General features: G+C 62.7%; 45 protein-coding genes and 1 tRNA gene (2 of these 46 cut by a window edge). 19 read left to right on the top strand and 27 right to left on the bottom strand.

All coding sequences use genetic code 11. The features are described 5' to 3' along the window. Positions 1-422 carry the 5' portion of a cystathionine gamma-synthase gene (locus ABIB44_RS10305; RefSeq protein WP_354584578.1) on the bottom strand. The gene continues 718 nt to the left of window position 1, outside the view, so the window shows 422 of its 1,140 coding nt (coding positions 1-422); it begins with the start codon at positions 420-422; its stop codon lies off the left edge, out of view. A 185-nt stretch (positions 423-607) separates the two neighbouring features. Between ABIB44_RS10305 and ABIB44_RS10300 the strand changes: the two genes are divergently transcribed. After that, positions 608-1,339 carry a TVP38/TMEM64 family protein gene (locus ABIB44_RS10300; RefSeq protein ID WP_354584577.1) on the top strand — a complete coding sequence of 244 codons (732 nt, stop codon included), beginning with the start codon at positions 608-610 and terminating at the stop codon, positions 1,337-1,339. 109 nt (positions 1,340-1,448) lie between these two features. Beyond that, positions 1,449-1,522 (top strand) — tRNA-Arg (locus ABIB44_RS10295). A 1,082-nt stretch (positions 1,523-2,604) separates the two neighbouring features. Here the strand turns inward: ABIB44_RS10295 and ABIB44_RS10290 are convergent. Continuing rightward, positions 2,605-3,015, bottom strand: coding sequence for a hypothetical protein (locus ABIB44_RS10290; protein WP_354584576.1), 411 nt, complete (start codon positions 3,013-3,015; stop codon positions 2,605-2,607). 295 nt (positions 3,016-3,310) lie between these two features. Here ABIB44_RS10290 and ABIB44_RS10285 point away from each other — a divergent pair, with 295 nt between their 5' ends. Next, positions 3,311-5,950 (top strand): MGH1-like glycoside hydrolase domain-containing protein, encoded by a 2,640-nt coding sequence (locus ABIB44_RS10285; protein ID WP_354584575.1) that lies wholly within the window; start codon positions 3,311-3,313, stop codon positions 5,948-5,950. Between the two features lie 308 nt (positions 5,951-6,258). On the opposite strand, the gene ABIB44_RS10280 is transcribed toward ABIB44_RS10285, so the two are convergent. Beyond that, positions 6,259-7,335 carry a hypothetical protein gene (locus tag ABIB44_RS10280; RefSeq protein ID WP_354584574.1) on the bottom strand — a complete coding sequence of 359 codons (1,077 nt, stop codon included), beginning with the start codon at positions 7,333-7,335 and terminating at the stop codon, positions 6,259-6,261. Between the two features lie 32 nt (positions 7,336-7,367). Further along, complete coding sequence (locus tag ABIB44_RS10275) at positions 7,368-8,003, bottom strand: ABC transporter ATP-binding protein (protein ID WP_354584573.1); 636 nt, start codon at positions 8,001-8,003, stop codon at positions 7,368-7,370. A 188-nt stretch (positions 8,004-8,191) separates the two neighbouring features. On the opposite strand from ABIB44_RS10275, the gene ABIB44_RS10270 reads away from it, so the two are divergent. Beyond that, a complete protein-coding gene (locus ABIB44_RS10270; protein WP_354584572.1) occupies positions 8,192-9,112 on the top strand; it encodes a carbon-nitrogen hydrolase family protein in 921 nt (306 codons plus the stop codon). Here ABIB44_RS10270 and ABIB44_RS10265 read toward each other — a convergent pair. Together ABIB44_RS10265 and ABIB44_RS10260 are read right to left on the bottom strand one after the other, a co-directional pair. Beyond that, entirely contained in the window at positions 9,109-9,744 is a 636-nt protein-coding gene (locus tag ABIB44_RS10265) for an MOSC domain-containing protein (protein WP_354584571.1), read from the bottom strand. The genes ABIB44_RS10270 and ABIB44_RS10265 overlap by 4 nt on opposite strands. Before the next feature lie 45 nt (positions 9,745-9,789). Further along, positions 9,790-10,326: a DUF1348 family protein gene (locus tag ABIB44_RS10260; protein ID WP_354584570.1), complete on the bottom strand. Its 537-nt coding sequence runs from the start codon at positions 10,324-10,326 to the stop codon at positions 9,790-9,792. 70 nt (positions 10,327-10,396) lie between these two features. On the opposite strand from ABIB44_RS10260, the gene ABIB44_RS10255 reads away from it, so the two are divergent. Further along, entirely contained in the window at positions 10,397-10,933 is a 537-nt protein-coding gene (locus ABIB44_RS10255) for a YceI family protein (protein WP_354584569.1), read from the top strand. 352 nt (positions 10,934-11,285) lie between these two features. On the opposite strand, the gene ABIB44_RS10250 is transcribed toward ABIB44_RS10255, so the two are convergent. The 7 genes from ABIB44_RS10250 to ABIB44_RS10220 all read right to left on the bottom strand — a co-directional run bounded on the left by ABIB44_RS10250 (position 11,286) and on the right by ABIB44_RS10220 (position 22,115). Beyond that, on the bottom strand, positions 11,286-12,260 hold the full coding sequence (locus tag ABIB44_RS10250; RefSeq protein ID WP_354584568.1) for a PorP/SprF family type IX secretion system membrane protein: 975 nt from the start codon (positions 12,258-12,260) through the stop codon (positions 11,286-11,288). An 84-nt stretch (positions 12,261-12,344) separates the two neighbouring features. Beyond that, the gene (locus ABIB44_RS10245; protein ID WP_354584567.1) at positions 12,345-17,237 is read right to left on the bottom strand and encodes a DUF8696 domain-containing protein; all 4,893 of its coding nucleotides are present in this window, start codon (positions 17,235-17,237) and stop codon (positions 12,345-12,347) included. A gap of 364 nt (positions 17,238-17,601) precedes the next feature. Next, a complete protein-coding gene (locus ABIB44_RS10240; RefSeq protein WP_354584565.1) occupies positions 17,602-19,317 on the bottom strand; it encodes a PAS domain-containing sensor histidine kinase in 1,716 nt (571 codons plus the stop codon). Next, positions 19,310-19,651, bottom strand: coding sequence for a circadian clock KaiB family protein (locus tag ABIB44_RS10235; protein ID WP_354584564.1), 342 nt, complete (start codon positions 19,649-19,651; stop codon positions 19,310-19,312). The genes ABIB44_RS10240 and ABIB44_RS10235 overlap by 8 nt, the downstream gene beginning before the upstream one ends. A gap of 9 nt (positions 19,652-19,660) precedes the next feature. After that, complete coding sequence (locus ABIB44_RS10230; protein WP_354584563.1) at positions 19,661-19,963, bottom strand: circadian clock KaiB family protein; 303 nt, start codon at positions 19,961-19,963, stop codon at positions 19,661-19,663. A gap of 48 nt (positions 19,964-20,011) precedes the next feature. Next, positions 20,012-21,763, bottom strand: a complete 1,752-nt coding sequence (gene kaiC / locus ABIB44_RS10225; RefSeq protein ID WP_354584561.1) for a circadian clock protein KaiC — start codon at positions 21,761-21,763, stop codon at positions 20,012-20,014. 124 nt (positions 21,764-21,887) lie between these two features. Next, positions 21,888-22,115 (bottom strand): DUF1153 domain-containing protein, encoded by a 228-nt coding sequence (locus ABIB44_RS10220; protein WP_354584560.1) that lies wholly within the window; start codon positions 22,113-22,115, stop codon positions 21,888-21,890. A 232-nt stretch (positions 22,116-22,347) separates the two neighbouring features. Here ABIB44_RS10220 and ABIB44_RS10215 point away from each other — a divergent pair, with 232 nt between their 5' ends. From ABIB44_RS10215 to ABIB44_RS10185, 7 genes are all read left to right on the top strand, one after another. Further along, complete coding sequence (locus ABIB44_RS10215; protein WP_354584559.1) at positions 22,348-24,279, top strand: T9SS type B sorting domain-containing protein; 1,932 nt, start codon at positions 22,348-22,350, stop codon at positions 24,277-24,279. 620 nt (positions 24,280-24,899) lie between these two features. Then, complete coding sequence (locus tag ABIB44_RS10210; protein ID WP_354584558.1) at positions 24,900-25,301, top strand: T9SS type A sorting domain-containing protein; 402 nt, start codon at positions 24,900-24,902, stop codon at positions 25,299-25,301. 304 nt (positions 25,302-25,605) lie between these two features. Then, complete coding sequence (fbaA, locus tag ABIB44_RS10205; RefSeq protein WP_354584557.1) at positions 25,606-26,691, top strand: class II fructose-bisphosphate aldolase; 1,086 nt, start codon at positions 25,606-25,608, stop codon at positions 26,689-26,691. Between the two features lie 143 nt (positions 26,692-26,834). Next, complete coding sequence (gene mgrA, locus ABIB44_RS10200) at positions 26,835-27,827, top strand: L-glyceraldehyde 3-phosphate reductase (protein ID WP_354584556.1); 993 nt, start codon at positions 26,835-26,837, stop codon at positions 27,825-27,827. Positions 27,828-28,004: 177 nt separating this feature from the next. Further along, positions 28,005-28,847, top strand: a complete 843-nt coding sequence (locus ABIB44_RS10195) for a helix-turn-helix domain-containing protein (RefSeq protein ID WP_354584555.1) — start codon at positions 28,005-28,007, stop codon at positions 28,845-28,847. Positions 28,848-28,930: 83 nt separating this feature from the next. Then, on the top strand, positions 28,931-29,548 hold the full coding sequence (locus ABIB44_RS10190; protein ID WP_354584554.1) for a cupin domain-containing protein: 618 nt from the start codon (positions 28,931-28,933) through the stop codon (positions 29,546-29,548). Positions 29,549-29,665: 117 nt separating this feature from the next. Continuing rightward, positions 29,666-30,196 (top strand): hypothetical protein, encoded by a 531-nt coding sequence (locus tag ABIB44_RS10185; protein WP_354584553.1) that lies wholly within the window; start codon positions 29,666-29,668, stop codon positions 30,194-30,196. A gap of 40 nt (positions 30,197-30,236) precedes the next feature. Here ABIB44_RS10185 and ABIB44_RS10180 read toward each other — a convergent pair whose 3' ends face one another. The 8 genes from ABIB44_RS10180 to ABIB44_RS10145 all read right to left on the bottom strand — a co-directional run bounded on the left by ABIB44_RS10180 (position 30,237) and on the right by ABIB44_RS10145 (position 41,116). Further along, complete coding sequence (locus tag ABIB44_RS10180) at positions 30,237-30,896, bottom strand: hypothetical protein (protein ID WP_354584552.1); 660 nt, start codon at positions 30,894-30,896, stop codon at positions 30,237-30,239. Positions 30,897-31,041: 145 nt separating this feature from the next. After that, entirely contained in the window at positions 31,042-32,535 is a 1,494-nt protein-coding gene (locus tag ABIB44_RS10175) for a hypothetical protein (protein WP_354584551.1), read from the bottom strand. Positions 32,536-32,732: 197 nt separating this feature from the next. Beyond that, positions 32,733-33,062 carry a hypothetical protein gene (locus ABIB44_RS10170; RefSeq protein WP_354584550.1) on the bottom strand — a complete coding sequence of 110 codons (330 nt, stop codon included), beginning with the start codon at positions 33,060-33,062 and terminating at the stop codon, positions 32,733-32,735. Between the two features lie 202 nt (positions 33,063-33,264). Beyond that, the gene (locus ABIB44_RS10165; RefSeq protein WP_354584549.1) at positions 33,265-34,014 is read right to left on the bottom strand and encodes a hypothetical protein; all 750 of its coding nucleotides are present in this window, start codon (positions 34,012-34,014) and stop codon (positions 33,265-33,267) included. Positions 34,015-34,159: 145 nt separating this feature from the next. Continuing rightward, positions 34,160-37,567 (bottom strand): hypothetical protein, encoded by a 3,408-nt coding sequence (locus tag ABIB44_RS10160; protein ID WP_354584548.1) that lies wholly within the window; start codon positions 37,565-37,567, stop codon positions 34,160-34,162. Between the two features lie 150 nt (positions 37,568-37,717). Beyond that, the gene (locus ABIB44_RS10155; RefSeq protein WP_354584547.1) at positions 37,718-39,199 is read right to left on the bottom strand and encodes a hypothetical protein; all 1,482 of its coding nucleotides are present in this window, start codon (positions 39,197-39,199) and stop codon (positions 37,718-37,720) included. Positions 39,200-39,339: 140 nt separating this feature from the next. Continuing rightward, positions 39,340-39,750 carry a hypothetical protein gene (locus ABIB44_RS10150; RefSeq protein WP_354584546.1) on the bottom strand — a complete coding sequence of 137 codons (411 nt, stop codon included), beginning with the start codon at positions 39,748-39,750 and terminating at the stop codon, positions 39,340-39,342. A 100-nt stretch (positions 39,751-39,850) separates the two neighbouring features. Then, entirely contained in the window at positions 39,851-41,116 is a 1,266-nt protein-coding gene (locus tag ABIB44_RS10145; protein ID WP_354584545.1) for a hypothetical protein, read from the bottom strand. A 306-nt stretch (positions 41,117-41,422) separates the two neighbouring features. Between ABIB44_RS10145 and ABIB44_RS10140 the strand changes: the two genes are divergently transcribed. The 3 genes from ABIB44_RS10140 to ABIB44_RS10130 all read left to right on the top strand — a co-directional run bounded on the left by ABIB44_RS10140 (position 41,423) and on the right by ABIB44_RS10130 (position 43,400). Further along, positions 41,423-41,812: a hypothetical protein gene (locus tag ABIB44_RS10140; RefSeq protein WP_354584544.1), complete on the top strand. Its 390-nt coding sequence runs from the start codon at positions 41,423-41,425 to the stop codon at positions 41,810-41,812. Positions 41,813-41,924: 112 nt separating this feature from the next. Next, positions 41,925-42,941, top strand: a complete 1,017-nt coding sequence (locus tag ABIB44_RS10135; RefSeq protein ID WP_354584543.1) for an NAD(P)/FAD-dependent oxidoreductase — start codon at positions 41,925-41,927, stop codon at positions 42,939-42,941. A 132-nt stretch (positions 42,942-43,073) separates the two neighbouring features. Beyond that, on the top strand, positions 43,074-43,400 hold the full coding sequence (locus ABIB44_RS10130; protein ID WP_354584542.1) for a 2Fe-2S iron-sulfur cluster-binding protein: 327 nt from the start codon (positions 43,074-43,076) through the stop codon (positions 43,398-43,400). 163 nt (positions 43,401-43,563) lie between these two features. Here the strand turns inward: ABIB44_RS10130 and ABIB44_RS10125 are convergent, their stop codons facing one another. From ABIB44_RS10125 to ABIB44_RS10115, 3 genes are all read right to left on the bottom strand, one after another. Continuing rightward, complete coding sequence (locus tag ABIB44_RS10125; protein WP_354584541.1) at positions 43,564-43,818, bottom strand: anti-sigma factor family protein; 255 nt, start codon at positions 43,816-43,818, stop codon at positions 43,564-43,566. Between the two features lie 10 nt (positions 43,819-43,828). Further along, positions 43,829-44,410, bottom strand: coding sequence for a sigma-70 family RNA polymerase sigma factor (locus tag ABIB44_RS10120; RefSeq protein WP_354584540.1), 582 nt, complete (start codon positions 44,408-44,410; stop codon positions 43,829-43,831). Positions 44,411-44,503: 93 nt separating this feature from the next. Further along, on the bottom strand, positions 44,504-45,262 hold the full coding sequence (locus ABIB44_RS10115) for a DUF1223 domain-containing protein (protein WP_354584538.1): 759 nt from the start codon (positions 45,260-45,262) through the stop codon (positions 44,504-44,506). A 185-nt stretch (positions 45,263-45,447) separates the two neighbouring features. On the opposite strand from ABIB44_RS10115, the gene ABIB44_RS10110 reads away from it, so the two are divergent. After that, positions 45,448-52,854, top strand: coding sequence for a choice-of-anchor Z repeating domain-containing protein (locus tag ABIB44_RS10110; RefSeq protein WP_354584537.1), 7,407 nt, complete (start codon positions 45,448-45,450; stop codon positions 52,852-52,854). 87 nt (positions 52,855-52,941) lie between these two features. Here the strand turns inward: ABIB44_RS10110 and ABIB44_RS10105 are convergent, their stop codons facing one another. Continuing rightward, a complete protein-coding gene (locus ABIB44_RS10105; protein ID WP_354584536.1) occupies positions 52,942-53,736 on the bottom strand; it encodes a DUF4440 domain-containing protein in 795 nt (264 codons plus the stop codon). Positions 53,737-54,061: 325 nt separating this feature from the next. Here ABIB44_RS10105 and ABIB44_RS10100 point away from each other — a divergent pair, with 325 nt between their 5' ends. Next, on the top strand, positions 54,062-54,565 hold the full coding sequence (locus tag ABIB44_RS10100; RefSeq protein WP_354584535.1) for a KdsC family phosphatase: 504 nt from the start codon (positions 54,062-54,064) through the stop codon (positions 54,563-54,565). 153 nt (positions 54,566-54,718) lie between these two features. Here ABIB44_RS10100 and ABIB44_RS10095 read toward each other — a convergent pair whose 3' ends face one another. Beyond that, on the bottom strand, positions 54,719-55,369 hold the full coding sequence (locus ABIB44_RS10095; protein WP_354584534.1) for a LuxR C-terminal-related transcriptional regulator: 651 nt from the start codon (positions 55,367-55,369) through the stop codon (positions 54,719-54,721). Between the two features lie 262 nt (positions 55,370-55,631). Here ABIB44_RS10095 and ABIB44_RS10090 point away from each other — a divergent pair, with 262 nt between their 5' ends. Then, positions 55,632-56,285 carry a response regulator gene (locus tag ABIB44_RS10090; RefSeq protein ID WP_354584533.1) on the top strand — a complete coding sequence of 218 codons (654 nt, stop codon included), beginning with the start codon at positions 55,632-55,634 and terminating at the stop codon, positions 56,283-56,285. Positions 56,286-56,344: 59 nt separating this feature from the next. Here ABIB44_RS10090 and ABIB44_RS10085 read toward each other — a convergent pair whose 3' ends face one another. After that, complete coding sequence (locus ABIB44_RS10085; protein ID WP_354584532.1) at positions 56,345-57,061, bottom strand: DUF1345 domain-containing protein; 717 nt, start codon at positions 57,059-57,061, stop codon at positions 56,345-56,347. Between the two features lie 108 nt (positions 57,062-57,169). On the opposite strand from ABIB44_RS10085, the gene ABIB44_RS10080 reads away from it, so the two are divergent. After that, positions 57,170-57,671: the beginning of a nicotinate phosphoribosyltransferase gene (locus ABIB44_RS10080; RefSeq protein WP_354584531.1), read on the top strand. 989 nt of this gene lie beyond the right edge of the window; 502 of the gene's 1,491 nt are visible here — the first part of the coding sequence; its start codon is at positions 57,170-57,172; the stop codon falls past the right edge of the window.

Here is a 57,671-nt window from a genome sequence, read left to right as displayed (position 1 = left end):
TCGACCCAGATGAGCTTGGTTTTCTCGCTCACCACGGCGCGCACGGCCTCCATGTCGTGCATCGGCACGAAGTGGAATTTGATGCCGTACACCTCGTACACTTTCGTGAAGAGGCGGTAGCTGCCGCCATACAGGTCGTTGGTCGAAATAACCTCGTCGCCGGGCTTGAGCAGCTTCATCACGCAGTCGATGGCGGCCATCCCCGAAGCGAAGGCGATGCCGTGCTTGCCGTTGTCGAGGGCGGCGACGGCGGCCTGCAACTGCGAGCGGGTGGGGTTGTGCGTGCGCGAGTATTCGAAGCCCATGTTTTTGCCGGGCGAGGACTGCACGTAGGTCGAAGTCTGGTAGATGGGCGTCATGATGGCCCCGGTGGCGGGGTCCGGGAACACACCGGCGTGAATGGCTTTGGTCGCGAATTTCATGGATGGGCAGTTGGGGTTGAGGGGCCGCGTGGGCCGGTGGCAAAGGTCGGGGATTAATTGGAAACGGCCCGGCGAGCCCGCGCTTGGCACAGGCTTTCGCAGTCGGATACCGGCCCCAGCCAGCATTTCTGCGTACTTGCAGCACGAAACCCCGCCGCCGGATGGCAGGTTTTCGCCCCAAGCCTATGTTTCGATTGCTGCGCGAGCTTTTCCAGAAAAACTTCTCCACGCTGCTCACCATGTTCCTACTGGTGGCCGTGCCGCTGCTGGGCTCGGCCTCCCTGCTGGGGCTGCTGGCCACGCACCAGGAATTGCTGCACCACCTTAGCACCGGGCAAGTGCTGCTTTACTTCGTGGTCATTGCCTTCACCATGGCGTTTGCCCTAACCCCTACCACGCTCGTGGCCATCGTGACGGGCTATTATTTTGGCTGGGCGGGGCTACCGGGCATGGTACTAGCCTACGCGCTGGCCGCCGCCATCGGCTACGAGCTGGCCAAGCGCCTCGACCACGGCAAGCTGCGCCACTTCCTGCATATTTTCCCCAAGGCTGAGGCCGTGCTAAGCGAATTGCAGAGCCAAAGCTGGCAGCTCATCCTCCTCACGCGCCTCTCGCCAGTGCTCCCCTTCGCGCTCATGACGTTTGTGCTGGCCATTGTGGGCGTGCCGCGCAAGCGGTTCCTGGCGGCTTCGGTGCTGGGCATGCTGCCGCGCAGCCTGTTCTTCTATTGGCTGGGTACGAAAGCCTCCGACGTATTAGCCCTGTTGAAAGACCCCGACGAGGGCACCCTCAGCAAGCTGGTACTGGTGGGGCTGGTGGCGGCCTCGCTATTCGGGCTATATTTTGTGTTCAACCAAGCCTTGCAGCGGGTACTACGCCAGGGCAGCTCCGAAAATGAGCAAAGAATCTCCAGCTGATTATTAGCTACTTGCTACTACCGGCGCATTTTTCTTACGGCAAAATGTGTGTGCAGTTTGCACAGGCGGTTTTTATCCTCTTACCTTTGTGCTCCCAACAGGGAAAAATGGTTGTGTAGCTCAATTGGATAGAGCATCTGACTACGAATCAGAAGGTTTAAGGTTCGACTCCTTACACGACCACAGAAAACCCCATTCACAGCTCGTGAATGGGGTTTTTGCTTTTCCTTAGAACAGGATATCGGACAGTCAAGCATGACCGGGGCTAAAAAGGGAAAGTTTTTTCAGGCTTATCCCACGCAGATTATACTTTTCTTTTGCCCTGGGAAATTAGTTGCCAACCCGTTTTTTCGGCATTCCGGGCCACTTCCAGATTGGGATGCCCCTTTTTCGTGGTATTGGCCGCTAGCGCTTTTGCTAGTGGGCGGCGGGTGCTGCCGCGCTCTCAACAGGCTTCGGCTACGATTGCGCCCTGGTGCAGCGGCGGATTAGCGGGCGCTCAAGGCGGCGTAAACTTCCTGCCTAGGCAGGTGGGAGTAGGCGAAGAATTCCCGGATGGAAACCAGGACGCGGCCGGCCTAACCGAGTTGCACCCAGCTGTGCTGCTACAGCCGCTGCTGTTTTCGGGCCGATGCAAACCCGGCACACAGTGGGTACTCCTGGGATATGGTTGGCTAGGTGAATATGCAACCCGTCAAACAGCGCAGCAGGCTCAGGTGCTAAAATTTTACAACTGATTCGGAAATTCTCTGGGTGCTTTTATTCCAAGCAGGCAGGGGTGCAGCGGTGATGGGTGTGATTCCACTTCGCCACGGGGGTGCTCGGCAACAGCGCGTGAGTTGCCAGCCAAGATGCTGGCGGCAAACGCTACCGATGCTACAGTTGCTCCATTGGCGCGGATGAGACATGTCGTGATGGCGACCGGCGGCCCCCTGGCTTTTGCCCGCTCCCACGAGCCGGTTTTTATGGGCCACCCGCCTGGAGCACCCGAGGGGCCAGTTTTGGACGGGCGGAACCCGCCCCAGTCAGGCATTAGGCTATAATGGGTGATGCATGTGGGCATTGCACATGGTGCTACCGCGCTCAGGGAATAGGCCTGTCTTCAGCCAGTGTACCGGCCCGAATGTGGCGCTTGCGCAGGCGTAGCCTACAATCTTGTCTTTAGTGATTAAATTCTTTGACAGCATAGCCATATGAGTCATTCTGCCGCCTTTGGTCATTTTGCTGTCGTGGCTCGTTTTGTCCGACTTCCTCATGCCGGTGGCCTACGCGGCCCGGCGGCTGGTGCAGCTCATCCCTCGCCGGTGCGCCCACACGATGCCGGCCAGTGCCAGCGCTGCACCAAGCAGGGGCAGCGCCGGCATGTGGCCCCCCAGCAGCAAATACCCGGCCGGCACGCCCACGATTTGGGCCAGCTTCAGGGCCTGAGATACTACGCAGGCCCGGTCCGGTCCCACCCCAAGCGCGCCCACCCAATAGCCGAGCGAGTTGCCCAGCAAACCAGTCAGCACGCCCAAGCCCAGATTCAGCACCCCCGGCATCATGGTCGCCAACGACTCGGCCCGGACCCAGGTGAGGCCAATGAACGCGGCAACGCAGGCCACGGCCAGCGCCGTACGCAGCCCGGTCCGCCACCCGCGCTGAACCGGCCCGCTGGGTTGGGCGGAAACGGGCAACCGAAACAAGCGAAGGCGGATAAGAGCAAATGCGGGAGGTAAGGCGAAGGGAGACATGGCGCAGCATCGTTTGGTTGAGCAGTTCGACGGCGGTCATCCCCTTTTCTTACAGTACTTTTTGACAAGAAAGCCAACTTTTTAAAATAGTGATAAGTAGATGTAAGCAGTTGGTTTATCAAACGTCTGGCGGGGTACCAACAAGGCATTATTCACTGGTTCAGGTACCCGGCCGGGTGCGCCAACCGTTTCGTTTAGTCCTACTGAAAACGCTGTTTGCTTATCGCTCATCGAAAACATGACCGCCGAACACCAACGCCTCGCCGAAGCCAATGCCAACCAGACGCGCTGGCGCCAGTTTGGCCCCTACCTCTCGGAGCGGCAGTGGGGCACGGTGCGCGAGGACTACTCGACCCATGGCCACGCCTGGGACTACGTCACCCACGACATGGCCCGCTCCTACGCCTACCGTTGGGGCGAGGACGGACTGGCCGGCGTGAGCGACGACCAGCAGCTGCTGTGCCTGGCCCTGGGCCTGTGGAATGGCCAGGACCCCATCCTGAAAGAGCGTCTTTTCGGCTTGAGCGGCCCCGAGGGCAACCACGGCGAGGACGTAAAGGAGCTGTACTACTACCTCGACAACGTGCCCACGCACGCCTACATGTGCATGCTCTACAAGTACCCGCAGCACGCGTTTCCCTACGAGTGGCTGGTGCGGGAAAATGCCCACCGGGGCCGCGAAAAACCTGAATTTGAGCTGCTCGACACGGCCATTTTCCACGACAACCGCTACTTCGACGTGTGCGTGGAATACGCCAAAGCCAGCCCCGACGACCTGCTGATGCAGATAACCGTGAGCAACCGCGGCCCCGAAGCGGCCACCCTGCACGTGCTACCGCAGCTGTGGTTCCGCAACACCTGGGCCTGGGGCCTCGACGACAGCCGCCGGCCCCAGCTCGAGGCCACCCAGGATGGCGGCGCCATTGCTGCCCAGCACGCCCGGCTGGGCTACCGCCACCTGTATTGCGACCAGGACCCCGCCCTGCTGTTTTGCAACAACGAAACCAATGCCGCCCGGCTGTTTGGGGCCGCCCCCGCCCCGGCCACCGGCCAATACTACAAAGACGGCATCAACGATTACGTGGTGCATGGGAAGCACGCCGCCATCAACCCCGCCCAGACGGGCACCAAGGCGGCGGCGCATTACGTGCTGACCATTGCTGCCGGCGCGAGCCAGGTGGTGCGCGTGCGCCTGGGCGCGGCCGACCTGGCCCAGCCGTTTGCCGATTTCGACCAGCTGCTGCTGCTGCGGCATCGGGAAGCCGACGACTACTACGCCGCCGTGCAAGCCCGCCTAGCCGACGCCGACGCCCGCCGGGTGCAGCGCCAGGCCTTCGCCGGGATGCTCTGGAGCAAACAGTTCTATTATTACGACGTGCCCCAGTGGCTGGCCGGCGACCCGGCCCTGCCGCCCCCGCCGGACGGGCGCCACCACGGCCGCAACGCCGCCTGGAAGCACCTCAACAACGCCGACATCATCTCAATGCCCGACAAGTGGGAATACCCCTGGTATGCGGCCTGGGACCTGGCATTTCACTGCGTGCCACTGGCCCAGCTCGACCCCGGCTTTGCCAAAAACCAGCTGCGGCTGCTGTGCCAGGACTGGTACATGCACCCCAACGGCCAGCTGCCGGCCTACGAGTGGAACCTGGGCGACGTGAACCCGCCGGTGCACGCCTGGGCCACCTGGCGGGTGTACAAGATGTGCCAGAAGCAGAACGAGGGCATCGGCGACCTTGAGTTTCTGGGCACCGTGTTCCACCGGCTGCTGCTGAATTTTACCTGGTGGGTGAACCGCAAGGACCGCGAGGGCCGCAACATCTTCGAGGGCGGGTTTCTGGGGCTCGACAATATTGGGCTGTTCGACCGCTCGGCCCCGCTGCCGGCGGGCTCCTACATCGAACAGGCCGACGGCACCAGCTGGATGGCCATGTACGCCCTGAACATGATGCGCATTGCCCTGGAGCTGGCCCAGACCCAGCCCATCTACCAGGATTTGGCCAGCAAATTTTTCGAGCATTTCCTCTACATCGCCGGGGCCATGACCAACATGGGCAACGAGGAAATGGACCTCTGGGACGACGAGGACGAGTTTTACTACGACGTGCTGCACACGCCCGACCGGGGCCGCCAGTTCCTGAAAACCCGCTCGCTGGTGGGGCTCATTCCACTCTTTGCCGTGGAGGTGCTCGACGATGAGGTGCTGGCCGCCGTGCCCCAGTTCGCGGCCCGGCTGCAGTGGTTTCTGAAAAACCGACCCCTTTTGGCCGAGCAGGTGAGCCGCTGGCAGGAGCCCGGCATGGGCCAGACCCACCTGCTGAGCCTGCTACGCGGCCACCGCGTGAAACGCCTGCTGGCCCGCGCCTTGGACGAAGCCGAATTCCTCTCCGACTACGGCATCCGCTCGCTGAGCAAATACCACCAGGACCATCCCGTGTGCCTGCACCTCGCCGGCCGCGACTTCACGCTGCACTACGAGCCGGGCGAATCGGAAACCGACCTGTTTGGCGGCAACTCCAACTGGCGCGGGCCCATCTGGTTTCCCACCAATTTCCTGCTTATTGAGTCGCTCCAGCGGTTTCACCACTACTACGGCGACGATTTCAAGGTAGAATACCCCACCCGCTCCGGTCGGTTCTGCACCCTGCTCGAAATCGCCGATGCGCTGAGCGGCCGCCTCACCAAGCTGTTTTTGCGCAACGAGGCCGGCGTGCGCCCCGCCCTGGGCCCCCACAAGCAGCTGCAAAACGACCCGCACTTCCGCGACTACCTGCTCTTCCACGAATACTTCCACGGCGACACCGGCCGGGGCCTCGGGGCCAGCCACCAAACCGGCTGGACCGGCCTCATCGCCAAACTACTGCAGCCCCGCGCCTAAGGCCGCCCTGATGCGCAAAATCAGGCGATTATTCCGGACAAAACCTTGTCCAGCAGTTGGTTGAGCACCTGCACTTCGTCGGTAGTGATGCACTTGAGAATATCGTTGAGAGCCGTCATTTTAGTACCAATCTCGCTCAGGGATGTTGGTTCGTAAGTGATGCTAGTTATTTAGGCAAGGCTGGATTGGACGAAAAACCCATCAGAATTGATGATGTACCCGGTGCGGGCCTTGGTTAAACGCCGGGTTCAGAAGTCAATTGGCCCATTTGCAAACACGGTATGCGCCTTCCCAGCTGCTACTCACAATCACCGGTATCGGTAGAGCAGCACCCCGGCAGCCAGGAAACTGCCGAGGGCCAGCAGACCGGTCAGCGCAAATAAGTTGGCCAGGAGCATGAAAAGAAACAGGCCGACTACGAGGCGCAGGTAGAACGTCATGTGCTGGCCCGTCCAGTAGAGCACCGCGCGCAGGAGCAGGGTGACGCCCAGTAGCAAACCAGCCGCCGTCAGGCCGGTACCGAGTTCGTTCGCCGTTAGCAGCCACGCGAGCTCGGGAAGTAACAGGACGCCGTACAGCAGCACTTGCTGGCCGTAGGCCTGCCCCCGTCCATACGGCAGGTTGCGCACGAAGGGCAGGTAAAACAACTCGAAATCGGCCGCTTGGAAGACCAGCACGACGTGCCCGAACGCACAGCAAAGCGCAATCAGGCCCGCTAACCTCCCATCGGTGCGGGCGTCCGAAAAGGCCAGGAGCAGCAACGTACTACTCGCTGCGGATATTAGTTTGGTGATGAGATAGGTGAGGCGCTTGGTCGCGATGATTTCGTACAGAAACAGGCTGAACAGCGGTTTGGGCCAGTTGCGGGCCCAGGTGAGCCCCGCGCGCTTATCCGGTTTTCCCACCGGGTAGTTGAGCCGGTGCGTGTAGTAGCACGCCCCGGCCACCGTGAGCCCCAACAGGTACCCGGGCAGGAGCACGGGCACTAGCCGGTGCTGGAAAACAACCCCAACGACCATGGCATACAGGCACAGGACCACCACCGGCAACAGGATAACTCCCTGGACTACCGACCAGGACGCTACCTGCCGGGACCACGGCAGGGCCGTGCTGCTGTAGGCGAGAAACTGCACATCGGCACTTTTCAACCGCCCCGCCACGTAGTGCCAACTCTTGAGGCTGTAGAGCAAGCAGACGCCGAGCAGCACGGCCACCCCGATGGGGTCGCTCACCGAGAGAATAACCAGCCGAAAGCCGTTCTCGAGAATCTGCGCCTCCGTGAGGTGGTTCTGGTTGGGCACCCGGGTCCAGAAGAAATTCACGAACACCACCAGAAACAGGGAAATCAGCCAGCCCGTGTGCTCCTGGTAAAAACCGCGGGCCACGACGTTGAGCAAAACGCGCGTCAGAGGTTTTCTCATCCGACGTGACGCAGGGTCGCGTGTTCGAGGAGCAGGTGCTGCACGTTCGGCAGCGCTTCTGCCGCGAAGGCCTGGTGAGAGGAAAGCAGGAAGCTCGTGCCCTGCTGGGCGTGCTGGCGGACTATCCACGCACACAGCACTGGAATGGCTGCCGCGTCCAGAGTGGTCAGCGGCTCGTCGAGCACGATGCAGGCCGGTTGGCCGAGAAACGCCAGAACCAGGGACAGTTTCTTGAGCATCCCACTCGAATAGGTGCCGACTGGTTCGTTCACGTAGGACGTCATGTGCAGGCCTTCCAGGTAAAAATCCTCTTGGTTAGGCGGGCCATTCTTGGCTGCCCGGAATAGGTAAATCAGTTCGATTCCGGTTAGAAACTCGGGAAACACGGGTTCGGCTTCGGCAAAATTGACGAGGCGGCGGTAGGCCACCGCCTGCTTTTTGACGCTCAACTGCCCCGCCAGTAGGATATCGCCCTCAAACGGCGTGATGCCGGCAATGGCCTTGAGCAGGGTACTCTTGCCCGAACCATTGGCTCCCTGAATCCAATAAGTACCACAGGAAAAGGCGAAGGAATTGATGCGCAGCACCGCCCGCCCGCGATAGGACTTGCTAAAATTAGTGAGTTGCAACATTCATTAGCAGGAAAAAAGATAGTAACCGCAAGCTGGTCATCCCCGCTCACAATAAACCAGTGGGAGGCCAGCCGAGTGCTCAACGCTCGGACCGAACCTTTAATTTTAAACAAGGCAATTACGAACCGCACGCCACGATGACTGGTCGGGGGCCTGACCACGGCGGATAACCCCTTTTCTTTACCGCCATGTTGCTAACCATCGCGGCCGTGCAGGCTGCCCCCGTTTACCTCGACCTGCCCGCTTCGCTGGCCAAGGCCGAAACCCTCATTGCCCAAGCTGCCGCGCAAGGCGCGAAACTGGTGGTATTTCCCGAAACCTGGCTGCCCGGCTACCCGGCCTGGCTCGACTGCTGCCGCGACGTGAACCTCTGGGACTCGCCGGCCGTGAAGCAGGTGTACCGGCGCTTGTTCGAGAATAGCGTGGTAGTGCCCGGCCCCGTGACGGAAGCCCTCGGCGCGGCGGCCCGCGCCCACGGCGTGGTACTCAATATCAGTGTACACGAGCGGGTGCTGGCCGGTCCCGGCCGGGGCACGCTCTACAACACCATGCTCACCTTCGATGCCGACGGCACGCTGGCCCTGGCCCACCGCAAGCTGATGCCCACCTACACCGAGCGCCTGCTCTGGGGCCAGGGCGACGGCCGCAGCCTGCACGCCGTGAACACCGCCGTGGGCCGGCTGGGCGGCCTCATCTGCTGGGAGCACTGGATGCCGCCGGCCCGCCAGCGCCTACACGAGTCGGGCGAGGACATCCACGTCGCGGCCTGGCCCCAGCTCAAAGAAATGAACCTGGTGGCCAGCCGCCACTACGCCTTTGAGGGCCGCTGCTTCGTGGTGGCTGCCGGCGCGATTATGCAGGTGCGCGACCTGCCCGCCGAGTTGGAGCCCACGCCCGACCTGGCCGCCGACCCCGCTGCCTTCGTGTTGCGCGGCGGCAGCGTCATCATCGGCCCCGATGGCACCGTTCTGGCCGGCCCGGTGTATGATGAGGAACTGATTCTGACCGCCGAAATCGACCTGGCTCGCCTGCCAGAGGAGCGCATGACGCTGGACGTGGCCGGGCATTATTCGCGGCCCGACGTGTTTGGACCAGGGGCCACGAGCTAAGCATAGCCGCCGAACTGCCGTTTCAGCGAGGCGGGCAGGTACGGCAGGGACAACAGTTTGGCCAGCAAATCGGGTGAAGCGGTGCGGGTGAGAATGACTTGCCCCACCTCGTGGATGGTGATGGCCGTGGCCGCCGCTTCGAGCAGCTCGATGGTATCGCCGGCCTGCACGGTGCCGGCCGCTTCCACCCGAAAGTAGATGCCGGTGCGGCCTTCGCGGGCGAAGCGGGCGGCCATGTGGGGGTCGTCGAAGCGGGCATTGAGCTTGAAGCAGGGCTGGCGGGGCTGCACGGCCCGCAGCCGGGCGGTACCCACCCGGAACAGGTCGCCGACGCGCACCCCGGTTTCGGGCAGGCCCTCGGTGGTTAGGTTTTCGCCGAACAGGCCCGGCGTCCAGTCGGTGCGGGCGGGCAGCAGCGCCCGCCAGGCGGCGTAGTGGGCGGCATCGTAGGCGTACACCGCTTTGTCGGGACCACCGTGCACTGTCAGGTCGGCCTGCTCGTCGCCGGCCAGATTGTCGGGCTCAATGGCCACCGGGCCAGCCGTGGGCGTTTTGAAGATGGCGGTGGTGAAGGCGCGGCCGCCCCACTCCACAATGCGCGGCCGGCCGACGTTGATGGAAGTAAGCTGCATGAATAAAGCAGGACTGATGAAAGAGCAAAAGAACGGGTTGGCGGCTCAGCGCAGTTGCCGCTCGTCTTCCCGAATGGCCAAGTCGTTGATGCTGGCGAAGCGGCGCTGCATGAGGCCGTTGGGGGCAAACTCCCACAGCTCGTTGCCGTAGGCGCGCCACCACTGCCCAGCCGCATCATGGTATTCGTATTCGAAACGCACGGCCATGTGGTTTTCGCGGAAACCCCACAGCTCTTTTTTGAGCTTGTAGTCCACCTCCTGCAATTGCATGTCGGCGCACTTCCCGCCGATGACAATCGTGGGGACGTTGCTGTTGATGATGATAGCCATGATGGAGGCATCGGCGACGCGCAGCCCGGCGATGCCGCGCACCCGGAGGGCGTCATCGACCACGGCCAGCGCATCGTGGCTCATTTTGCAGGTGCCCACGGGGTGGTAAATGGTCATCGTGTAGTCGCGGATGAAGTTTTCGAGGGCTTCGGGCGTCGTCACGTCGGGGCCGGGGAGGTGGCGCTCGCCACGGTAGGGGGAGAAGGCGGGCTGCTCGGCGATGGCGGCAGCTACGCTTGAACTGGCGGGCAACCCGGCTTGTTTCTGAATTGAAAATCAGGAACGAGCCGGATTACTTTTCCACTTCCCTCCCACTCCACTCATGCACTTCCTCCGTCCCCTTGCTGCCAAAGCCGCCCTGCTGCTTGTGCCTGCCGCCAGTCTACTCGCCGGTAGCTGGAACCTCGACCCTGGCTACACCATTAAGTTTGCGGGCGGCCGGGCCGAGGGTACTTTCTCGGGCCTCACCGGCACCGTCGCCTACGACCCCGCCAACCTGAGCAGCGCCACGATGCGCGTGGCCGTGGACGCGACGACCATCAAAACCGGCAACTCCCTGAAAGACAAGCACGCTCGCGGCGACAGCTGGTTCGACGTAGCGAAGTACCCTAAAATCTATTTCCAGTCCACGGCGTTTGACCGCGCCGGCAGCGGCTACGTGGTGCGCGGCGACCTGACCCTGCACGGCGTGAAGAAACCGGTGGCCATCCCGTTTCAATTTAGCCAGCAGGGCGACAAGGGCGTGTTCACCGGCGAGTTTAAGGTAAACCGCAAGGACTTTGGCATCAACGGCAATGCGCTGGGCTTCACCGTCGGGGAAGAGTTTGACGTGGCGCTGCGGGTACCGGTCAAGCGCTAGCGCCGCATTGAGGGCTTTTTGGAGCTGGCCGGGCGGGGCGAGCATGGGCAAAAACTTGCACCCGCTGGCCGCTCATGTCAAAGCCGGCAGCCGCAAAAGTGTCGGGCGGTGGTGTAAACGTAGAACCGTCGTTCGCCGCCGCTGAAGTAATCAAACAGGTGATTTCCGAGCCTTATACGACCATCAAAAAAGACCTCCGCATCGCGCGAAGGGCCTTTTTATTTTCCATTGACCCCAGATTTCAGCTGACTCCGGCAGGGTTTGCTGAAAACGGATGGAGCCGTCAGAATGGGATGGCTGTTTTTCATCAACAGCATTTCGCTACCCACCTAAAGCTCCAATGGGCAAGAACTTACCAGAATCGGTTAGTGCACACCACCTGGGCTTTTTTCTTGAGCCGCAACCCCAGCAGCACCTCGTGGCTGCCCCCGTTGTAGCCGGCCAGTTTAGAGAAGCCGGCATCGTAGGAATAGCCCAGCGTGAACTGCTCGTAGCTGACGCCCGCCATCCCCACCACCGAGTCGAAGGCCCGCCAGGAAGCGCCCACCCACAGCAGGTCCTGGTACTTGAGCTTGGCGTTGAGGTCGACCGAGAGCGGGGCCGGGTTTACGGCTTTAACCAGTACCGACGGCACCAGCGACCAGTCATCGTCGAGCGGCAGGCGCACCCCGGCCGTGGCGAAATAGTGTCGTTTCAGGGTGTTGCCCGTGCCGGCGTCTACCGAGTTGGGCCCGTAGGAGAAGTTGAGCTTGTTGCCCAGCAGTTGCGCCCCCGACAGGCCCGCGTAGAATTTAGAGCTGTACAGCCACACGCCCACCGTCCCGTCCAATACCCGCGACGCGGCACTGGCCGCTACGGTGGTGGGGTCGAAAAAGCGCAGCTGCTGCCCATCGACGGCAAACTGCTGCATGCCGGCCGACACGCCCAAGGCCAGCCGAAGGTCGGGGGTTAACAGCAGATTATAGGCGTAGGAAACGTAGGCCCCAGTGCGGCTCGTAGGCCCGGTCACGTCGTTATACACGAGCCCCCCCACGGCATGAAACGGCCGGCGGCGGTCGTTGATGGTGCGCTTGGGGGTACTGCGCCACTTGCCCAGCGAGGAGCTGATGCTGGCGTAGTAGGTTTTGGGTGCCCCCTCCAACCCCGTCCACTGGGTACGGTAGCTGAATTTAACGTCAATGTAATCCTCCACCCCGGTGGCCCCCGGGTTCAGGATGTAGTTATTGTTCATGTACTGGCTGTACTGCGCCTGCTGCTGGGCCTGGGCGGGCGCGTTGGCCAGCAGCATCAGCAGGGGGAGCAGCAGTAGCGGTAAGGCTTTTTTCATGGCAGCAGTTAGCTTATTGACTATCTGAGAAGCAAGGAATACGGCTTCGGCAAACAAACCCCGGATTAGCCGGGCGCATGGTTGTTAGTACAAAACCGTAATCGACCCGCTGTAGGACTTGCCCAGCGGCCCCTTCGTGACGACGACGTAGTAGTAGGTACCCACCGGCGCGGGTTGGCCGTTAATATCTCCGCGCCACTCATTGGCCCGGCTGTAATTATCGACCGAGAAAATCCGGTTGCCCCAGCGGTTGAACACGGTCACCGTGTTGTCGGGAAATTGCTCGATGAACTCAATCTGCCAGGTGTCGTCGCGCCCGTCGCCGTTGGGCGTGAAGGCGTTGGGAATGCGAATGGGCGGGCGCACAGTCACTGTTACTTCGTCGGAATCGGCGCAGCCCCCGGCTCCGGCCGATAGCGTGTAGGTCGTGGTCACCGTTGGGGAGGCCAAGGGCTGCAGCCGGTCGCTGCCCAAAAAGGTCAGCCCCGTGGTCGGCGTCCACGTCACAGGGTAGGTGCCATCGGCGCGGCCATCGAGCTTCACGGACGTGCCGGCCAGTATCTCCTTGTCGGGGCCGGCATCCACGTCAACCGGCGGACTGATGCGCACCGCCACGCCATTGGAAACGGCCGTCACCGGCTGTCCGCACCCGTTAGTGGTGTTTATCCGCAGCGTCACAATCTGGCCCTGGCGCAGGGTCGTGCTCGTGAAAACCGGGGTCGTGGCACCCGCTACGGCGCTGCCGTCCACCAGCCACTGATAGGTGGGAGCCGGGCCGACGTTGGTCACACTGCCGAGGCTGAACGTGAGCGGCGCGCCCGGACAAACGGGCCCGCCCGGCTGCACGTCAATGGCCAGCGTGGGCAACGGCGTCGACGTCTGAACTACCGTAACGGTGGCCGTGGCTACGCCCGTGCTGCACAGCCCCACCGTGGGCGTCACCTCCACCCGAACCTGGTCGCCGGTAACCAGCGTGCTGCTGGTGAACGTAGGCCCGCTGGCCACCGCCACGTTGTTGACGAACCAGCGGAACGTGGGCGCGGTGCCCGCGTTGGTGGGCACGGCCGTGAAGGCCAAGGGGGTGCCGGGGCACTGCACGGGCGGGGCCGCCAGGGTCACGCCGGTCGTTACCAAAGGCGTCACGGTGATGGTGACCACGTTGGAAACATCGGTGGCACAGGTGCCGGTGCCCGACGTTACCCGCCGCCGGTAATAAGTAGTGGCCGGGAGCGGGCCGGGCGCATACGTCGGGCTGGTAGCCCCACCAATGGCCGTCCAGTTTACATTATCGGCCGAGGATTCCCACTGGTAGGCAAACGTGCCCGTGCCCCCCGAGGCCGCGCCGCCGCTACTGAGCGGAGCCGGCGTAGCGCCAGCACAGATGCCCTGGTCGGCGGCAATACTTCCGGCAACGAGGGCCGGCAGCACCGTCAGCACAACGGAAGGCGAGTATTCCGGACCGCAAGGCCCCGACGTCACGCGGCGGCGGAAGTAAGTAGTGGCCGTGAGCGGGCCGGGCGCGTAGTCGGCACTGGTGGCCCCGGCAACGGCCGTCCAGGTGGCATTATCCGCGGAGGATTCCCACTGGTAGCTGTAGCTGCCCGTGCCCCCACCCGGGCCCGCCGTGCCGGTGAGGGCAACGGGGGTAGCACCCGGGCACAGCGTCTGGTTGATGCCAATGGTACCGGCTGTCAGCGCCGGAGCCACGGTGATGGTCACCACGTTGGAAAAAGCCGGGGCACAGCCGCTGCCCGCGTTGGCCCGGCGGCGGTAGTAGGTAGTCACGCTCAGCTGGCCCGGTGCATACGTCAACCCGGTAGCTCCACCTATCGCCGTCCAGGTCACGTTATCCGTCGATGCCTCCCATTGGTAGTCAATGGGGCCCGCACCACCCGTGGCGGGGGCTCCACTGGTAAGGGGCACCGGGGTGCCGCCCGCGCACAGGGCCTGGTTAGTGCCAATAGTACCGGCCGTCAGGGCGGGGGCCACAATCAGGGTCACCACATTGGAGGGCGCAGTAGTGCAGGCCCCGGAACGGACCTGGCGGCGGAAGTACGTGGTGGCCGCGAGCGCGCCGGGCACGTAGTCGGCACTGGTGGCCCCGGCAATGGCCGTCCAGTTGGTATTATCCACCGAAGATTCCCACTGGTAGGCAAACGTGCCCGTGCCGCCGCCCGCCGGGCCGGCGCTGGTGAGCGGGGCCGGCGTGGTGCCGGCACAAACCGTCTGGTTGGCGGCAATGCTGCCGGCCGTTAGCGCGGGCAGCACCGTCAGCACCACGGAGAGCGAGTAGTACGGGCCGCAAGGCCCCGATGTAACCCGGCGTCGGAAGTAGGTGGTGGCCGCGAGCACGCCCGGCGCGTAGCCGGCGTTGGTGGCTCCGGCAATGGCCGTCCAAGTGGCATTATCCACCGACGACTCCCACTGGTAGACAAACGTACCCGTGCCGCCACTAGTCGCCACCGTGCTAGTGAGGGCAGCCGGGGTGGCCCCCGGGCACAGCGTCTGGTCGGGGCCGATGGTGCCGGTTACCAGCGCCGGCGTCACGGTAATGGTGACGACATTGGAGATGGCCGGGGCGCAGGCACTGCCCGCGCTGGCCCGACGCCGGAAATAGGTGGTGGTGTTTAGGGCACCCGGCGCATATGTCGGCCCGGTGGCCCCGCCAATAGCGGCCCAGGTCACATTATCCGCCGACGATTCCCACTGGTAAGCAATAGCGCCGCTGCCACCGCCGGCATCGCTGACGCTGGTGAGAGGCACCGGCGTAGCGCCAGCGCAGAGGGCTTGGTTGGCGGCGATACTACCGGCTACCAGAGCGGACGTCACCGTAATGGTGACAGTGTTGGTCGGGGCAGTGGTGCAGGTACCGGAGCGCACCTGACGGCGGAAATACGTGGTGGCCGCCAGCGAACCGGGCGCGTAGGCCTCGGCCGTCGCGCCGGCAATGGGCGTCCAGGCAATATTGTCCGGCGAGGATTCCCACTGGTAGGCAAACGTGCCGCTGCCGCCCGTGGCCGGAGCGGTGCTCGTGAGTGGTGCTGGCGCGCTGCCGGCACATACGGTTTGGTCGGCGGCGATGGTGCCGGCCGTTAGGGCCGGTAGCACGGTAATGGCTACCGAGGCGGTAAAGGTGGGGGTACAGTAAGGGCCTGCGCCGCTGGGTAGCAGCAGCTGCACGCGCCGCCGGAAATAAGTCGTGCCAACCGGCAGATTTGTCGGCTGATAGCTGGCACTGGTAGCCCCAGCGATAGGGCTGAAAGCAACATTATCCGTTGATGATTCCCACTGGTAAACGAGCGGCAAGCCGGCATCGCCCGAAGCACTGATGGTGCTGGTGAGCGCGGCCGGCGCGGTTCCGGCGCACAGCGTCTGAGGGGCAGCAATACTACCGGGTACCGGCAAATCTGGCACCTGGATGGAGCCTGAGCTTTGGCGGCAAAAACACGCGGTCGTGATGCGTAGCGTCACGATGTAGTTGCCGGGCGTAGCATAGATATGGACGGGATTCTCATTGGTCGACGTAGCGCCGTCGCCAAACGTCCAAGCGTAGGTTTTCCCGTCGAAGTCAATGGGCGGGGCCTTAAAAGAGATTTGCCGGCAACCCGTTATCTCCGCCGAAGGGCCCACGCGCAGCAGGGAGCTTTGGTTGAAATTCACCAAACCCAAGCCACTCAGGCGACTGCCCCCCAGCTTCAGGCTATCATCGGCGTAGCGGGCCTTGGCCCCCAGCGAGTCGGGATAGGCAATGAAGCCCAGCGCGGGCTGGTTGTCGCGGGCCACGTAAATCTTGCCATCGGGCGCGGCCTGCATCGAGCCCAGGTCGGCGGGGGGGACCTTCTGCTTGAGGGGAATGACCTGCCTGGTAACCGGTCCATTGCCGCCAATATTGAATTGCAGCAGCTTGGACGGGTTGCGCACCGTGGCGTAGAGGTAGCTGCCAGCCGAAAACCCGACTCCATAATATTTCCCTTCGCCACGGTCCACGATGTACGGAACCTGCGGGTTGGCGCTCACCTGACCCGTGCTGGTGTTGAATCCAAACAGCTCGACCGTGCTGCTGCCGTCACCCAGTACTTCGCTGTAGCGGGCCAGGGCCAGCCGCTGGCCATCGGGAGTTACCTTCATCTGGCCTTTATAGCCCACGGGCGACTCGCTCGGCGCGTGCAGACTGCCGATGACCGAACGAATGGCGATGGTGTCTACGCCGGTACCCAGGCGCACTCGGTAGGCCAGAAAAGCATCGCCCCGGTTATTATTGCCAGTCTTAGCATCGCCCCAGCCGTGCGTGATAACCCATATATCGCAGCCGTTTTTATGGAATACACCCGTTAGCTTCTCCGCCGTACCGCGGGCCAAAGGCTTGTTTTTAGCTATGACGGTGCCCTTTCTATTACCCGCAAGAAACTCTATTTCCGAGTAGCTCAGGCCCACGGTGCTATTCAGGGTGAATATTAGGTAGCGCATCGGTTGGCCCTTTGTAACTACTCCCGGCATCTTGAGGGGCAGGGGGCCGTCAGTGGTAGTGCTGTCGCCAGCCAGCCCCCTACCATTGGTCATCACGGTGCCGTCGCCGTTCCAAACGGTTTTGCCGTTGCTGTAGAAAAGGATGTTGCCAGTGCTATCCGACATCACCCCCGAGCCGGCAGGGGCATCCATCGCCCCATTCGTGAGCACCTTGGGCAGCGAGTTGGCAGAGGCCTGGTTGAAGTCCAGCCCCGCCTTAAAGCCGAAATACCAGGTGTTGGCAAACTTCTCATCGGCCGCGCACTCCGGGGGCGGCGTGCCCTGCGCCAGCGCCGTCATGCCCGCGCTGCTTAGCAGCAGGAGCAGCAGCGTCAGCAGCCAACTCATTGCCGGGCGCACCCGGCGGCCGCAATACTCACCGCCGGCGCGGGCCATTGGGCCAGGCGTAGCGCTAAGCGAGGAGAAAGTATTAGCAGTAAAAGGGGCAGTGTGCGATAGCTCTGCGGGCATAGTGAGGCAGGTAAGGAAGCAGACAGGCGAGCGGATACCCCGAAAGTGAAGCACGGTTCGCCGTACTCAGGAACGAAACCTGATGACCAGTTACTACTAAAGAAAGCGCTACCAACCGGTTTTAGTAAAACTACGCACTGCCAGCCAGTATTGTGCAAGCCAGTACCTGGAAAGTGCTGATGCCCGACGAAATACCCGGGGTAATATGCTCGTAGGAAAGAGCTTGGCCCGGCTCGGTTGGCTCAGCGGCTCGGTTCCAGCGTGCGCCGGGTTGGGTATCGCCTAGCACGGGGGCCACGCTAAATACGGCGTAGCCGCGGGAACACGTTTGATGCCCCTGCAACCGGTCGGCCCGGGGCCCGCATCAGCGGGCCGGGAAGTAGACCGTGAACGTGGAGCCCTGGTCCAGCTCCGACTGCACCGTGATGCGGCCGCCGACGTTTTCCACCATCTTTTTCACCATATAAAGCCCAATTCCCGAGCCCTCTACATGGTCGTGAAAGCGCTGAAACATCCCAAACAGCCGCTGCTCGTTGGCCGCGTTCAGCCCCAGGCCGTTGTCCTGCACTTCGAACACAGTGGCATCGGCTTCGGGCCAGGCGCGCAGGCGCACCCGCGGGGGCCGGTCGGGCGCATGGTACTTGAGGGCATTGCTGAGCAGATTGAACACCACGCTGCGCAGGTTTTTCTCCGAAAACGACACCGTCGGTACGGCTTGCACATCAATTTCCAGCTGCGCCTGAGTAGCGCGAATAAGCGGCTCCAAATCGAGCTGCACGTCGCGGATAACGGCGGCCAAATCCACGACTTCGTTGGGGTGGCCGTGTTCCTTTTGCAGCTTGCTCACGTCGGTGAGGTGGTCGATGGTGCGTTTGAAGCGGTTCACCGATTCCTGCATCAGGCCCAGCACGGGCTGCACTTCGGGGCTTTCGGGCAGGCCGGCGGGCAGCTCCTGACGCAGCACATCCAGCAGGCCCTCGATGTTGCTGATGGGCGCTTTAAGGTCGTGCGAAGCAGTGTAGATGAAGTTGTCGAGGTCGACGTTGGCGCGGGTGAGCTGCTCGTTGTTGTGGCGCAGCTCGCGCTGGGCCTCGTCGATGCGCTCCAGGGCCAGCTTCTGCTCGTGGATGTCGGTGCAGGTGCCAATCCACTGGATAATCTCGCCCTGCGCATTGCGCGAGGGCAGGGCCCGGCCCAGCATCCAGCGGTAGTCGCCGGCGGCGTTGCGGAAGCGGTATTCCACTTCATAGGGCTCGCCAGTGGCCAGGCACTCGCGCCACCGCTGCGCCGAGGCTACGTAGTCGAGGGGGTGCAGGTGTGCCGTCCAGCCATGGTCGAGCCCCACGGCATTTTCCTGGCCGATGTAGTCGAACCAGCGGCGATTGAGATAGGAGTTGATGCCCTGTGAAGTGGCCGTCCAGGCAATCTGCGGAATGCTTTCCAGCACCCGGGTGGCTTCGGCGGCGGCCTGCTCGCCGGCCCGGCGGGCGGCTTCTTTGCGCTTCAGCTCCTCATTCTGCTGGTCGAGTTGGGCGTTCTGCTCGGCCACGCGGGCCCGGATGGCGGTAATTTCGCGCCGGGCCGACAGGTCCGTCACAATCACGGCCAGCGCGGGCGTGTCGTTGAATTCGAGTACGTTCATGGCCACCGAAAACGGCACCAGGGCCCCGGCGGCGGTTTGCAGCGGCAATTCGCCCCGGCTGCGCGCCAGCCAGCTCTGGTGCAGCAGGCCGGCCCAGTAGGTGCGGTAGGTGGGCGGCACGAAGTCCTCGAACGCGCTGCCCATCACCTCGGCCAGTGGGCGGCCCAGCAGGCCAGCTAGGCAGGCATTGCAGTAGAGCACGAGGCCGGTTTCGCTCAGCAGCAGAGCCCCCTCATTCATCTGCTCGATGAGGGCCCGGTAGCTCTGGTCGGCCCCTTGCAGCGTGAAAATGCGCGGGCCTTCGGGGCTCTGCACGGCCAGCGCGTCCACCGCGCCGGTGCGGATGGCGTGAATCAGGTCCTGCGCTTCCTCCAGTTGCGCACGCAGCTCCTCGTTGGTGCGGGCCAGCTCAGCGGCGGTGGGTTGCGGCTCACTCATGGCGCGCAGTCCCATCGGCCGGCGGCTCAATTCCCAGGGCTCTCAGTACCCGCTCGCGGTCGGAGAGGTCGCCCACCAGCCGGCGCACCAGCCCGGGGCTGCGCTTAATGAGCGTGGGCACACCGATGAGGTCCTCCTGCTGGGCCAGCTCGGGCTGTTGGTACATGTCCACAATCAGCAGCTCGTAGCGCCCCTTCAGGTGCTCTTCGCAAAGGGCTTTGATGTTGCGCACGGCGCGTGTCGAGTTGGGCGTGGCCCCCGTGATGAACAGGTGCAGCACGTATTCGGGTGGGGTGGGTTCGGGCCGGGCCGAAGAGTCCGTGAGTGGGTCCATGGGCGGGGCTTATTTGCGAAGGGCTGGGCGTACGTCGAGGCCCACCAGCACCCGCTCCTCGTTCGAGAGGTCGCCGATGATTTTACGGATGGGCTCGGGCACTTTGCGCACCAGCGTGGGAATGGCGAGAATCTGGTCGCCCTCGGCCAGCTGCGGGTTCAGGAGCAGGTCAACTACTTCGAGCTTGTAGCGGCCTTTCAGGTGCTCTTCGCAGTAGCGCCGCAGGTTGGTGAGGGCCGCCACCGACTTGGGGGTCTGGCCGGCTACGTACAGGCGCAGTTCCCAGGTTTCTTCTTCGATGCTTTCTACCATTGCTGGGGCGATTAGGGCGAGTGCGCGGGCGCAGCCCGGCGATACAAATTATTGGCCGCTTTCGGTGGTGGGAGCGCTGCCGGGCCGGCCGGCCTTGGGCGGGTTAGCCGCCGTGATGCGCTGGTTGCCGCTGAGCAGCGTATCACGGCGGCTGTGCTCGTTGGAGCTGATTTGACGCAGCTCCTCCTCCACGCTTTCGAACTCGGTGCGCAGATTGGCGATGTTGGCTTCCAGCGTGCGGCGGCGGCGTTCCAGCTCGCGGTCGCGGCGGTCGGCTTCCTGATGGGCGGCCAGAATTTCGGCGTGCTCCTGCATCTGCTGGGTGAGGCGGCTGGCCCCGGTAACGATGCCGGTGGGCCCGAGCACCACATCCAGCAGCTCGACGCCGTGGCTGGTCACGATGAACTCACGCACTTGGTTGGAGTGCGCCATGCCGCGCGATTTCAAGATGCTCAGCCCGCGGTTGCGCTCGCCGATGCCCTCCAAATCGCGCACCGAAATCCAGGTATCGACCAGCGAGGACACGCCTTCCTCGGCCAATTCGGTGCGGCTTAGGCCGGTATTTACCAAAGCCGTGAACAGGGCGGTGATGTTGTTCACCTTTAGGAAGTCAATCAACCGGGTGAGCATGCTGCGCACCTCGCTCATGTTGCCCACCGAAATGAGGTTGGTGATGGGGTCGATGACCACGGCGTAAGGGTCGAATTCCTTCACCAGCTTGTGGATGGTGACGAGGTGGCGCTCCAGGCCATTGAGGGTGGGCCGCGAGGCTTCGATGCGCAACAGGCCCTGCGCCACAAACGGAGCCAGGTCGAGGCCCACCGAGCGCATGTTGCGAATCAGCTGCTGGGGCGATTCTTCGAACACGAACATCAGGCAGCGGTGGCCTTCGAGGCAAGTTTTGTGGACGAATGAGGCCGCCAGCGTGGTTTTGGCGGTGCCGGCCGTGCCGGTTACCAGCACGCTGCTGCCCCGGTAAAAACCACGCCGGCCAAACATCTCGTCCAGCGCCGGAATACCGCTCGAATCAATGTCGTCCGACACCCCGTAGTCGAGCTGCAGGGAAGTCACGGGCAGCACCGAAATGCCGTCTTCGGTGATGAGGTACGGGTATTCGTTGGTGCCGTGGGTGCTGCCCCGGTATTTCACGATGCGCAGCCGCCGGGTGGTAATCTGGTCGATTACCCGGTTATCAAGCAAAATCACGCAGTCCGACACATACTCTTCCAGGCCCTGGCGGGTGAGGGTGCCGTCGCCGCGCTCGGCGGTGATGACGGTGGTCACGCCCTTGTCCTTGAGCCAGCGAAACAGCCGGCGGATTTCCGAGCGCAGCACGCCCTGGTTGGGGAAGCCCGAAAACAGCGCCTCAATCGTATCGAGCACTACGCGCTTGGCCCCGATGCTGTCGATGGCATAGCCGAGCCGGATGAACAGGCCATCCAAATCGTACTCGCCGGTTTCCTCAATCTCAGAGCGGTCGACGTGCACGTGGTCGAGGCGCAGCAGCTTGCGGGCCTGTAGGTCCTTCAAATCGAAACCCAGCGACGCCACGTTGGCGGCCAGCTCGTCGGCGGTTTCCTCAAATGCCATGAGCACACCCGGCTCATTGAAATCGGTAATGCCCCGCACCAGAAACTCGATACCAAACAGGGTTTTGCCGCAGCCCGCGCTGCCGCAGACAAGCGTGGGCCGGCCCAGCGGCAGGCCGCCTTCGGTTATTTCATCGAGGCCGTCGATGCCCGTGGGGGTCTTGGGCAGCTGAGGTAGTGCAGGAGTGGCATCGGGCTGGAGTCTGGACATGAACAGAGGCAATGAGCCGCTAAAATAAGAGTCAAAAAAAGCCCGGCCGTGCTAGGCGCACAGCCGGGCATTCAGACGCAATACGTGGGCTAATGATTCCGGTTACCCCGGCTCAGTGCTCTTTTCAGCGGCGGCCGGCTTCAAACTCGCGCCAGTCGGCGCGGTGCGCTTCCAGCTCGGCGGGCGAGACGTGGTAGGCGGCGCAGGCTTCGTCGGCATTCAGCAGGCCCTGGTCCACGGCATTGAGCACGGCCCAGACTTTGAGCTTGCGCTCGGCCAGCTGCTCGGCGGTACCAGCGGACTGCGGGTGGCCGTCGGTATCGAAGAATTCGGGCGTGGCAAGGTTACTCATAGCGCTGGCAAGGTAGTCCGGCTACTATTAACGTAGCATGAATATTCATCGGATTGGCAATCGGGCCCGGAAGTTTATTTGCAGCGGCTGAAAAGCGGGCCGCAGGCAGCGCGGGCCGGGCCTTGAAAAAAGAGGTATATTCCCGACAGTAATTCCCCGCCCTACCCGCGGCTTTCGCCGCGCCATGCCCCTACCTGCTACTATCCACTTCCTTCTCAGTATCTTACTACCTATGAGCCGTGTAATATTCCGAGTACCGGGCCTGGGGCCGCTGCTGACGCTGTTGCTGCTGTTGCTGTTGCCGCAAATGGCTTCGGCCACGCACATTGTGGGCGGCGAGCTCGATTTGCATCATACTACCGGCAACAACTATACGCTCACGCTCAACCTGTACTTCGATGCCATAAACGGCCAACCGGGTGCAATTCGGCCCATGATGGTGGCGGTCATCTATGCAAAGAGCAGCAACAAGTACATTGCCACCGTGCGGATGGGCAAGCTGAGCGACACCTTCGTGCAGTACACCAGCCCCGCCTGCTCCATCGGCTCGCTCAGTACCCGCAAGCTGGTGTATTCCAGCACCGTCATCATTGATGCTTCGCAGTTTAGCGACCCCGAAGGCTACTACATTGCCGTTGAGAACTGCTGCCGCAACTCCAGCATCAGCAACATTGTGGCTCCCGGCAATGCGGGCCAGGCCTACTACCTCGAGTTTCCGGCGGTGGTGCGCAACGGCCTGCCCTTCATCGACTCGACGCCCCAGATTTTTCCGCCCCTGAGCGACTATGCCTGCCGGGGCGAGATGTTCTATTACGACTTTGGCGGCCAGGACCCCGACGGCGACTCGCTGGCCTACGACATGGTGACGCCCCTAAACGGCCACGCCACCCCAAGCAACCCCGACCCCGGCTTTGCCGTGCCGGCCCCTTACTCGCCGATAACCTGGGGAGCCGGCCTCAGCGCGCAGAACCAGATGCCCGGCGCGCCCACCTTGCAGGTTGATGCCCACACCGGCCGCCTCACGGTGCGGCCCACCGACCTGGGGCTGTTCGTGTTCGGGGTGCGCTGCGCGGAATACCGCAACCACGTGAAGATTGGCGAAACCCGCCGCGATTTCCAACTGCTGGTGGTGAACTGCGCCACCAACCAGCCCCCCCGGTTGCAGGTAACTGTACCCGGCCGCACTACGCCCTACCGCTTTGGGCGCGACACGCTGCGCCTGGTGCCCGGCGGCAACCGCTGCCTCAACATCCGCTACACCGACCCCGACCCCAACTCGGTGCTCACGATGAGCACCCGGGCCGTGAATTTTACGGGCCAGCTGCCCACTTTCACTACCCGCACCAGCGGCACGGTGCACGCCGCCGGCCAGCCCGATACGCTCACGGCCACGCTCTGCTTTCCGGACTGTGCCGATACCAAGGGCAAGGTATTTCTGCTCGATGTAATTGTGGCCGATAACGGGTGCAGCCTGCCCAAGCACGACACGCTGCGGGTGGCCTTCATTGCCACGCAGCCGCCCAATGCGGCACCGGTGCTCACCAGCACGCTTCCGGCCGCGCCCCTGCCCGCGTCGGATGCCAACCCGGCAGTGGTGCACATCGTGCTCGGCCAATCGTACGCGGCTACCCTACTGGGCCTCGATGCCGACAACAATGCCCTGGCGCTCACGGCCGTGGGCGAGGGCTTCGACCTGGCAGGAGCCGGCATGCGCTTCACGCCCCGCAACGGCGCGGGCCGGGCCACGGCCGACTTTGTGTGGAATCCCGACTGTGGGGCCGTGGCCGCCACCGGTGCCGGCTCCGGCCTGCTGGTGCGCTTCCGGCTGACCGAGGCCGGCCCCTGCCTGCCGCTGCCGCAGGAGCGCGCGGTACGTTTTATAGTCGACCCCATACCCGACCCCAAGCCCTTTCAACCGTCAAACGTCATCACGCCCAACGGCGACAACTACAACGATTACCTCTACATGCCCGACCTGCCGCTCGATTTTTGCGACCGCAAGTTTGCCAGCATTGCCATCTTCTCGCGCTGGGGCCAGCCGGTGTTCAAGTCCGCCGAACGGGGGTTCAGGTGGGGCGGGCAGGGCTCGGGCGGGCTGTATTATTACCTCGTAACGTACACCGACGGCCGTCGCTTCAAGGGCTGGGTGGAGGTAATTATGTAGATGGATGGTGGATTTTCCAGCCCGTCAGGCCGAGTGTGGCAGATTTCCGCACTCGTTCCAGCTGCCCCACCTTCCCGCTCTGTTTTCTGTGAAGCTTAAGCATTCACGCATCCGTAAGCGTATTGAATGGTACGTCATGCTGAGCGTAGTCGAAGCATCTCTATCTCGTGAGTAAATGAATTACTAATGCGGTAGAGATGCTTCGACTACGCTCAGCATGACCGCCTTTTTGCTACGGTTACTTGTGTGCGACTGCTTAACGAGCGTGCTTGAACAGGCACAGCCATAATAGCAGGTATTAAAGCTCCTCTGGTCGCGTCGTCGAACGAAAACTGCTGATGTCACTCAACGACGAGACGCAAGGATGCGTCGATACGCCGTTTTGACGACTTTCTAAACAGCTCCATTAGCGCGGGTGGAAGCCACAACACGTCGGCCCAGTCCCTGGTAATTGGGAGCAGCTTCTGCCGTTGGGGCGGGCCAGGCTGGTATTCGCCGAGCCGAGCCCTTAGTCTGCCGATTTTTGGAGCCGCATCGCCGGAAACGTCATTTTATTTATATCGAAATAGCTTCTCCCATCATTTTTGGTTGCTTATCGCCTACACCTACCCTCTCCCCGCATGGATTTAACGTTTCCACAAGCCAACTTGCCGCAACCGGCGAGTGGCTCCGGGCCGCTTTCACGCCTCTCCAACCTTCCCCCGCACCGGTATCTCGACCGCGAAATCGCGCCCTTGATTCTTGGCCAGAATGCGCCCAATCCGCATCAGGGTGAAACCTACGTCCCCTTCACCCTGCTGTATCCGGCCGACGTGCGCCTCGAAATCTACGATTTGCTGGGCCGCAAGATGGCGGCAGTAGTCCGCAAGGGCCTCAGCAGCGGCGAGCATCGTATTCAGCTTAACCTGCGTGGGCTGCACTTGCCCCTGGGCGACTATCCGTACCAACTGCTGGCGAGCTCCGGCTACGGCCAGCACTGCCTGAGCCGTGTGATGACCCTCACGCTGGAAGACGCGGAATAACCAGCTTTTTTGCGGGCCGGCATTGTGCCTTCGCCAGCCTGGCCTATATTGCCTGTTGAAAATCAAGTAGAAGTGTGCGTGTGAAATAGTGCCGAGAGGCTGGCCGCTGCAACGGCCAGCCTCTATTTTTTTACCCGCTGGCGGCGGTGCCGGGGCCTGTACCCTGCGCAAACGGCCGCGTTTGGCCCGGGGCTTTCAGGTTCGGCGGGGCGGCCCGTACTTTGCACGCGCGGCCCGGCCCGGGTTCGCACGCTTGCCTTTGCCTCCCTCATACCACCGCGGCCTAGCCGCACAACCTCTTTTTATGGCTGACCAAACCCTTTCCGGCCTGCGCGCCGGCGTGCTGCACGGCGACGAAGTGCAGGCCCTCTTCCGCCACGCCAAAGCCCACGGCTACGCCCTGCCCGCCGTGAACGTAACCGGCACCAACACCGTGAACGGCGTGCTCGAAACCGCCAAAGCGCTGAACTCGCCCGTAATGGTGCAGTTCTCGAACGGCGGCGCGCAGTTCTACGCCGGCAAGTCGGTGCCCAACGACAAGCAGCAGGCCAGCATCGCGGGCGGCATTTCGGGCGCGCACCACGTGCACCAGATGGCCGCCCTCTACGACGTGCCCGTGGTGCTGCACACCGACCACGCCGCCAAAAAGCTCCTGCCCTGGATTGACGGCCTGCTCGATGCCGGTGAGAAGTACTTCCAGTCGCACGGCCAGCCCCTGTTCAGCTCGCACATGCTGGATTTGTCGGAAGAGCCGATTGAGGAGAACATCGAAATCTGCAAGCGTTATCTCGAGCGCATGGCCAAAATTGGCATGACGCTGGAGATTGAGCTCGGCGTGACCGGCGGCGAGGAAGACGGCGTGGACAACTCCGACGTGGACAGTTCCAAGCTCTACACCCAGCCCGAGGAAGTGGCCTACGCCTACGAGCAGCTGAGCGAAATCAGTTCACGCTTCACCATCGCGGCCGCTTTTGGCAACGTGCACGGCGTGTACAAGCCCGGCAACGTGAAGCTGCAGCCCAAAATTCTGCACAACTCGCAGGAATTTCTGCGCCAGAAGCACAACATCGCCGAGGCGCTGCCCATCGACTTCGTATTCCACGGCGGCTCGGGCTCGACGCAGGAAGAAATCCGCGAGGCCATCAGCTACGGGGCCATCAAGATGAACATTGACACTGACCTGCAGTGGGCGTTCTGGGAAGGAATCAAGGACTACTACGTGAAAAACGAAGGCTTCCTGCAGGGCCAGATTGGCAACCCGACCGGGGCCGACTCGCCCAACAAGAAATACTACGACCCGCGCGTGTGGCTGCGCAAAGGCGAAGAAACCTTCGTGACGCGCCTCAAGCAGGCGTTTGAGGATTTGAACTGCGTGAACCGCCGGTACTAACGCTTAGCGTTTATTGACAAGGAAAGTAACGTCATGCTGAGCGCAGCCGAAGCATCTCTACTGCGAGAGTAATCCCGGTAGAGATGCTTCGGCTGCGCTCAGCATGACGTTCTGTTAGTATCCCATACCTCATCATTCACCCCATGCCCTATCAGCCCAGCCCCGCCCGCTACCAGGAAATGACCTACCGCCGCTGTGGCCGCAGCGGCCTCAAGCTCCCAGCCCTCTCGCTGGGCCTGTGGCACAACTTCGGCGGGGTCGATACGTTCGAAAACGGCCGCGCCATCCTGCACCGCGCCTTCGACCGCGGCATCACGCACTTCGACCTGGCCAACAACTACGGCCCGCCCCCCGGCTCGGCCGAGGAGAATTTTGGTCGCATTCTGCGCGAAGATTTTCAGGGCCACCGCGACGAGCTCATCATCTCGACCAAAGCCGGCTACCACATGTGGGAAGGCCCCTATGGCGAGTGGGGCTCCAAGAAGTACCTGGTTTCCAGCCTCGACCAAAGCCTAAAGCGCATGGGCCTGGAGTACGTCGACATCTTCTACCACCACCGCCCCGACCCCGACACGCCCCTGGCCGAAACCATGGCCGCTCTCGACCTCATCGTGCGCCAGGGCAAAGCCCTGTACGTGGGCATCTCCAACTACCAGCCCGCCGAAGCCGCCGAGGCCTTTCGCCTGCTGCGCGAGATGGGTACGCCCTGCCTCATTCACCAGCCCAAGTACTCGCTGTTTGAGCGCTGGGTCGAAGACGGCCTGCTCGACTTGCTGGACACCGAAGGCGTAGGCTGCATCCCCTTCTCTCCCCTGGCCCAGGGCCTGCTCACCAACAAGTACCTGCACGGCATCCCCGACGACTCCCGGGTGGCCAAAGGCGTCGGCTTCCTCACCGAAACCAATCTCACGCCCGAGCGTCTCTCGCAGGTCAGCCGCCTTAACGACCTGGCGAAAACCCGCAACCAAGGCCTGGCCCAAATGGCTCTCTCCTGGCTACTGAAGGACGAGCGGGTAACGTCCGTCCTCATCGGCGCCAGCAAGCCCGAGCAACTGGACGACTCATTGAAGTGCCTGGAGAATCTGGTGTTTAGTAAGGAAGAATTGGCGGTGATTGAGGGGGTTTTGCACAATTGAACCGTGCAGTGAGGCTATACTCAGGCCGGCTTCCAGTGTTATCGGCCAGCAGAAACGTCATTAATATTATACTTAGTTATTATATTTCATCCTTATTGGGTAGTTAAGCAATTGAGTAACTGCTGTTCGGCCCGCAATGGGGGCAGGCTTATTAGCAGGTAATAAATGTGAACGGCCATGGACCTTGCCCTACTGCAAACCCTCCTTCCGCAGGCCAACTTGCTGCCGTTTGTGCGGGCTTACCAGGTATTCCGGTTTGTGTTCGAAGGCGATGTGCCGCCCCCGCCGAAATTTCATGCGCCGCGGCCGGAGCATTGCCTCACGTTTTACCTGCGTGACTGCCAGAAGTTCAGCGGGCTCGATTTAATGGCCCTTACGGCCTATCCAAGGTGCATTGTCAGCGGCATCTACAACCGGCCGATTTACCGGCACGGCGGGAAAGATTTCTGGGCCATCAAAGTGGTATTGCAGCCCGGGGCCTTCTACCGGTTCCTGCGCATTCCCACGACCTACATCACCAACTCTTTTTTGGATGCCGAGGCCCTGTGGGGTCCCGTCATTGGCCGCGTTTGCGACCAACTGGCCAACTGCGCCACCCTGGACGGTATGATTGCCACCATCGAGCAATTTCTGCTGGCCAGGGCGCGCGACAGCCGGGAACCGTTGCTGCCCATCGACCGGGCCGTGCAAAGCCTGCTGAGCTCAGGTGCCTCGCACCACTCCCTAACCGCCATTGCCAGTCAATCCTGCCTCAGCACGCGGCAGTTTATTCGCAAGTTTGAGGAGCGGGTGGGCGTGAGCGCCACGATGTTCCACCGCATTGCGCGGTTCGATAAAGCCTACCGGCTCAAAAATAACCGCCCCGACCTCGATTGGCTGTCCATTGCCATCGCCACGGGCTACACCGACTACCAGCACCTGGCTAAGGATTTCAAGGAATTCACCACCCTGACGCCCCGCGCCTTCTATGAAATCGAAAAGACTTCGCCCGAGCGCCGCTTCGGCCTGCACGAAGGCTAGCAGGTTGGCAGTTTTTTACCACCAGCCCCAGACGTAGCCGCCCTAAGTTTGCCTCCATACAATCGCCCTTTAGCCCCGCTCGTATGGAACGCCGAAATTTTCTCTCCACCAGCCTGATAGGGGGCATGAGCATCTGCCATTTCTCTGCCGATGCCGCTGCCCTGGCAGCCGAGTATGGCGCGCCCACCCCGGCTTTCTACATCCCGCCTACTGCGCCGCTCGCGCCCGGCCCGGGGCATGTCGATGTGCGCACCATCGTGCACAGCCGCCAGACCGGTATGCAGTTCTCGAACGTAGAAGTGGCCGTGGCCCCCCGGCAAATGGGTCCGGCCCCTCACCTGCACAAGAATTTGGATGAGCTGATGTACGTGCTGGAAGGCACCGCCACCGTCATGATTGGGACGGAGATTTATGAAGTGCACGCCGGTGGCTGGAATTTCCGCCCCCGGGGCGTGCCGCACACCTTTTGGAACGCCTCCGATGCGCCCCTACGGTTTGTAGACTGCTTTTTCAACCAAAGCTTCGAGGATTATCTGGAGGAGTTATTTCACCAGATTATCCCCGATATGGTGAAGCAGAACCTCACCCCGGCCGCCCCGCCGATAGCCAACAGAATTGCCGAGCTGGACCAGAAATTTGGCGTGACCTGGTTTCACGAGCAGCGCCCCGCCCTCATTGCCCGCTACGGCCTCAAGGCCTGACCGGCCCCAGCCGGCTGCCTCGCTCAGCCGGCCACAACCCGCCCGTTACGACTCCCCCACCGAGCCCCAACAGACGCTCGAAGGGCTTGCCTATGTCCACCATTTACCCCCGGTACCATGAAAAAGTGCTTGTTTGCCTCGCTCCTCGCCGTGCTTTCCCTGGCCGGATGCACAAAAACTGACCCCCTAGAAGGCACCCCGGCTGCTACGCCCCTGCGGGCCAATGGCCAGGGCCATACGTCCGGAAATACGGTGCCCTTAAAGGGGTCATTCACAACCGTTGCTACGCCGCTTCCCAGCAGCCCCGGGGAGCTACGGCTTCAGATTAATGGCGCGGGCAATGTTTCGCACCTGGGGAAAGCCCGGTTTCTCGACTATGCAACCGTTGATTTCACCAGCGGCCCGCCCTTCCACGCCACGGGCACATCTACGGTGACGGCCGCCAATGGCGACCAGTACTTTACCACCTTCACGGTTAGCATTACGCCCCGTCCAAACACCACCCAATCGGACGTTCTGCTACTCCACACAATTATCGGCGGCACCGGTCGGTTCAGTAGAGCCACGGGTTTCTATACCGGGCACGATGTGCTTGACACTACCACTCCGGTTGGCTTGCTGACCATTGAAGGCGAAATCTCTTATTAGCAGCCCCATGGCACGAAAGAATTAACCTTCTACGCTTGCTCTACTTCCCAATCGAGCCAATCTTGGGCTGAATCTGGATAATAAACCGCTTATTCAGCGCCTCCTGGCTGCCGGTGTAGCGGCCCGCGCCGCGAAAGCCGCTGCCGGCCGCCACCACTTCCAGGTTCCCTGGGAAGCGTAGCCCCGCCTGCTCCCAGAGGCGAATTACGGCCAGGGCACGGCTGTAGCTGAGCTGGCGCACGGCCGGGCCATCGAGGTTGTGCGGGTCGTTGGCGGGATAGCGCAGGTCTTTGGCAGCGCGCCCCTCTACCACGATGAGATACTGCACGTTGTCGTCGTTTTTTATCGACTGCATCTCCCTTAGCAGGAAGCGGCCGGCTTTCACGAGCGGGGTTTGGGCTTCGTAGGGCAGCACGTCGCTCTTGGGCGCGAAGGTGACCGGGAATTTCAGCTCGTAGCGCTTATAAGTGGGGTTATACTCGAAGTAATTGCTTTCGAGGCGCTTGAGTGCCGCTTTGATTTCGTCGAGCTTGCGCTTTTCCTGCACCTGCACTTTCAGCTCCGAAATCAGGCGCTCGTTGTCGCGCTGCTTGTCGTTGGAGCGCTTGAAACCCAGCACGAACAGCACGAGCATAATGAGGAACAAGGCCGTCATAAGGTCCACGTAACTGGGCCAGAAGAAGTCTCGGCTCTCTTTCATGTTGCTGGTTTTATTCGATTAAAGTTAATTGAACGTCATGCTGAGCGCAGCCGAAGCATCTCTACTGCGCAAGTAATCATTTACTATTGCGGTAGAGATGCTTCGGCTGCGCTCAGCATGACGCGCTGAGGCAGTTGTCGCTACGTTACTTCTTCCCCAGCACGGTGCGCTGAAACCAGTTCGGTTTCGTCAGCTCTTCCAGCACTTTATTCGTGCGGTCCACCTGCTGCAAAAGCTGCTGCTGGAGCTGCGCATCGGCCAGCAGCCTTGCCTCCATGCGCTGCATGGCTTGGGCAGACAGCGACGCTTGCCGCTCCTGCAACACGTTCAGGTCCTTTTGCTGGGCCGGGAGCTGGGTGAAAGGATTCAGATACTCCGTGATTTTCTGGTAGATATTATCCTGATTCAGGCGGCGGAAATGCTGCTGCCACTGCTCGTGGGCAGCGCTGGCTTCCTGCTGCAATTCCTGCAGGCGGCCGTCGAGCTCAGCATCCATGCGGTGCACACCCTCGCTCACGCCCTGGCGGATTTGCGCGCCGAGGTCGACCAGCAGCTTGCCGTGCTGGCTGAAGAAGGCAACCTGCTGGCGCAGCGCATCGTCGTGCTGCTGCAGGTACTGCGGCACGCTGGCGAGGCCCTGTTCCAGTGCCGTGAGGCGGTTGAGGAGCGCGCCGATGGTCTGAGCGGCCTCATTGCTGTGCACTACGGTGGTATTCAGAGCGTGCTGGTAGCCGAGGAATTTCTCGAAAGTCTGGGCACTTTCGTCCACTCGGTCAAATACCTTAATGGTGGCGTTGGCCAGCTCCGAGTAGCCAATTTTTTCGAGCTGCTCCAGGAAGCGCTTCTGCACGCTCACATTCTCGGTAATGCTGGCGATAAGCGGCGTGAACTCGTGAATCTTGCTAAAAAAGTCGTTCTGAATCTGGCTAAAAAACTCGGCGTTGAAGGTATCCAGCACCGATTTGAGGTTACTCATGCCGGCCTGCATGTCGGAATTCAGCTTGGGCAGCAGGGCTTTTTGCAGAAAGGTGTAGTAAGCGTTTTTGTGACGGTCGCGGGCGGCGCGGGCTTTTTTGAGCAACTGGTTGCCAGCCAGCGTGAAGGCCAGGCCAAACAGGCTGCCAATCATGGCAATGAGCACCCCGCCGAGGAAGTGCTGCACATCGGTATTACTGAACGAGGTATCCTTGGCCGGGTCCACCACCGCCTCGGCAAACGGGTTGCCCACCAGCGCCAGCAAGCCCAGAATAGCGCCCGTGAAGGTGCCCAGCAAGCCCAGATACAGCGGCGTAGCAATCTGGGCCTGAATCTCCTCGTCCAACGCTTCGGCGTGGCGCTCGGAAATGTCTTTCAGAATACCAAAATCGGCCGCCGCGCCGCGGTTATTAAGCAGGTACTCGTTGGTATCGGTGATGATTTGGCCGAACTCCAGAGAGGCATCGCGGGTGATGAGGGCATCATACTGAATGGCAAAGTTCTTGTCCGGGTCGGCGGCGGTGTAGGCGATGGGCTGCACCGCCACCGCGCCCGCCGGCGGGTACATGGCCTGCACCCGGGCCGTGAGCTGGCGGTTGTGCAGGAACACATATGCCTGCCAGGCCACCAAGGCCATGATGAGAAGAATTTCAATTAGGAGCATAGCGGGGATTTACGGCGAATGTAGAGACGCCTACTTGCGTCTACTCTTTGAACGAACAAGACCGTCGTAGTAAACGTCATGCCGAGCGCAGCCGAGACATCTCGCGTGTGGTAGTAATCAAAACAACTAAACGATTGATTTACTGCCACCCGCGAGATGCCTCGGCTGCGCTCGGCATGACGTTCTTTTACGTCGCTCTAGCTCAGCGCGATTTCGGCCTTCTGCACCACATGCCAAGCATCGTCGCGCTTTTCCAGCTTGCCGGGCGTCAGGTTTTTGATGGTGGTGAACTGCTCCGTAGGAGGCAGCTCAAACTGAAAAAATTCTTTGAGCTCCCGCACGCCGTTGCCGATGATGCGCGACTGGTCGGCCTGCGGGCTAAACGAGAATTGCGCCGTTTCGGCCGCCGCGTGGGGCAGCGTAATGAGCAGCGGCATCTGCGGCAGCGGGTTGGGGCTGAGCTTGCGGTGCTCGATGCTGGGCACGTCGGGGGCCGGGGCGTAGTAATGTACTGGTCCACTTGGCACAGGTGCAGCCACTTCCCCTGAAGCCCCTGCAGCGGTGGAATCAATTAATTCTTGAATAGGCGGTGGCGTAGAAACCTGCGCATTCAATTCGATGGTTTGGCCAAGCTTGAAAGTTTCTTCTTCTTGTTTCATAGGTTTAGAGTAGCGTGCTGGGTCCAACTCTGCTCGACGGTGAGGCACCGTCCAATCATATTCGGGTTCTTTATTCTGGTGTTTTATTTGATGCTTCTTCATGAGAGTATGGTTTTGTGGGTGGTACAGACCACCCTTCCCGACCAACCTGGACAATGGGCTTTTCTTCGGATGGTGGTTCGGGTAATAATGCAAAATTGACATCAGCATAAGGGCTGGAATCAATTAATTTCTGAATGGCAGGTGGTGTTAATGTAGGAGCATCCAATTTAATATTTTGGCCGCGCTCCAGGGGCTGGTTCTCGTCGGCAGGCAGCACGGGGGGCGTGGTGGGGTTCATCGCAGCAGGACGATGTGGTACTTGCGACCACGTCTCGGGCGAATTGGCAGCAGGGCCACGGGAATTAAAATTCGGCTTATTTTTCCTTTTCGCTTCCGCTGATTTGTCAGCGGGCTTCGGCGTACCCTGAACTTCACGCAATGACCGGATTGTTACGTTTTTAGCTTGGACATCGCCTGCTGTCGCAGGAGGAACGGCGGGAGCCGAGTCTATGGGCGCGGCCAGCGCACTCGCCGCATCGGAAGCAGCGTCTAGACGGCCAGGCAATCTCCACACGTTCTGGAAGGGAACTTTTCGTACGGGCTGAATCGAGGATTCCGGCGCGGCATCTCTTAGCAGGCGCGCCGCTTCAACAGGCCGCGCCGAGCGTCGCGTCCACAGCCACGCGCCTAATGCCCCGATAGCCACACCACCCAGCACCGCCCAGATTGTCGTCAAATTGGAAGTAGTTGTGGCTGCTGATGCGGCAGTAGATTCCACAGAGGAGTCAACTGTGCGGGGAAGAGGCTGCGCCCATCCTGCTGGCACGCCGCCCAACCCCCACAGCAGCGCGAGCAACAGCAGCGGCCGGCAGCTCCCAAAGGAATCGCCGGCCGGCTGTGAAAAGCGCGCCGCGCCAGGGCCGCTAATTGAACGGCTGCGCGTCATGAAGCACCTTGGATAGCTCATACAGGGCGTTTTTGAACGGCAGGAAGAACAAGGTCTCGGGTACGGTATCGCCATCGCGCAGCACGTCGGCGTACTGCTGGCGGTAGAGGTTGAACGAGTCGCCGAGGCTGCGCTCCAGCGTGCTCATCACCAGGCCCTGGTCGTTTTTCACGCCCAGGTCGGCCTGCACGCGCTTCAGTTCGGGGTCTTCGAGCAGCAGCTTGAGGCAGGCGCGGGCGTTACTAAGCACTGATTGCTTGATTTCGTCGGTCACGGCCGAGGCTTCGAGGTGGTGTTCGCCTTGGTCAGCCAGCGGATTTTCCGGGTCGGGCAGCCCGCCCACGGGGCGCACCAGGGGCGGGTCCTGCGGAATCTGGCCGGTGGCGAGCACGCCGCCGTTGGCGGTGGTCTGCTTGGGGTCGTCGGCCAGCTTGATGCGGAAATCGGCCGGCACGGTTTGCCCGGTGGCTTTTTCCATGATGAGGCGGGCCAGCTTCTCCACCGGCTGCAGGTTGGAACCGGCGGCCAGCAGGCGCACGTAGAGGCTGCCGCGCCCGGTGAAGCATAGGTAGCGCGGCAGCTGCTGGCCGTTGGCCACCGTCACCTGCGCCACGTGGTAAATGAGCGCGCCGAAGTGCAAGTAGAACAGCACCCGCAGGTGCTCGGCCCGCAGCAGCCGCTCGCTGAAACCCAGCAATTGGTCGTAGCTGAACAGGAAGCTGGCCACGTCTTCGGAGCCGAAATTATCGGTTCCTTCGGCCACCAGCACGTATTCGCGGGCCCGGCGGGCGGCGGGGCTCAGCACTGCGCTCTGCACGCCGGCCACGCCGAAACGTACGAGGCCGTTGTCTTTCGCACCGCGCACTTCGGCCCCGCCATCGCCCCAGAGGTCATTGCCAGCGAAGCGGAACGAGGTACTGAGCACTGGCTTGCGGTCGGCGTAGAGCAGCACGTCGGTGGTGCCGCCGCCGATATCGATAAAGGCCGCGTTTTCGCCCGGCCCCAGCGTCACGATGTTGCGGCGGGTGAGGTAGTAGTACGGCGCAGTGCTCTCTACCATGCAGGGCATGGAGTTGGTGGTGTGGAAAATGCGGTGAAACAGCGTATCCCACTCGCGCTGGTAGAGGTTGCGCTGATACGTCGAGAAGCTCAGCGGGGCAAACCAGGTGATTTGTGTGGCCGCCAGGTTACCACCATTCAGCGCCACTTTAGAGCGGCACAACAGCAGGATTTCGGCGAAAAATGCCCGTACGCGGTTGGTGTTGGCGATGTTCAGCGAGTTATCCCACTTCAGGTTGGTGTGGTAGTTGGGCCGCCGCTGCTCCTCGGTGATGATGCCGAAAGCCACGTTGATGTTGCCGAGCACGCTCAACTCCTGGGTAGCATAGTTGGCGGCCTCATAAGTAGCGGTGCGGGCCGGGAAAGCGTAGGGCGAATTATCAGCGCCAATAATCGGCGGCACGAATTCGCGCTCCTGATACTGCTGCCAGCGCTTAATCTGCACGAAGTTGGCCGGGTCATCGTCGATGCCGCGGTACAGGCGCTCGTAGGGAGTGCGGTCGGGCTCAGCCGTCGATTTTTTCAGCAGCGCCACCGGCGTATCACTGAGGCCGAAACTGAACGGCTTGGGCTCCTGGCCGGGGCTATCCTGCATGGCCACGTGGGTGTTCGTGGTGCCGAAGTCGATGGCAAAACGGTACTCCTTGGTACCCTGGCGCTGCTCAGGCCAGCGCGGGATGATGAGCGCGCGGCCTTCGGCCGGGGCCGGGTTCAGCACTTCGAGGTAGTCGAAATGGGTGCCTCGCACCTCGAAATAGGTGCTGCCTTCGTCCTGGCTGGTCTTGGGGGTGCGGTCGTAGCGGGTGGCGCTCTGGTCGGTGCCGGTTTCGCTGAGCTGGTGGCCGTTGGCCCAGAATTTCAGGTCGACTTTCTTGGTCACCATGCTCGGGTCGATGTTGTTGGCATCGACCAGCATGACTTTGTAGAAGTCGTTGAACTGCGGCGCATCGGCCACTTTCACAAACGGAAACACCGATAGCGCCATATTGGTCACGCGCAGACGGCCCATGCCCTCCCCTTGCGGGTTGTCGTAGTAAGCGCGCTCGTAGTCCACGTAGTCGCCGCCGCTAACCGGAACGCGCAGCTTCACCCGGATGCAGGCCGATTCCAGCTCCAGCGTGAGGTGCTCGGCCAAATCCGCCTGCGTGAAGTAGTCGAAATACATCGGCTTGATGGGCAGCAGCGGCCAGCTGCTGGGCCGGTAGCCGGGCGCGACTTTGAGGTTGCCGCAAAAGAACCGTTCGGCGTCTACCTCGTAGGGTACGGCCAGCAGGGTCTCTTCCAGCAGGTCATTCACCGTCAGATACGGGTAGGGCAGCTCCGGGCCAGGCAGCGTGCGCTCCTTCAGCGGCCGGGTATCGGCGGCGGGCACGGTAGCCCCGCTGTCGGCAAACAGGGTTTCGTTGTAGTACTTCTTGCCCACGGCCTTCAAACCAGGGCGCAACACGATGGGCAGCGGGCCGCCCACCCCCGCCCGCGTGGGCCGGATGAACAGGTCGGAGCCGCGCACGGTGCCCTCGTCGGGGCGCACGCGCAACAGCACGCCGGCCACGTCAATCTGGTTGTTCGAGGCGTCGGTAAGGATGGGGAAGTTGCTCAGGCTGGCGGTGCCATCCATGGCCCACTTCTGCAGCAGGCCGCGGTCGAGGGTATCGCGCACCAGCGGCGCGAGGGCCGTCAGGGCCGGGTCGCCCACGAACTCCTGGTACACGTAGTCGCGGAAGGCAGCTTCGCGATTGGCCAGCGGCACGTATTGGTTATCAAAATAGTAGCCTCCACCTTGCGGGCGCTGCACGGGCAGTGGCTTCACATTAGGAGCCGGGAAAAACAGCGTGAGCGGCGAGGTGCCGCCAATGAGCTGCGGCACGCCATTCGCGCCGGGGAAGTAAATGAGGTGCATCTCCGTCAGCTTGGCAAAGCGGCCGTCGAGGTACAGGGCCAGCACGTCGGCCAGCGGACGGGTGGCGGGGTTGGCGCGCAGCTTGGCCAGCTCCTCATCCTTGCGCCAAGCCCGGATTTGCAGGCGCTGGCTGGCCAGCTTGCGCTGGTGGAAGTTGAAGACCATTTCCCACACGTCCCAGAAGTGGCTGACGAGCTGGTGGTACACCGAGTCCTGTATGGTGCCGCCCTGGGTGACGAAGCGCAGTGCGGTTTCGACCAGGTGCATGCGGGCGAAGGGCGAAGGGATGGACACGGCCACCTTGGCGGCGCGGCCGCCCTGCGGGTCGAGCAGGCGCTCGACTTCGTGAGGGCCGATTTTACCAGTCGGCCCCCAGCCCTCGTGGGTGCTGGAGCCGGTGTCGTGTAGTCGCAGGATTTTAGCCATATTGTGATTTATAGTCGAAATCAGCACGTCATGCTGAGCGCAGCCGAAGCATCTCTACCTCAGTACTAAATAATTGCTTACGCAGTAGAGATGCTTCGGCTGCGCTCAGCATGACGTGCTTTTTATGCCAGAAATAAATTGATTGGGCGCTTAGGAATACTGCAGCTTCTTGTCCAGAATCTCGCCCGTAGCGTCCTCAAACGCCTTCACCACCCAGCGTAGCGCCTCATTCTCCGTCGGATTAGAAAGCGTGGCTTTGCCCACGGCCTTGGTCAGCTCATCGCGGAAAAAGCCGGGCGTAATGCCTTTGCTGAAGATGCCGGTTTCCACCGTTTTATCGGTCACCATTTTATTGAAGTCCTCCTCGTCGGCGCGGATGGCGGTGTAGCGGCGCTGGTTCACGCCCAACTCCCGAATCCATTCGTTGTATTCACCGAAAAAGTCGGTCAGCTCGCGCAGGGCGCGGTTGTTGCGCAACTGAGCAGCCAAGTCGCCGGCCTCGTAGTAAGGCGCTTTGGCATCTTCAGGAGTGTGCTTGAGGAAGTAGCGGGCGAAATAATGCAGCTGAATGAGCGGGCGGGCTACCTCCTGGCGCATATCGGCCGGCAGCTGGCCGAAATCGATGTCGGTGGCGTCCGATTTCAGGCCGTATTCGTGGTGAATCGGCTGGTTGCTGTCGAGCTGGTTGTCGGGCACTTCCATGAAGTGCTGCACCGACAAGGCCCCCAGCATTTCGAGCAGGTGGGCCTGGTTGCGCTGTTCGGCGCGGCCAGGGTGGTTGGCCAGTGGCTGGCCCGGCTGGTCGCCGAGGTAGTACATGGCTTCCAGCCCCTTCAGGTTGTCGGCATAGTACGAAAGCGCCGTTTTGGTCTTCGTAATGAAGGTGTTAGAGTCGATAAAATCCTGCCCGGCAGCCTTTTCATCGGCCGAAGGCTCCTGCAGCTTGAAGTAGGGCAGCATCACCAGCGCGCCGGCTTTGAGGCGGCGGCGCACTTCGGGGTGGGCCAGGGCTGAGTTGGGGTCGCGCAGGTTTTTCACCAGCAGCGGGAAGCCGGCCGCGCCCGTACCGCCAAAAATCGAGCTGATGAAGAAGGCCCGGTCGCCGTCCTGCAAGCTCTGGGCGAGGTAGCGCATTTCCTTGGACTGCACCACCGCATTCAGCACTACCGAGCCCACGTTGGGCGAGCCGCGGAAGCCGACGTCGAGGTTGGCCGCAAGGCTGTCCTGGGTAAACAGCAAATCGACCAGCCCCTGCGTTTCCACCGAGAGGTCGTTGTATTTGAGGTAGTCGCGGAAGGGCTGGCTGATGCCGCCGAAGTCGTAGACGAATGAGTCGCGCAGCTCCTCGCCGCCGCCGCTGGTATTCAGGTGGGCCAGCGTGTTCATGGGCTGGCTGAAGAAACCGGTTTTCTCCTTCTGGCCGTCGCCGTACAAGGCTTCATGGATGCGGGCGTAGCGCTTAAGCAGGGCCACCGTGCGCGTCACGTCGCCGTTCTGGGTGTCGGGGTCGATGAGGACGGGCACCAGCTGGTCGCAGTTCGGAATTCTAACTCCTGACGCCAGTAGCATGGTGAGGGAGCGCAGCACGCGGGCCCCGGTGCCGCCCACGGCGAAGATGAATAGTTTGGACATAGCTTGACTGTAATCAAAATTAAATCGCCTGTCAGCCTGAGCTTGCGAAGGACCTTATCACGGCTAAACTATTTGCAGTAAATCAGTCGGCTTAAACGAGATAAGGTCCTTCGCAAGCTCAGGATGACAGATGGAAAAAGTTAAAACGGCCCCACAAACGGCGTGGTGCGCGCATATGTGCTCCACCGCTTCAGCAACACCGAAAAAAGGAGGAACCACAGCGCGGCCACCAGCATGTTCACCACCATGAAATAGCCGAGGTAGCTACTCACTTCCGCGCCATGGCTTTTGCTGAGGCTATTGGCCAGAAACACGCCCAGGCCAGCGGCCAGCGCCAGCGTGAGCGCCCAGTGCGGCGTGCGGAACATCCCAGTACGTATGGCCGAGTTGAACACATAGTAAAACGCCAATACCAGCAGCAGGCTCACGCCCAGCGTGCTCCAGCCCACAAGCGAGAACAAATCCGTTTTATACAAGCCATAATCGGCGGGGCGCTGGCTTTGGAAAATGGAAATAAGCGCCGAGTACAGGCTGGTGAAGAAGGTTTGCATTTTGTTGGTGCTTGGTTATTAGTGCTTGGTGCTTGGTATTAAGCGCTTGGGGCTTGACATTTATAATCCAGGCACCAAGCACCAACAACCAAGCACCATTTTACTTGTCGTTTTTGAGTGGCAGCTGAACCGTAAATACGGGCGGTAGCGCGGTTGGATACGATTGCCGGACGCCCGCCAGGATTTGGTCGAGGCCAAACGTGCGGGGCGCGGGCGTATTGTCGTTGGTGGTGCTCCAGGCCGAAACCCAATCCGGCGTTTCCGGAGCAGGCAGCGAAACGGTGAGCGTGGCGGTGGGTGCCGCCAGCTTGCTCACCCGCAGGCGCACCACGTGGGTGTAGGGCGCGAGCACCGGCTGGCCGCTCTGCTCCTCATCGGTGAGCGGACGCACCGAGTTGGGCAACAGGCTAGCCTGGCCGTTGGGCAGGCGCACCTGCAGATGTTGGGCCAAAAATGCCGGCTGCTGCCACGCGGCGGGCAAACCAGCTAAGTTTAAGCCCAAAGAAAATTCAACCGGGTCGGAAGACGCATCCAGATTGACCACTTGGTTTTGCTCGTACACGGTACCACCGCTCGATTTCAGCTTTGGGTCGGTGAGCTTGGTGAGCAGCGGGGCGAAGGCCGGCGTATTCGTTTTCAACCCAAAAAATGCCTGCTGGGCCGGCGCGTTCCGGAACACCTCGGCCGCATAGCGCGCCACCTGCGCGGGCGGGCCAATCACCCACACGTAATACGGTACCTTTTCGCCGTTGAGCGTGCGTTTCTGCACCGGCGTTTTCACGGCGGGGAAGTAGCTGCCATAGAAACGCGAGGTTTCGCCGAACACGGCCACGGCCAGCTGCTGCCGGCTCACGGGCGCGATGGCCGTGCGAATGAGGTTGGGCAGCTGCGAGAAATCAGATTTGCGGGCCGGGCCATAGATGAAGTCCGAAATTACCACGCTCACGCCCTGCGTGGCCTGCGGCATGCTCAGAATGCCTTCCAGCATCTGGGGCAGCTCGGTGCCAAGGGCTGCCTGGCTCACCTCGCCCTGCACCACGTCGCGCAGCTGCTCGAACTTCACGGGCCGGGGCGCGGCGTTTTCGCAGAGGTAATATTTGCGCTCGGCCACAGCCCCGCTCACCTGCGTTTCGGTGATGAGCGCCCCGATGCGTTTTTGAAATTCGGTAGCCGGCTTATCGGCCCCGCCGCGCGGCACAAAGCCTTTCATTCCGCCGGAATACTCCAGAAAAACGCTGACGTGCAGCGGCGCAACTTCGGCAGCAGCGGGCGTTTCAGTCGCGGCTTTCGCGCCTTTGGCGGGCTTGCTGGTGGTGGTTTCGGCCGGTTCCGAGTTGCAGGCGGCTAGTAATGAAAGCGACCCCAAAAGCACTCCAGCAGTCCGGAAACAACGAGACAAACGCGGCGTGAGCAGGCCCACGGAAACAAAAATCGGCATAGAAGAAACGCTAGACAAGGTTTTGAGGCGAAGTATAGGCATTACGCAACGAATTGCCCGCCGGCCGAAAACCACAGCCACTAAACGCCCAACCGGTGCTGGTGGTACGTGCTGGGTCGTCAGTGGCCCGGTTTTTGGCCGGCTGGTGCAAACGTACCTTTGCATCAACCGGCCGGCCCGGCAACCAACCCGCCAGTTACCTCGACCAGAAGGGGCGCGTAATTTATTCAGAACATGCGCCTTATTGCCCTTCGTCCCGAATACCAGCTGATGGTGGAAACAGGCCGCAACCGTGTTTTTTACCAGAATTTTGCGGCCATGCAAACCGCCGAAAGCCTCCCTCACTACCTGGCCGACTGGACCGCCGCTCTCGCCGAAGTGGGCCCCGGCTTTCACATTCTCAGCGACATGCAGGTCGTGAACCAGACCAGTAGCGCCCTGCGGGCCGATTTCCAAGCCGTTGAACAACTCATTGTGGCCCGCGGCGTACGCATAGTGGCCGAAGTACACGTACCCGGCCTGCCCACCCGCCGCCACACCGATGAAGTGACCACCGCCCAGGCCATGCCCGTGCGCCAGTTCCTGAGCATCTGGGAAGCCGCGCATTTTCTGGATTATCTGTAGGTTTCGGCCAACGTTTTCGCCTAGCTTGCTGTTATAAATCCGGCCGTCGTTGGCGGCCCCGGCCCCGGGGCTTACCTTTGCGGCCGCTTTTCTTCAGGCACCCATTGCTCTTATGCCCAACACGATTTCAACCGATATTTGCATCATCGGAGCCGGCCCAGTCGGTCTGTTTGCCGTTTTTGAAGCCGGTTTGCTCAAGCTCCGCTGCCACGTGGTGGATGCCCTGCCCCAACCCGGCGGCCAGCTTTCCGAGATTTATCCCAAGAAGCCGATTTACGACATTCCGGGTTTCCCCGAAATTCTGGCCGGCGATTTGGTCGACAATCTGATGAAGCAGATTGAGCCCTTCCACCCCACGTTTACGCTGGGCGAACGGGTTGAGCAGTTCCAGAAGCTCGACGACGGCTCTTTCCAGCTTTTCACCACCGACGGCACCGAGATTCATTGCAAGGCCGTGGCCATTGCCGGCGGCCTGGGCTCGTTCGAGCCGCGCAAGCCGGCCGTCGAAAACCTCGAAAACTTCGAAGGCGGCAAGGGCGTGCATTACATGGTGCGCGACCCCGAAAACTTTCGCGACAAGAAAATTGTGATTGCCGGCGGCGGCGACTCGGCCCTCGACTGGACCAACTTCCTCGCCAACGTGGCTTCGGACGTGACGCTTGTGCACCGCGGCACCACCTTCCGCGGGGCCGCCGACTCGGCCGAAAAAGTGCAGAAACTGCACGAAGCCGGCAAAATCAAGCTCGTCCTCAGCTCCAACGTTACGCACCTGCACGGCAATGGCACGCTGAAGGAAGTGACCATCACCGGCAATAACGGCGAGGCCGAAACCGTCCCGCTCGACTGCTTCATTCCGCTCTTCGGCCTCACGCCCAAGCTTGGCCCCATCGGCGAGTGGGGGCTGGAAATTGAGAACGATGCTGTGAAAGTTGACACTCTCGACTACAGCACCTCACTGCCCGGCGTGTTCGCCATCGGCGATATCAACACCTACCCCGGCAAGTTGAAGCTGATTTTATGCGGCTTCCACGAGGCCGCGCTGATGTGCCAGGGCGCGTTCAAATACATTTTCCCCGATAAAAAATACACCCTGAAATACACGACGGTCAACGGAGCTCCCAGCCTGTAATCTGTTCGCGCAGAACGTCATGCCGAGCTTGCCGAAGTATCACTACTGCTCAAGTAATTATTTACTATTGTAGTAGAAATGCTTCAGCAAGCTCGGCATGACGTTCTTTTGTGCTGCCCACCCAATAATCTCATGGAAGACGACATTCGCATCTACGTTGAAGATGCCCCCGGCCAGCGCACCGAGCTTATCGGCCCCACCGACATGGGCCTCAGCCTCATGGAGCTGCTCAAAGCCAGCGGTTACGACATTCAGGCCACTTGCGGCGGCATGGCTCTGTGCGCCACCTGCCACGTCGAAGTACTGGCCGGCCCCGCCCTGCCCGAGCCCGAAGATGCCGAACTCGACATGCTCGAAACGCTGCCCGTGGTGCTCGAAGGCTCGCGTCTGAGCTGTCAGATTCGCCTCACGCCCCGTACCGATGGCCTGGTAGTGCGCCTGGCCCCAACGGGGGCGTAGGTCCTAGCCCCAGTGGAAGGGCGTATCGGCAGGATGCGTTAAGCTTGCGCAAGCCCTTTCGGGGCGACACTCGTTCATCGACTGTCGCCCCGAAAGGGTTTTTTTTGATGGCTGACATGGCTTTGCTACCGATATGTCGCCCCGCCAAGGTGGAACAATGGCATTACCCGGCCGCAATCAGCCGCTCCCGCATCCGCTCCTTGGCTACCACCGACAACCCCGGCCCAGCCTGCGCGCGGCCGGTAGCCGAGCCCCGCGCCCACTCGGCAATCAGAACGGTTTGCTTGGAGTAGCGCTTGCAGTTGGGGCACAGGTGCAGGTGCAGCCACAAGCTGGCGCGCTCGCGGCGCGGCATTGCGGGGTCTTCGCGCTGCTCGATGAGCAGGGTGGCGTGCTGGCAGGTAATAAGTCGTAGCATAGCGAATAAATTAGGACTGGCCGAGGCCGTGTTTTTCGAGGCAGCGGCGCAGTTGAAGCTTGGCCCGATGCACGATAACCCAATAGTTGGCCGAAGTCAGTCCCAGCTCCTGACAAATTTCTTCGGCCGATAATTCCTCCACGAAGCGCATGGCGAACACCGCGCCCTGCTGGGTGGAAAGCCGCTCCTGGCACCGCCCCAGAATGTCGTGCAACTCCTGCTGCTCGAGCGCGGCATCAGCCCGGAGCCAGCTGCTGGGGGCCTGCGGCCCATTCCAGTGGCCATTGGCGGGGTTGAAGTAGTCGGATTCGGGGGTCCCGCCCCCGTCTCCCAGTTCATCGAGACCAATGTGCGGGGCGCGGGCCTGACGACGGTAGTGGTCGATGATTTTGCGACGGATAATAACGAACAGCCAGGTACGCTCCGAGGCTTCGGCCCGGAAGGCAGCCAGGTTGGCCAGCGCGCTGAGGAAGGTTTCCTGCACCAGCTCTTCGGCTGTTTCAGAGTCGGAAACACGGCTCAGCGCAAAGCGGTAGAGCTCATCGCCGAAGCGAGCGGGCCACTCGGCCGGAACGGGAGTTGCTGAATTCATGCGGGGCGACAACTAAACGGGTTGGGTCGCGCCGCAATATTACGCCTCGCTCAATGAGCAAGTGTCGATGAGCAACGAACAGCCTACTGTTTGTCACTGCTCAATGCTAATTGCTGAAGTGGCGGCGCCCACGATGCGGCGCGAGGCGATTTCCTGCACCAGCGCCACTACCCGCAGGTTAGGACGCTTCCAGGCCGAGGCCAGGTTAAGGGCTGATGAAGCGGTGAAGGAGCCGGCAGCCCCTACTTTGCCCAGCGGCAGCAGCTGGCGCACCACGGCGGCGTGGTGTAGCAGCAGGCCCGAGTTTTCGCCCCGTCCAATCTGGGAAGCCAGGTCGCTTTCGGTGATGGCTAGTAGTACTTCGGTGGCGGGTGTGCCAGGGGGCACGCTGCTAACCCGTACTTGCGCCGTGCCACCCGAAACAACCACCGAAACCACTGCCTGCGGGGCTTTGGCGGCTTTGGCGATGGTGGCGGCCAGTTCGGTACCACGGCTACCCACTAGTTCGTAACGGCCGTTCACCACGGCCTGGGGCGTGTAGGAGCCCGAGCCGAAACCTGCGGCGTACTGCCGCTGCCGCTCGGTGTAGGCCGGAGCCGAGAAGCCGTCCTTCCAGCCCAGCCGGTTCCAGTAGTCGACGTGCTCGCCGAGGGCAATAACCTCGACGCCAGGCACCGATTGGGCTCGGGCCAGCTCGCGCAAAGCCGCATCGGCCGCCGGGCAGCTGGAACAGCCTTCGGAGGTAAACAGCTCGACGACTACCGGCACCCGGGCGGGCGGGGACAATGTGCCGCCCCCCGGGGCCCGGCCAATGCTGGCAACCAGCGGCAACAATAGCAGCAACGTTTTCATGACGGAAATAAAAAAGGTCAGTGGGTTCGAAGCCCCGGTCGGAGCAGCAGTGAGTCAGACGCTGCCACAAGGCCTTCCTTACAACGACCTGAAATCGTCGAGCTTAAAAATGTTCAATATATTAAATACTTGAATATATAGTTGTATTTTAATAAATTTGGCTTATACTCTTCTAATTCTCTGCTATGAAATCCAGTACCCTCCGAGTACCGGCAGCCTGGAAGCTGCGGGCCCACCTCCCCTGCCCTTTTCTGTACCCGGACGGCTGGCTACCGAACAAAATTATCCGACTGGTTGCCGCGCTGGTGGTAGTCTTGCTAACCCATCTGGCACAGGCGCAGCAGCGGGATGGCATCGACCTGTTTCGGGAAGATGGCGCGGCGCGCCTGGCCGCCAACACCTCACCGGTAGCCGCCCAGCTGCGCCATTCGCGCGCCCTGAGCCTGGAGGTGCGGGCCCTGGATGCGGCCCTGGCACCCGCCCGCCGGGGTGCCGAAGTAGTACTGGTACTGCCCCTGCCCGATGGGCGCAGCGCCCGCTTCGGGGTGCGCGAAGCATCGGTGATGGACGCTGCCACGGCAGCCCGGTTTCCGGAGCTGCGCACCTACGCTGGTCGCGGCCTGGACGACCCCGACGCGTCGGCGCGGCTCGATATTACGCCCTACGGCTTTCATGGGCAGATTTTGTCGGGCGCGCTGGGAGCCGTGTATCTGGAGCCGGCCCGGCCGGGCGATGTAGCGCACTACCTGAGCTTTTTCCGGGCCGATGTGGACCGCAGCGCCAGCCTGACGGCGGCCCCGGCCTGCGTGTGGCAACCGGGCCTCGATGCGGGCGCGCCGGCGCGGACCGGCGGCGCGGCCGGCCCCGTGCGGCGCACCCTGCTGGCCATCGGCACCAACCTGCGCACCTACCGCCTGGCCGTGGCCGCTACGGCTGAATACACGGCCAACCGTGGCGGCACGGTGGCCAGCGCCCAGGCCGCTATTCTGACCACGGTGAACCGCGTAACCGGCGTGTACGAGCGAGAGCTGGCCGTGCGCCTGCTGCTGGTGGCCAACAATGGCAGCCTCATCTACACCAACGCCGGCACCGACCCCTACACCAACAACAGCCCCAGTAGCCTGGTGAGCCAGAACCAGAGCAACCTCACGAGCGTGCTGGGTACGGCGGGCTTCGATATCGGCCACGTGTTCAGCACGGCCGGGGGGGGGCTGGCTTACGTGGGCGTGGTGTGTAATGCCTCGCTGAAGGCGGCGGGCGAAACCGGGATTTCAAATCCCGTGGGCGACGCGTTTGACATCGACTACGTAGCCCATGAGATAGGGCACCAGTTTGGCGGCAACCACACTTTTAGTAGCAGCCAGGGCAGCTGCGGCGGCAACGGCAACCCCAACACGGCCTACGAACCGGGCTCGGGCTCGACGATAATGGCCTACGCCGGCATTTGCAGCGGCGACAACCTGCAGGCGCGCTCCGACCCCTACTTCCACGTGGTGAGCTACGAGGAGATTGAGAACTACCTGGCCACTACTTCGTGCGGGGCCGTGGCCAGCACCGGCAACAGCGTGCCCAGCGTGAGCCTGCCGCCGGGCGGCAAAACCCTGCCCATCAGCACGCCCTTTAAGCTGACGGCCACCGGCACCGATGCCGACGGCGACGCCCTCACGTTTTGCTGGGAGGAGTGGGACTTGGCCCAAAATGGCACGCCGCCGCTGTTCCGCTCGTTTCTGCCCGCGGCCAGCCCCACGCGCTACTTCCCTCGCCTGAGCGACCTGCTAGCCGGCACCACCACCATTGGCGAAACGCTGCCCACCACTACCCGGCCCCTGAACTTTCGGGTAACGGTGCGCGACGCGCATAGCGGCTTGCAGGGCGTGGTGGGGGGCATCAACAGCAGCCCCGTGCTGGGACTAAGCGCCAGCGTCGCCGCCGGGCCCTTTGTGGTCACGGCCCCGAACACGGCCGTGACCTGGGCCGCCGGCTCGTCGCAGACCGTGACCTGGAACGTGGCCAACACCACCGCCGCCCCGGTCAGCTCGGCCATCGTCAACATCCGGCTGAGCACCGATGGGGGCCTCACCTACCCCACCGTGCTGGCCACCAGCACGCCCAACGACGGCTCCGAGAACGTGACCGTGCCCAGCCTGGCCACCACGCAGGCCCGCATTATGGTGGAAGCGGCCGACAACTACTTCTTTGACATTTCAAATACCAACTTCACCATTTCGGGCGCGGTGGCGGGCCCCACGCTCAGCAGCCTGAGCCCGGCCACGGGGCCGGTGGGCACGAGCGTCACCATTACCGGCACCAACCTGACCGGGGCCACGGCGGTGAGTTTCAATGGCACGGCGGCTACGTTCACCGTGAACTCGGGCACCCAGGTTACGGCCACCGTGCCGGCTGGGGCCACCACCGGCAACGTGACCGTGGCTGCGCCCGGCGGTACCAGCAACGGCCTGCTCTTCACCCTGACCGTGCCCGTGCCCACGCTCAGCAGCCTGAGCCCGGCTACCGGCACGGCGGGCACCACGGTGATGATAACCGGGACCAACCTGACGGGAGCCACCAGCGTGACCTTTAATGGCATCACGGCCACGTTCACGGTGACTTCTAATACCCAGATAATGACCAGCGTGCCACCAGGCGCGAGCACCGGCAACGTGGTGGTAACCACGCCCGGCGGCCCCAGCAATGGCCTGGCCTTCACCGTGACGGCCCCGCTGCCCACGCTCAGCAGCCTGAGCCCGGCCAGCGGGCCGGCCGGCACCGCGGTTGCCATCACGGGCACCAACCTGGCGGGCGCGACGAGCGTGAGCTTCAATGGCATGGCGGCGGCGTTTACCGTGAACTCGGCCACTCAAATAACCGCCACCGTGCCGGCCGGGGCCACCACCGGCAACGTGACCGTGACCACGCCGGCCGGGGCCAGCAACGGCCTGCTCTTCACGGTAACCATTCCGGCCCCGGTTATTTCCGGGCTGAGCCCGACCAGCGGCCCGGTGGGCACCGCGGTGGTGATAACGGGCACCAGCTTTACGGGGGCCACGGCGGTGAGCTTCAACGGCACGGCGGCCACGTTTACCGTGAACTCGGGCACCCAGGTTACGGCCACCGTGCCGGCCGGAGCCACTACCGGCAACGTGACCGTGACCACGCCGGGCGGCACCAGCAACACGGCCGCGTTCACGGTACTGCCAGGCGCGCCGGCCATCAGCAGCCTGAGCCCAACCAGCGGCACGCCAGGCACGAGCGTCACCATCACGGGCACCAACCTGGCAGGCGCGACGAGCGTGAGCTTCAATGGCACGGCGGCGGCGTTCACCGTGAACTCGGCCACGCAGCTGACGGCCACCGTGCCCACCGGGGCCACCAGCGGCAACGTGACCGTGACTACGCCCGGCGGCACCAGCAACGGCCTGGCCTTCACGGTCACCGTTCCGGCCTCCACCATCAGCAGCCTGAGCCCGGCCAGCGGCCCGGTGGGCACTTCGGTGGTGATAACGGGCCTCAATTTTACGGGGGCCACGGCGGTGAGCTTTAACGGCACGGTGGCCACGTTCACTGTCAACTCGGGTACTCAGATTACGGCCACCGTACCGGCCGGAGCCACCACCGGCAGCGTGGTGGTAACCGCGCCCGGTGGCACCAGCAACGGCGTGGCCTTCACGGTAATTCCGCCCGCGCCGGTGCTCAGCAGCCTGAGCCCGGCCACGGGGCCGGTGGGTACGAGCGTCACCATTGCGGGCACCAACCTGGCGGGCGCGACGAGCGTGAGCTTTAACGGCACGGCGGCCACGTTCACCGTGAACTCCGGCACCCAGCTTACGGCCACCGTACCGGCCGGCGCGAGTACTGGTAGCGTGACCGTGACTACGCCCGGCGGCACCAGCAACGGCCTCGCCTTCACGGTGGCGGCCCCGGCTCCGTCGCTCAGCAGCCTGAGCCCGGCCACGGGGCCGGTAGGCACTTCGGTGGTGATAACGGGCACCGGTTTTACCGGCGCGACCAGTGTGAGTTTTAACGGTACGGCGGCGGCGTTTACGGTGAACTCGGCCACGCAGCTAACCGCCACCGTGCCAGCCGGCGCGACTACCGGCAACGTGACCGTGGCCGCGCCCGGCGGCACCAGCAACGGCCTGCCGTTCGCGGTGCTGCCCCCGGCCCCAACGCTTACTAACCTGAGCCCGAGCAGCGGCCCCCTCGGCACGAGCGTCACCCTTACCGGCACCAGCCTGACGGGCACGACCAGCGTGAGCTTCAACGGCAGCAGCGCCTCGTTCGTGGTGAACTCGGCCACGCAGCTGACGGCCACCGTGCCCGCCGGCGCGAGTACCGGCCTGGTGACTGTGACTACGCCCGGCGGCAGCAGCAACGGCATCACCTTCTCGGTAACGGCCCCGGTGCCGGTGCTCAGCAGCCTGAGCCCGACCAGCGGGCCAGCGGGCACGAGCGTTACCATCATCGGCACGGGCCTGACGGGGACCACGGCCGTTAGCTTCAATGGCTTGGCCGCTCCGTTTGCGGTGGTGAATGCTGGTACGATAACGGCCACCGTGCCAGCCGGCGCGACTACCGGCCTGGTGACCGTGACCACGCCCGGTGGCACGAGCAACGGCCTCGCCTTCAGCGTCACCATTCCGGCCTCTACCATCACCGCCCTGAGCCCGACCAGCGGCCCGGTGGGCACTACGGTCATCATCACCGGCACCAACTTGACGGGGGCTACGGGCGTGACGTTTAACGGTGTGAGCGCGGCTTTGGTCGTGAATTCGGCCACCCAGCTCACCACCACCGTGCCCGGCGGGGCCACCACGGGCAGCGTGGTGGTGCACACGCCCGGCGGGCCCAGCAACGGCATCCTGTTTACGGTGGTGCCGGCCGCGCCCACGCTCACCGGCATTTCGCCCAACAGCTCGCCGGTGGGCACTACGGTCATCATCACCGGCACCAACCTGACGGGGACCACGGCCGTGAGCTTCAACGGCACAGGGGCCACCTTCACGGTGAACTCGGCCACGCAACTCACGGCCCTGGTGCCCACCGGGGCCACCAGCGGCCCCGTAACGGTGGCCACGCTGGGCGGCCTGAGTAACGCCGTCGGCTTCACGGTGGCCGTGCCCACTTCCACCATCACCACGCTCAGCCCCAGCAGCGGCGGCATTGGCACCACGGTGGTGATTACGGGCACCAACTTCACGGGGGCCGGCTCGGTGACATTTAACGGCGTGAGCGCACCATTCACGCTGAACTCGCCCACCCAGATAACCACCGTGGTGCCATTTGGTGCCACCTTCGGCCCGGTAGTCGTGACGGTGAGCGGCAGCAGCAACGGCCTGATTTTTACGGTAATTCCGCCGCTGCCGCTCATCCTCAGCTTCGCGCCCATGGGTGGGCCGGTAGGCGTGGTGGTCACCATCACGGGCACTGATTTCGTGGGGACCACGGCGGTGGCCTTCAACGGGGTTTCGGCGGTGTTCACGTTCGTGTCGGGCACCGTGCTCACGGCCACGGTACCGGCCGGAGCCACCTCGGGGCCCATCACCGTAACCACGGCGGGCGGCACGGGCACCAGCAGCACCAGCTTTTCGGTGTTCACGCCCATTCTGCCCAGCCTCACGGTCAGCACCGTGCAAGTTATTCCGCCCGGGGCCTACAACGACATCACCATTACCGGCACGGGCGAGGGCACGCTGGGCGGGGCGGTGTCGGTGGTCGGCACCTTTACGGTACAGGCCGATGGCATTTTCGACGATGGCTGCCAGCTGCTGACTGGCTCGGGCAGCTTCACGCTGGCGGCCGGGGCCACGCTGCGCACCTGCAGTCCCGGCGGCATTAGCGCCAGTGGGGCCACGGGCAGCATTCAGGTAACGGGTATCCGCACCTTCAGCCCCGATGCCAGCTACGTGTACGACGGCACCGTGGCCCAGCTCACCGGCTCGGGCCTACCCGCCAACGTGCGCAACCTGACGGTGAACAACGCCCCCGGCGTGAGCCTGACGCAGGACCTGGCCCTGGCCCGGGTGCTCACCCTGCAGGCCGGCAACCTGAGCCTGGGGGCCAGCAACCTGCTGCTGCTGTCCAACGCCGCCGGCACGGCTATGGTCGTGAACCGGGGCAGCGGCCGTGTGCAGCCCACCGGCACCGGCACCGGCCGCGCCACCATGCAGCGCTTCATCACCCTCGACCCCGCCCAGCCCTACACCGGCCCCGGGTACCGCCACTACAGCCCGCCGGTGGCCAACACTACCGTGGCCGACCTGGCCGTACCGGGCCTCTATGCGCCGCTGGCCAACCCGGCCTACAACGCCCTGCCCACGCCCGCCCTGCCGCTGGCGCAATTCCCAAACGTGTTCGACTACCAGGAAAGCCGCATTACCCCGGCCTTCCCGGACTTTGTCACGGGCTTCCGCTCGCCCACTAGCCCCTCCGATGCGCTGGTGCCCACGGCCGGCTACACCGTGAACATCGCGCCCGCCGCCACCGTCGACCTCAGCGGCCTGCTGAACACCGGGCCGCTGACTACCGGGCCGCTCACGCGCGGGGCCACGGCCAATTCGGGCTGGCAGTTCCTGGGCAACCCCTACCCCGCCCCCCTCGACTGGGCCGTGGTGGAAGCCACGCCCGGCGCGCTGCCCACCGGCCTGGGCGCGGCCATTTACGTGTTTGAGCCCACCAGCCAATACGGCGGCTTCTACCGCAGCTACGTGGGTGGCGTGGGCACCGGCGGCTTTGCGGGCGTGCTGCCGGCCATGCAGGGCTTCTTCGTCCGGGCCACGCAGGCGGTGCCGGGTGGCTTCACCTTTCAGGATTTGTTCCGCGTCACGACGTACCAGAACCCGCCTTTCCGCCGCCAGACGGCCGGTGCCGACCCGCGCCCCCGCCTGCGCCTCACGCTGAGCCCCACCGCTGGCCCGGTGGGCTTGCTCGATGAGACGCTGGTGTACTTCGACCCCGCTGCCACCGCCACCGGTACCGATGCGGCCTTCGATGCGCCCAAGCTGCCCAACTCCAACCAGCTCGGCCTGGCCAGCCGCATGCCCGGCCCGCCGGCCAGCGAGGTGTTGGCCATCAACGGGCTGCCGCCCGCGCTGCTGGCGGCGGGCACCCGCCTTCCGCTGGAGTTGGCGCTGCCCGCCGCCGGCCCCTACCAGCTGCACACCACCGAGCTGGCCAACTTCGACCCGGCCCTGCCGCTGGCCCTGCTTGACCTGGCCACCGGCACCCGCACCGACTTGCGCCTGGTCCCCACCTACGCCTTCACGGCCGCCCAGGCGGGCGCGCTGGTGGGCCGCTTCGAGCTGCTGCTCGGCCGCACGGCCACGGCCACTACCGGCCGGGTGCCGGCCTCCGCCTTCCGCGTGTGGCCCAACCCGGTAGCCAGCGGCGAAGCCCGGCTGCACATCGCGCTGGCATCCAATGCCCCGGCCGCCACGGCCGTGCTGCGCACCATCCTGGGCCAGCCGGTGCGCACCCAGGCCCTGCACAACGGCACCACCGAGCTACCCACCAACGGCCTGGCCACCGGCACCTACCTGCTCACGGTGCAGGTGCCCGGCGAGCCCGGCGTTACGCAGCGCGTGCTGGTGGAGTAAGCGCCGAAGCCACCCCAGCAAAAAGCCCTCGCCAATGCATTGGCGAGGGCTTTTTTACGTTAAAGCAAAAACTGCAGTCTACTTTGGCTACTGAGCCCGGCGGGCGGGCGCGGCCGCCGGGGCAGCCCCAGCTCCTTCGGCCACGGGCGCGGCCGCGACTGGCGCGACAGCCGGAACGGGCGAGTTGAACATTTCGAGGGCCAGCCGCCAGCCGGCTTCGGCCTCACGACGCCAGATGCGCAGGTAGCTGCCCGATTCCTCCGGATGCTTGGCATCGCCGAGGTGGCGGTAGGTGCCTACCACGTAGCCCAGGTCGCCACCCGCCGACAGGTAGCCGGTAGTGGGGGCGAAAATGTAGCCTTTTTCCAGGTTTTTCATATTGGCCACGGCCGCCAGCCCCTGCATCATCGACAGGCCCGGGCGGTACAGCCGCGCCTCGTTGCTTAGGTATTGCTGGTAGGTGGCACCTGGTTTCAGCAGCTCGGCGGCCGCGAATTTAGCATCGAGGTCGAGCAGCACGCTCGTGGGGGCCATGCTGGGCGTGGCCATGGCCAGGGCCTGGCGCGGGGCCGGCACGGTGGCCGGGGCGGCCGGGGCCACGCCAATGCGCTCAATGCTCATGTCGACCACGTATTTCCATTGCCCATCGCCCTGTTTGCGCCACAGCGTCACGTACTCGCCCGCTGCCTGGGCGCGGTCGTTTTGCAGCATGGTCCAGGGGCCGGTGGTGTAGCCCAGGTCGCCGGTCTGGGCCACATCGGCCAGCAGCGGGTACCAGGTCAGGCGGGTATTAGCCTTTGCCGGCCGGCCGTTCCAGAAAGCCTGGGCTTCAACCAGCTTACCATTTTCCACCACCATACCGGTGGGGGCTGCGTTAGCCAAAAATGCCGTTTTCATCCCATTCTTCGTCACTTGTTCAGCAAACGAAGATTCGGCTGCCAATACTGCCTGTCGGGGCGTTTGGGCATAAACTGTGCCCGAAAGCAGCAAAGCAGCCAGTGAGGCAAGAGTCAAATTTGTCTTCATAAAATGCAAGTGCAAGTGAAACTTATTACCAAGGTAGTCACTACGGGATAATTATACTTTCTACGCCACCCAAAAGTTTTTAAGCCGGGTATTGATTTCAATAGTGCACGGCTCGTTTGGGAGCATACCGCCGGACGCCGCCTACTTTTGCAGCCTCCCTTACCCAGCATTTCCCCACTGTATGAACCTTGCCGACCTGACCGCCCGCGCCCGCCGCATTCGCCTCGTGCTCACCGATTGCGACGGCGTGCTCACCGATGGCGGGGTGTACTACTCCGAGCGCGGCGAGGAAATGAAGCGCTTCAGCATTCGCGATGGCATGGGCGTGGAACGCCTGCGCGCCCAAGGCATCATCAGTGGCATCATGACCGGCGAAGTTTCGCCCTCGGTGCGCACCCGTGCTGCCAAACTCAAAATTGAAGAGCTGCACCTCGGCATCAAAGACAAGCCGGCGTGCCTGCGCGAGATAATGGCCCGCACCGGCTTCGCGGCCGAGGAGATTGCCTTCATCGGCGACGATACCAACGACGTGGAAATTCTCGGTATGGTGGGCCTGGCCGCCTGCCCCGGCGATGCCACCTCCTTCGCCCGCGCCGTGGCCGACTTCCACTGCCACACGCCCGGCGGCCACGGCTGCTTCCGCGAGCTGGCCGAGTTTATTATTGCCGCGCAGAGCGGGGAATAGGCACTAGCAAGCACGTCGTGCCCATCTGGTGGCCACGCAGTGAAGCATTTTTACCGCGCCAGCAATTGATTTGCGACGGCGGCAACGATGCTTCGACAAGCTCAGCATGACGCTCTTGGGCTTTCCTATTTTACCCTCGCTCACGCTACCCCCCTACTCCGGCAGCAGCCCCTGGCGCACGGCCAGCTTAATGAGGGCCGCCGTGTTGCGGGTCTGGGTCTTGTCCATGATGTTCTGGCGGTGGGTTTCGACGGTGCGCTTGCTGGTGAAGAGGCGTTCGGCAATTTCGGCGTTGGTGAGGCCACTGGCCACTAGGGCCAGCACCTCCATTTCGCGCTTGCTTAGGCGCAGGGCGGCGCGGGCCAAATCGCCCTGCGCGGGGCTGCCGGCGTAGAGGCGCGCCAGCAGCGAGAGGCCAATGGCCGAGCACAGGAACGGCCGGCCCGCCGCCACCGTACCCAGCGCGTGCACCAGCTCCGAAGGCAGCGAGGTTTTGAGCAGGTAGCCGTGCGCCCCCAGGTCGAAAGCCCGGGCCACGTATTGCTCGTTGGAAAGCTCGCCCCGGGCCAGCAGTCGCAGCTGCGGCTGCTCTTCGCGCAGGGTGGCCAGCAGGCCAAAGGCATCGGCCCCGGGCAGGGTCAGGTCGAGGAGCAGCACGCTGGGCGCGGCAGTAGCGAGCACGGCCAGTAGCTCGGCGCAGGTGCCGGCTTGGGCTACTACGTCGAGGCCTGCCGCTGCTGCCAGCCCGAGCCGCAGCTCCTGGCGAGCCGTGGGGTTGCCTTCGGTGAGGAGCAGTCGAATCATAGGGGGGCAGAGGAGTGGCGGAGACTGGAAAGGTATTACTTTTTTGCGGCGTAATGCCACTTTATTGCTTTTAGCAACTCGAAGCTACGGCCTGCAAAAGCTCAACTATTATGCAGGGAACAAAAGCCGTATAAATCCCTTGAAAAAATGCCGGCCCGTCGGGCGCACTTCGTACAAATACGGAGCTCGTTATTGAACCCATTGCCACGGGCCAACCTTGTGCGCTGGAACTCGTTTCGACAACCTTATCCTTGTGCCTGTCATGACCCGAATTATTCTCGCCGACGACCACACCATCCTGCGCGACGGGATTCGTGCGCTGCTTTCGGCCGAAACGGACCTGGAAGTAGTGGGCGAAGCCAGCAACGGGGCCGAAGTCCTCGCCATTCTGGAAAATACCCCCGCCGACGTAGTATTGATGGACGTACAGATGCCCGTGCTCGACGGCTTTGCCACCATGCCCGAGCTGCGCCAGCGCTTTCCCGAAGTGCGTGTGCTGGTACTCACCATGCTCGACCACGAGAACTACGTGGCCCGCATGCTCGAAGCCGGGGCCCTGGGCTACGTGCTGAAAAACGCGGCCATCAGCGAGATTACGCACGCCATTCGTACGGTAGCGGCCAGCAACCCGTTTTTATGCACCGAAATCGGCCTGAACATGCTGTATAAAGCAGTGGCGCAGTCGACCAGCTCGCTCCCCGAGGAGGGTGGCGCATCGGGGGCCGACCTCACGGCCCGCGAGCTGGAAGTGCTGAAGCTGATTGCCGAAGGCCTGACCAACGGCGAAATTGCCGAGAAGCTCTTCACCAGCAAGCGCACCATCGAAACTCACCGCCAGAACATTATCGCCAAAACCCAGGTTAAGAACACGGCCGCCCTCATCAAGCTGGCCGTAAGCCGGGGACTGATTTCATAGGTCCGGGCCTTTTTTCCGGGCCGGGGTAGCCCGTATAAGTACTTATTTAGCCCCGGTCGCTAATTCAGCATGCCGCCAATGGTGCCGATGGTGAGGGCCACGATGACGGTATTGAACACGAAAGCAATGAGGCTGTGCAGCAACGACACGCGCCGTAGCGCGCGGCTGCCGATGCCAATGTCGGCGGTTTGGGCCGTCATGCCGATGATGAAGGAGAAGTAGGCGAAATCGAGGTAGTTGGGGGTGATTTTAGGGCCGTCGCCGCTACCCTGGTCGTCGGGGAATACCAGGCCGCCGGTATCCTGGCCGGTTTCCTCATCGGCGCTGTAGTAGGTATGGGCGTAGCGGAGGGTAAATACGAGGTGCACCAGCGTCCAGGCCAGCACCACGGCGGCCACGCTCAGCACGACGTGCAGCGCACGCAGGTCTTTCGAAATACCCTTTAGCGAGCCCAACAAGCCTACTACGGCCCCTAGGCTGGCCATGGCCGCGCCCACTACCAGCACAAACGCCTGCGTACGGGGCAGGTCTTCGGAGGCAGCCACGCGGCGGATGTCGTCGGTATCGGCCTGCCACATGCCCAGTAGTATCAGGGCCAGGTCGGTGGCGGCAAAGCCTACCCAACCTACCACTACGCGGGCCAGCGTACCCAGCAGCACCGGGGCCAACAGGCCGGCACCGAGGCCCGCCGCCAGCGCCAGCGCCAGCCGCCAGCGCACGTCCACGGCCCGTGCCCAAAATCTGGGCTGGCTATTTTTTTCCTTCTTTTTTGGCATAATTGAGTTGGTTGCGCAAGGTAGTGTGGGCCGGCCGAGGCCGCGCTTGCTCGCCCAGGCGAGGACCGGGCCGCCAGCAAAAGCCCCGACCGGCTGTTACTTCGTGGTATGAACGCAGCTCCCCTTTCCGGCCTCTACGCGCCTTCGCTCGCCCTCGTTACCGACCTCTACCAACTCACCATGGCCTACGGCTACTGGCAGCAGGGCTTGCAGGACCGCGAGGCGGTGTTTCACCTCTATTTCCGCAAGGCCCCGTTTCAGGGCGGCTACGCGGTAGCGGCGGGCCTGGCCCTGGCCGTGGACTGGATGGAAAACCTGAAGTTTTCGGAAGACGACCTGGAATACCTCGGCAGCCTGAGCGGCAGCAAGGGCGGGGTGATGTTCCCGGTCGAATTCCTGAACTACCTGCGCCACCTGAAATTCAGCTGCAACGTCGACGCCGTGCCCGAGGGCACGGTGGTGTTTGGCAACGAGCCCATCCTGCGCATTCAGGGACCGCTGCTGCAGGCGCAGTTGCTAGAGACGGCCCTGCTCACGCTCATTAATTTCCAGACCCTGATTGCCACCAAAGCCGCCCGTATCCGCGAAGCGGCCGGCCCTTCCGACCAGA

The organism is Hymenobacter sp. UYCo722, assembly GCF_040547115.1.
In the GTDB taxonomy this organism is placed as follows: Bacteria; Bacteroidota; Bacteroidia; order Cytophagales; family Hymenobacteraceae; genus Hymenobacter.
The sequence above is the reverse complement of the archived record's forward strand: the minus strand, read 5'-3'. Positions and strand labels throughout refer to the sequence as shown.

Excerpts from the sequence above, each read along its gene's own strand:
- ABIB44_RS10160 (WP_354584548.1), bottom strand. The coding sequence starts at position 37,567 with ATGGCTAAAATCCTGCGACTACACGACACCGGCTCCAGCACCCACGAG.
- ABIB44_RS10270 (WP_354584572.1), top strand. The coding sequence starts at position 8,192 with ATGTTGCTAACCATCGCGGCCGTGCAGGCTGCCCCCGTTTACCTCGAC.
- ABIB44_RS10095 (WP_354584534.1), bottom strand. The coding sequence starts at position 55,369 with ATGATTCGACTGCTCCTCACCGAAGGCAACCCCACGGCTCGCCAGGAG.
- ABIB44_RS10240 (WP_354584565.1), bottom strand. The coding sequence starts at position 19,317 with ATGAGTGAGCCGCAACCCACCGCCGCTGAGCTGGCCCGCACCAACGAG.
- kaiC (WP_354584561.1), bottom strand. The coding sequence starts at position 21,763 with ATGTCCAGACTCCAGCCCGATGCCACTCCTGCACTACCTCAGCTGCCC.
- ABIB44_RS10245 (WP_354584567.1), bottom strand. The coding sequence starts at position 17,237 with ATGCCCGCAGAGCTATCGCACACTGCCCCTTTTACTGCTAATACTTTC.
- ABIB44_RS10265 (WP_354584571.1), bottom strand. The coding sequence starts at position 9,744 with ATGCAGCTTACTTCCATCAACGTCGGCCGGCCGCGCATTGTGGAGTGG.
- ABIB44_RS10180 (WP_354584552.1), bottom strand. The coding sequence starts at position 30,896 with ATGAAAGAGAGCCGAGACTTCTTCTGGCCCAGTTACGTGGACCTTATG.
- ABIB44_RS10210 (WP_354584558.1), top strand. The coding sequence starts at position 24,900 with ATGGATTTAACGTTTCCACAAGCCAACTTGCCGCAACCGGCGAGTGGC.
- ABIB44_RS10110 (WP_354584537.1), top strand. The coding sequence starts at position 45,448 with ATGAAATCCAGTACCCTCCGAGTACCGGCAGCCTGGAAGCTGCGGGCC.
- ABIB44_RS10125 (WP_354584541.1), bottom strand. The coding sequence starts at position 43,818 with ATGCTACGACTTATTACCTGCCAGCACGCCACCCTGCTCATCGAGCAG.
- ABIB44_RS10085 (WP_354584532.1), bottom strand. The coding sequence starts at position 57,061 with ATGCCAAAAAAGAAGGAAAAAAATAGCCAGCCCAGATTTTGGGCACGG.
- ABIB44_RS10250 (WP_354584568.1), bottom strand. The coding sequence starts at position 12,260 with ATGAAAAAAGCCTTACCGCTACTGCTGCTCCCCCTGCTGATGCTGCTG.
- ABIB44_RS10140 (WP_354584544.1), top strand. The coding sequence starts at position 41,423 with ATGCGCCTTATTGCCCTTCGTCCCGAATACCAGCTGATGGTGGAAACA.
- ABIB44_RS10130 (WP_354584542.1), top strand. The coding sequence starts at position 43,074 with ATGGAAGACGACATTCGCATCTACGTTGAAGATGCCCCCGGCCAGCGC.
- ABIB44_RS10185 (WP_354584553.1), top strand. The coding sequence starts at position 29,666 with ATGAAAAAGTGCTTGTTTGCCTCGCTCCTCGCCGTGCTTTCCCTGGCC.
- ABIB44_RS10100 (WP_354584535.1), top strand. The coding sequence starts at position 54,062 with ATGAACCTTGCCGACCTGACCGCCCGCGCCCGCCGCATTCGCCTCGTG.
- fbaA (WP_354584557.1), top strand. The coding sequence starts at position 25,606 with ATGGCTGACCAAACCCTTTCCGGCCTGCGCGCCGGCGTGCTGCACGGC.
- ABIB44_RS10255 (WP_354584569.1), top strand. The coding sequence starts at position 10,397 with ATGCACTTCCTCCGTCCCCTTGCTGCCAAAGCCGCCCTGCTGCTTGTG.
- ABIB44_RS10235 (WP_354584564.1), bottom strand. The coding sequence starts at position 19,651 with ATGGACCCACTCACGGACTCTTCGGCCCGGCCCGAACCCACCCCACCC.
- ABIB44_RS10285 (WP_354584575.1), top strand. The coding sequence starts at position 3,311 with ATGACCGCCGAACACCAACGCCTCGCCGAAGCCAATGCCAACCAGACG.
- ABIB44_RS10275 (WP_354584573.1), bottom strand. The coding sequence starts at position 8,003 with ATGTTGCAACTCACTAATTTTAGCAAGTCCTATCGCGGGCGGGCGGTG.
- ABIB44_RS10190 (WP_354584554.1), top strand. The coding sequence starts at position 28,931 with ATGGAACGCCGAAATTTTCTCTCCACCAGCCTGATAGGGGGCATGAGC.
- ABIB44_RS10175 (WP_354584551.1), bottom strand. The coding sequence starts at position 32,535 with ATGCTCCTAATTGAAATTCTTCTCATCATGGCCTTGGTGGCCTGGCAG.
- ABIB44_RS10300 (WP_354584577.1), top strand. The coding sequence starts at position 608 with ATGTTTCGATTGCTGCGCGAGCTTTTCCAGAAAAACTTCTCCACGCTG.
- mgrA (WP_354584556.1), top strand. The coding sequence starts at position 26,835 with ATGCCCTATCAGCCCAGCCCCGCCCGCTACCAGGAAATGACCTACCGC.
- ABIB44_RS10115 (WP_354584538.1), bottom strand. The coding sequence starts at position 45,262 with ATGAAAACGTTGCTGCTATTGTTGCCGCTGGTTGCCAGCATTGGCCGG.
- ABIB44_RS10150 (WP_354584546.1), bottom strand. The coding sequence starts at position 39,750 with ATGCAAACCTTCTTCACCAGCCTGTACTCGGCGCTTATTTCCATTTTC.
- ABIB44_RS10215 (WP_354584559.1), top strand. The coding sequence starts at position 22,348 with ATGAGCCGTGTAATATTCCGAGTACCGGGCCTGGGGCCGCTGCTGACG.
- ABIB44_RS10135 (WP_354584543.1), top strand. The coding sequence starts at position 41,925 with ATGCCCAACACGATTTCAACCGATATTTGCATCATCGGAGCCGGCCCA.
- ABIB44_RS10090 (WP_354584533.1), top strand. The coding sequence starts at position 55,632 with ATGACCCGAATTATTCTCGCCGACGACCACACCATCCTGCGCGACGGG.
- ABIB44_RS10155 (WP_354584547.1), bottom strand. The coding sequence starts at position 39,199 with ATGTCCAAACTATTCATCTTCGCCGTGGGCGGCACCGGGGCCCGCGTG.
- ABIB44_RS10195 (WP_354584555.1), top strand. The coding sequence starts at position 28,005 with ATGGACCTTGCCCTACTGCAAACCCTCCTTCCGCAGGCCAACTTGCTG.
- ABIB44_RS10120 (WP_354584540.1), bottom strand. The coding sequence starts at position 44,410 with ATGAATTCAGCAACTCCCGTTCCGGCCGAGTGGCCCGCTCGCTTCGGC.
- ABIB44_RS10220 (WP_354584560.1), bottom strand. The coding sequence starts at position 22,115 with ATGAGTAACCTTGCCACGCCCGAATTCTTCGATACCGACGGCCACCCG.
- ABIB44_RS10230 (WP_354584563.1), bottom strand. The coding sequence starts at position 19,963 with ATGGTAGAAAGCATCGAAGAAGAAACCTGGGAACTGCGCCTGTACGTA.